This is a genomic window from Paenibacillus alkalitolerans, from assembly GCF_016482785.1.
In the GTDB taxonomy this organism is placed as follows: Bacteria; Bacillota; Bacilli; order Paenibacillales; family YIM-B00363; genus Paenibacillus_AE; species Paenibacillus_AE alkalitolerans.
The window spans coordinates 230,421-287,304 of record NZ_JAEMXM010000003.1; the positions used below are offsets into that span (position 1 = coordinate 230,421).

The 56,884-nt window shown below is 51.0% G+C and carries 59 protein-coding genes, 3 pseudogenes, 1 riboswitch and 1 other annotated feature (2 of these 64 only partly in view); of the genes and pseudogenes, 45 read left to right on the plus strand and 17 right to left on the minus strand.

Features of this window, described 5'->3' with window-relative positions:
* From JET16_RS07755 to JET16_RS07765, 3 genes are all read left to right on the plus strand, one after another.
* On the plus strand, positions 1-1,012 hold the 3' portion of the coding sequence (locus JET16_RS07755) for a UDP-N-acetylmuramoyl-L-alanyl-D-glutamate--2,6-diaminopimelate ligase (protein WP_199615232.1). 488 nt of this gene lie to the left of the window's left edge; the window shows 1,012 of its 1,500 coding nt (coding positions 489-1,500); its start codon lies beyond the left edge, outside the window; the stop codon is at positions 1,010-1,012.
* A 142-nt stretch (positions 1,013-1,154) separates the two neighbouring features.
* Positions 1,155-1,943: a class I SAM-dependent methyltransferase gene (locus tag JET16_RS07760; protein ID WP_199615233.1), complete on the plus strand. Its 789-nt coding sequence runs from the start codon at positions 1,155-1,157 to the stop codon at positions 1,941-1,943.
* Between the two features lie 15 nt (positions 1,944-1,958).
* Positions 1,959-2,939 carry a quinone oxidoreductase family protein gene (locus JET16_RS07765; protein ID WP_199615234.1) on the plus strand — a complete coding sequence of 327 codons (981 nt, stop codon included), beginning with the start codon at positions 1,959-1,961 and terminating at the stop codon, positions 2,937-2,939.
* A gap of 123 nt (positions 2,940-3,062) precedes the next feature.
* Here JET16_RS07765 and JET16_RS07770 read toward each other — a convergent pair whose 3' ends face one another.
* Entirely contained in the window at positions 3,063-4,181 is a 1,119-nt protein-coding gene (locus tag JET16_RS07770; RefSeq protein WP_199615235.1) for an ATP-binding protein, read from the minus strand.
* A gap of 176 nt (positions 4,182-4,357) precedes the next feature.
* Between JET16_RS07770 and JET16_RS07775 the strand changes: the two genes are divergently transcribed.
* The 8 genes from JET16_RS07775 to JET16_RS07810 all read left to right on the plus strand — a co-directional run bounded on the left by JET16_RS07775 (position 4,358) and on the right by JET16_RS07810 (position 10,020).
* Positions 4,358-4,654: an antibiotic biosynthesis monooxygenase family protein gene (locus JET16_RS07775; RefSeq protein ID WP_199615236.1), complete on the plus strand. Its 297-nt coding sequence runs from the start codon at positions 4,358-4,360 to the stop codon at positions 4,652-4,654.
* Positions 4,655-4,742: 88 nt separating this feature from the next.
* Positions 4,743-5,264 (plus strand): DinB family protein, encoded by a 522-nt coding sequence (locus JET16_RS07780; protein WP_199615237.1) that lies wholly within the window; start codon positions 4,743-4,745, stop codon positions 5,262-5,264.
* Between the two features lie 170 nt (positions 5,265-5,434).
* Positions 5,435-6,181, plus strand: coding sequence for a Bax inhibitor-1/YccA family protein (locus tag JET16_RS07785; protein ID WP_199615238.1), 747 nt, complete (start codon positions 5,435-5,437; stop codon positions 6,179-6,181).
* Positions 6,182-6,320: 139 nt separating this feature from the next.
* Positions 6,321-6,653: a hypothetical protein gene (locus JET16_RS07790; protein WP_199615239.1), complete on the plus strand. Its 333-nt coding sequence runs from the start codon at positions 6,321-6,323 to the stop codon at positions 6,651-6,653.
* A 202-nt stretch (positions 6,654-6,855) separates the two neighbouring features.
* Complete coding sequence (locus JET16_RS07795; RefSeq protein ID WP_199615393.1) at positions 6,856-7,140, plus strand: metal-sensitive transcriptional regulator; 285 nt, start codon at positions 6,856-6,858, stop codon at positions 7,138-7,140.
* A gap of 13 nt (positions 7,141-7,153) precedes the next feature.
* Positions 7,154-8,005 carry a hypothetical protein gene (locus JET16_RS07800; protein WP_233531229.1) on the plus strand — a complete coding sequence of 284 codons (852 nt, stop codon included), beginning with the start codon at positions 7,154-7,156 and terminating at the stop codon, positions 8,003-8,005.
* Positions 8,006-8,136: 131 nt separating this feature from the next.
* Positions 8,137-8,643 (plus strand): GNAT family N-acetyltransferase, encoded by a 507-nt coding sequence (locus JET16_RS07805; RefSeq protein WP_407673108.1) that lies wholly within the window; start codon positions 8,137-8,139, stop codon positions 8,641-8,643.
* A 115-nt stretch (positions 8,644-8,758) separates the two neighbouring features.
* A riboswitch (cyclic di-GMP riboswitch) is annotated at positions 8,759-8,852 on the plus strand.
* Positions 8,853-8,949: 97 nt separating this feature from the next.
* Positions 8,950-10,020 (plus strand): WG repeat-containing protein, encoded by a 1,071-nt coding sequence (locus JET16_RS07810; RefSeq protein ID WP_199615241.1) that lies wholly within the window; start codon positions 8,950-8,952, stop codon positions 10,018-10,020.
* A 13-nt stretch (positions 10,021-10,033) separates the two neighbouring features.
* Here JET16_RS07810 and JET16_RS07815 read toward each other — a convergent pair whose 3' ends face one another.
* The 3 genes from JET16_RS07815 to JET16_RS07825 form a co-directional block, all read right to left on the minus strand.
* A complete protein-coding gene (locus JET16_RS07815) occupies positions 10,034-10,357 on the minus strand; it encodes a DMT family transporter (RefSeq protein ID WP_199615242.1) in 324 nt (107 codons plus the stop codon).
* Positions 10,358-10,359: 2 nt separating this feature from the next.
* Positions 10,360-10,725, minus strand: coding sequence for a DMT family transporter (locus JET16_RS07820; RefSeq protein ID WP_199615243.1), 366 nt, complete (start codon positions 10,723-10,725; stop codon positions 10,360-10,362).
* A gap of 123 nt (positions 10,726-10,848) precedes the next feature.
* Positions 10,849-11,409: a bifunctional transcriptional activator/DNA repair enzyme AdaA gene (locus JET16_RS07825; protein WP_199615244.1), complete on the minus strand. Its 561-nt coding sequence runs from the start codon at positions 11,407-11,409 to the stop codon at positions 10,849-10,851.
* A 150-nt stretch (positions 11,410-11,559) separates the two neighbouring features.
* Between JET16_RS07825 and JET16_RS07830 the strand changes: the two genes are divergently transcribed.
* Complete coding sequence (locus tag JET16_RS07830) at positions 11,560-12,303, plus strand: hypothetical protein (RefSeq protein ID WP_199615245.1); 744 nt, start codon at positions 11,560-11,562, stop codon at positions 12,301-12,303.
* Here the strand turns inward: JET16_RS07830 and JET16_RS07835 are convergent.
* Positions 12,293-13,432 carry a hypothetical protein gene (locus tag JET16_RS07835; protein ID WP_199615246.1) on the minus strand — a complete coding sequence of 380 codons (1,140 nt, stop codon included), beginning with the start codon at positions 13,430-13,432 and terminating at the stop codon, positions 12,293-12,295. The genes JET16_RS07830 and JET16_RS07835 overlap by 11 nt on opposite strands.
* Before the next feature lie 327 nt (positions 13,433-13,759).
* Between JET16_RS07835 and JET16_RS07840 the strand changes: the two genes are divergently transcribed.
* Both JET16_RS07840 and JET16_RS07845 read left to right on the plus strand, forming a co-directional pair.
* Entirely contained in the window at positions 13,760-14,962 is a 1,203-nt protein-coding gene (locus JET16_RS07840; RefSeq protein ID WP_233531230.1) for an MFS transporter, read from the plus strand.
* Positions 14,963-15,471: 509 nt separating this feature from the next.
* The gene (locus JET16_RS07845) at positions 15,472-16,209 is read left to right on the plus strand and encodes a metallophosphoesterase family protein (protein WP_199615247.1); all 738 of its coding nucleotides are present in this window, start codon (positions 15,472-15,474) and stop codon (positions 16,207-16,209) included.
* Between the two features lie 247 nt (positions 16,210-16,456).
* Here the strand turns inward: JET16_RS07845 and JET16_RS07850 are convergent, their stop codons facing one another.
* Complete coding sequence (locus JET16_RS07850; RefSeq protein WP_199615248.1) at positions 16,457-17,320, minus strand: LysR family transcriptional regulator; 864 nt, start codon at positions 17,318-17,320, stop codon at positions 16,457-16,459.
* 235 nt (positions 17,321-17,555) lie between these two features.
* On the opposite strand from JET16_RS07850, the gene JET16_RS07855 reads away from it, so the two are divergent.
* The 8 genes and pseudogenes from JET16_RS07855 (at position 17,556) to JET16_RS07885 (ending at position 22,753) form a co-directional block, all read left to right on the plus strand.
* Positions 17,556-17,918 carry a cupin domain-containing protein gene (locus JET16_RS07855; protein WP_199615249.1) on the plus strand — a complete coding sequence of 121 codons (363 nt, stop codon included), beginning with the start codon at positions 17,556-17,558 and terminating at the stop codon, positions 17,916-17,918.
* A gap of 482 nt (positions 17,919-18,400) precedes the next feature.
* Positions 18,401-19,174, plus strand: coding sequence for a PEP-utilizing enzyme (locus JET16_RS30775; protein WP_199615250.1), 774 nt, complete (start codon positions 18,401-18,403; stop codon positions 19,172-19,174).
* Complete coding sequence (locus JET16_RS07865) at positions 19,171-19,926, plus strand: PEP/pyruvate-binding domain-containing protein (protein WP_199615251.1); 756 nt, start codon at positions 19,171-19,173, stop codon at positions 19,924-19,926. Before JET16_RS30775 ends, JET16_RS07865 begins: the two co-directional genes overlap by 4 nt.
* Positions 19,927-19,972: 46 nt before the next feature.
* A pseudogene (locus JET16_RS07870) lies at positions 19,973-20,212 on the plus strand (Eco29kI family restriction endonuclease); the annotation flags it as partial.
* Between the two features lie 215 nt (positions 20,213-20,427).
* On the plus strand, positions 20,428-20,694 hold the full coding sequence (locus tag JET16_RS07875; protein ID WP_199615252.1) for a hypothetical protein: 267 nt from the start codon (positions 20,428-20,430) through the stop codon (positions 20,692-20,694).
* Between the two features lie 91 nt (positions 20,695-20,785).
* Positions 20,786-21,658: pseudogene (locus tag JET16_RS07880) on the plus strand (RCC1 domain-containing protein); the annotation flags it as partial.
* 123 nt (positions 21,659-21,781) lie between these two features.
* Positions 21,782-21,904 (plus strand): annotated as a pseudogene (locus JET16_RS30015) (RCC1-like domain-containing protein); the annotation flags it as partial.
* Positions 21,905-22,396: 492 nt separating this feature from the next.
* Positions 22,397-22,753, plus strand: a complete 357-nt coding sequence (locus JET16_RS07885; protein WP_199615254.1) for a MerR family transcriptional regulator — start codon at positions 22,397-22,399, stop codon at positions 22,751-22,753.
* Between the two features lie 30 nt (positions 22,754-22,783).
* Here the strand turns inward: JET16_RS07885 and JET16_RS07890 are convergent, their stop codons facing one another.
* Complete coding sequence (locus JET16_RS07890) at positions 22,784-23,344, minus strand: pyridoxamine 5'-phosphate oxidase family protein (protein WP_199615255.1); 561 nt, start codon at positions 23,342-23,344, stop codon at positions 22,784-22,786.
* Between the two features lie 363 nt (positions 23,345-23,707).
* Here JET16_RS07890 and JET16_RS07895 point away from each other — a divergent pair, with 363 nt between their 5' ends.
* From JET16_RS07895 to JET16_RS07905, 3 genes are read left to right on the plus strand one after another with little or no spacing between them, the layout of a single operon-like run.
* On the plus strand, positions 23,708-24,703 hold the full coding sequence (locus JET16_RS07895) for an ABC transporter ATP-binding protein (RefSeq protein WP_199615256.1): 996 nt from the start codon (positions 23,708-23,710) through the stop codon (positions 24,701-24,703).
* Positions 24,700-25,512 (plus strand): ABC transporter permease, encoded by an 813-nt coding sequence (locus JET16_RS07900; RefSeq protein WP_199615257.1) that lies wholly within the window; start codon positions 24,700-24,702, stop codon positions 25,510-25,512. Before JET16_RS07895 ends, JET16_RS07900 begins: the two co-directional genes overlap by 4 nt.
* Positions 25,496-26,305 (plus strand): ABC transporter permease, encoded by an 810-nt coding sequence (locus tag JET16_RS07905; RefSeq protein ID WP_199615258.1) that lies wholly within the window; start codon positions 25,496-25,498, stop codon positions 26,303-26,305. Before JET16_RS07900 ends, JET16_RS07905 begins: the two co-directional genes overlap by 17 nt.
* Here the strand turns inward: JET16_RS07905 and JET16_RS07910 are convergent.
* Positions 26,302-26,670, minus strand: coding sequence for a Na-translocating system protein MpsC family protein (locus JET16_RS07910; RefSeq protein WP_199615259.1), 369 nt, complete (start codon positions 26,668-26,670; stop codon positions 26,302-26,304). The genes JET16_RS07905 and JET16_RS07910 overlap by 4 nt on opposite strands.
* Before the next feature lie 116 nt (positions 26,671-26,786).
* On the opposite strand from JET16_RS07910, the gene JET16_RS07915 reads away from it, so the two are divergent.
* Together JET16_RS07915 and JET16_RS07920 are read left to right on the plus strand one after the other, a co-directional pair.
* On the plus strand, positions 26,787-27,350 hold the full coding sequence (locus JET16_RS07915) for a nitroreductase family protein (RefSeq protein ID WP_199615260.1): 564 nt from the start codon (positions 26,787-26,789) through the stop codon (positions 27,348-27,350).
* An 806-nt stretch (positions 27,351-28,156) separates the two neighbouring features.
* Complete coding sequence (locus JET16_RS07920; protein ID WP_199615261.1) at positions 28,157-29,074, plus strand: GNAT family N-acetyltransferase; 918 nt, start codon at positions 28,157-28,159, stop codon at positions 29,072-29,074.
* A gap of 9 nt (positions 29,075-29,083) precedes the next feature.
* On the opposite strand, the gene JET16_RS07925 is transcribed toward JET16_RS07920, so the two are convergent.
* Positions 29,084-29,992, minus strand: a complete 909-nt coding sequence (locus JET16_RS07925; protein WP_199615262.1) for a helix-turn-helix domain-containing protein — start codon at positions 29,990-29,992, stop codon at positions 29,084-29,086.
* 171 nt (positions 29,993-30,163) lie between these two features.
* Here JET16_RS07925 and JET16_RS07930 point away from each other — a divergent pair, with 171 nt between their 5' ends.
* The 7 genes from JET16_RS07930 (at position 30,164) to JET16_RS07960 (ending at position 38,693) form a co-directional block, all read left to right on the plus strand.
* Positions 30,164-31,960, plus strand: a complete 1,797-nt coding sequence (locus tag JET16_RS07930; RefSeq protein WP_325176635.1) for an ABC transporter ATP-binding protein — start codon at positions 30,164-30,166, stop codon at positions 31,958-31,960.
* On the plus strand, positions 31,957-34,083 hold the full coding sequence (locus tag JET16_RS07935; protein WP_199615264.1) for an ABC transporter ATP-binding protein: 2,127 nt from the start codon (positions 31,957-31,959) through the stop codon (positions 34,081-34,083). The genes JET16_RS07930 and JET16_RS07935 overlap by 4 nt, the downstream gene beginning before the upstream one ends.
* Positions 34,076-34,465, plus strand: coding sequence for a YkvA family protein (locus JET16_RS31060; RefSeq protein ID WP_199615265.1), 390 nt, complete (start codon positions 34,076-34,078; stop codon positions 34,463-34,465). Before JET16_RS07935 ends, JET16_RS31060 begins: the two co-directional genes overlap by 8 nt.
* Before the next feature lie 364 nt (positions 34,466-34,829).
* Positions 34,830-35,567, plus strand: coding sequence for a WecB/TagA/CpsF family glycosyltransferase (locus tag JET16_RS07945; RefSeq protein ID WP_325176636.1), 738 nt, complete (start codon positions 34,830-34,832; stop codon positions 35,565-35,567).
* Positions 35,568-35,572: 5 nt separating this feature from the next.
* Entirely contained in the window at positions 35,573-36,334 is a 762-nt protein-coding gene (locus tag JET16_RS07950; RefSeq protein ID WP_199615266.1) for a hypothetical protein, read from the plus strand.
* Complete coding sequence (locus tag JET16_RS07955) at positions 36,331-36,966, plus strand: Type 1 glutamine amidotransferase-like domain-containing protein (RefSeq protein ID WP_199615267.1); 636 nt, start codon at positions 36,331-36,333, stop codon at positions 36,964-36,966. Before JET16_RS07950 ends, JET16_RS07955 begins: the two co-directional genes overlap by 4 nt.
* Positions 36,967-37,046: 80 nt before the next feature.
* The gene (locus JET16_RS07960; protein ID WP_199615268.1) at positions 37,047-38,693 is read left to right on the plus strand and encodes an RNA polymerase sigma factor; all 1,647 of its coding nucleotides are present in this window, start codon (positions 37,047-37,049) and stop codon (positions 38,691-38,693) included.
* 192 nt (positions 38,694-38,885) lie between these two features.
* On the opposite strand, the gene JET16_RS07965 is transcribed toward JET16_RS07960, so the two are convergent.
* Together JET16_RS07965 and JET16_RS07970 are read right to left on the minus strand one after the other, a co-directional pair.
* Complete coding sequence (locus tag JET16_RS07965) at positions 38,886-41,138, minus strand: MMPL family transporter (protein ID WP_325176637.1); 2,253 nt, start codon at positions 41,136-41,138, stop codon at positions 38,886-38,888.
* Positions 41,139-41,255: 117 nt separating this feature from the next.
* Positions 41,256-41,870, minus strand: coding sequence for a TetR/AcrR family transcriptional regulator (locus JET16_RS07970; RefSeq protein ID WP_199615270.1), 615 nt, complete (start codon positions 41,868-41,870; stop codon positions 41,256-41,258).
* Positions 41,871-42,212: 342 nt separating this feature from the next.
* Here JET16_RS07970 and JET16_RS07975 point away from each other — a divergent pair, with 342 nt between their 5' ends.
* From JET16_RS07975 to tyrS, 3 genes are all read left to right on the plus strand, one after another.
* On the plus strand, positions 42,213-42,632 hold the full coding sequence (locus tag JET16_RS07975) for a MerR family transcriptional regulator (RefSeq protein ID WP_199615271.1): 420 nt from the start codon (positions 42,213-42,215) through the stop codon (positions 42,630-42,632).
* The gene (locus JET16_RS07980) at positions 42,629-43,165 is read left to right on the plus strand and encodes a hypothetical protein (RefSeq protein WP_199615272.1); all 537 of its coding nucleotides are present in this window, start codon (positions 42,629-42,631) and stop codon (positions 43,163-43,165) included. Before JET16_RS07975 ends, JET16_RS07980 begins: the two co-directional genes overlap by 4 nt.
* A 208-nt stretch (positions 43,166-43,373) precedes the next feature.
* Positions 43,374-43,605: a binding site (T-box leader), on the plus strand.
* Between the two features lie 73 nt (positions 43,606-43,678).
* Positions 43,679-44,947 carry a tyrosine--tRNA ligase gene (tyrS, locus tag JET16_RS07985; protein WP_199615398.1) on the plus strand — a complete coding sequence of 423 codons (1,269 nt, stop codon included), beginning with the start codon at positions 43,679-43,681 and terminating at the stop codon, positions 44,945-44,947.
* A gap of 612 nt (positions 44,948-45,559) precedes the next feature.
* Here tyrS and JET16_RS07990 read toward each other — a convergent pair.
* Positions 45,560-46,879, minus strand: coding sequence for a hypothetical protein (locus tag JET16_RS07990; RefSeq protein ID WP_199615273.1), 1,320 nt, complete (start codon positions 46,877-46,879; stop codon positions 45,560-45,562).
* Between the two features lie 312 nt (positions 46,880-47,191).
* Here JET16_RS07990 and JET16_RS07995 point away from each other — a divergent pair, with 312 nt between their 5' ends.
* Positions 47,192-47,392, plus strand: a complete 201-nt coding sequence (locus JET16_RS07995; protein ID WP_199615274.1) for a hypothetical protein — start codon at positions 47,192-47,194, stop codon at positions 47,390-47,392.
* On the opposite strand, the gene JET16_RS08000 is transcribed toward JET16_RS07995, so the two are convergent.
* Both JET16_RS08000 and JET16_RS08005 read right to left on the minus strand, forming a co-directional pair.
* Complete coding sequence (locus tag JET16_RS08000; RefSeq protein ID WP_199615275.1) at positions 47,385-47,900, minus strand: SRPBCC domain-containing protein; 516 nt, start codon at positions 47,898-47,900, stop codon at positions 47,385-47,387. The two genes, JET16_RS07995 and JET16_RS08000, sit on opposite strands and share 8 nt — an antisense overlap.
* A 31-nt stretch (positions 47,901-47,931) precedes the next feature.
* Positions 47,932-48,276, minus strand: a complete 345-nt coding sequence (locus JET16_RS08005) for an ArsR/SmtB family transcription factor (RefSeq protein WP_199615276.1) — start codon at positions 48,274-48,276, stop codon at positions 47,932-47,934.
* A 781-nt stretch (positions 48,277-49,057) separates the two neighbouring features.
* On the opposite strand from JET16_RS08005, the gene JET16_RS08010 reads away from it, so the two are divergent.
* On the plus strand, positions 49,058-49,267 hold the full coding sequence (locus tag JET16_RS08010) for a hypothetical protein (RefSeq protein WP_199615277.1): 210 nt from the start codon (positions 49,058-49,060) through the stop codon (positions 49,265-49,267).
* A gap of 345 nt (positions 49,268-49,612) precedes the next feature.
* On the opposite strand, the gene JET16_RS08015 is transcribed toward JET16_RS08010, so the two are convergent.
* Both JET16_RS08015 and JET16_RS08020 read right to left on the minus strand, forming a co-directional pair.
* Positions 49,613-50,044, minus strand: coding sequence for a GNAT family N-acetyltransferase (locus JET16_RS08015; RefSeq protein ID WP_199615278.1), 432 nt, complete (start codon positions 50,042-50,044; stop codon positions 49,613-49,615).
* Positions 50,045-50,049: 5 nt separating this feature from the next.
* Positions 50,050-50,679, minus strand: coding sequence for a pyridoxamine 5'-phosphate oxidase family protein (locus tag JET16_RS08020; protein WP_199615279.1), 630 nt, complete (start codon positions 50,677-50,679; stop codon positions 50,050-50,052).
* Between the two features lie 116 nt (positions 50,680-50,795).
* Here JET16_RS08020 and pdxR point away from each other — a divergent pair, with 116 nt between their 5' ends.
* Positions 50,796-52,280, plus strand: a complete 1,485-nt coding sequence (gene pdxR, locus JET16_RS08025; protein ID WP_199615280.1) for a MocR-like pyridoxine biosynthesis transcription factor PdxR — start codon at positions 50,796-50,798, stop codon at positions 52,278-52,280.
* Complete coding sequence (locus tag JET16_RS08030) at positions 52,277-53,104, plus strand: VanW family protein (protein WP_325176646.1); 828 nt, start codon at positions 52,277-52,279, stop codon at positions 53,102-53,104. The genes pdxR and JET16_RS08030 overlap by 4 nt, the downstream gene beginning before the upstream one ends.
* Positions 53,105-53,303: 199 nt before the next feature.
* Here JET16_RS08030 and JET16_RS08035 read toward each other — a convergent pair whose 3' ends face one another.
* Entirely contained in the window at positions 53,304-54,149 is an 846-nt protein-coding gene (locus JET16_RS08035; RefSeq protein ID WP_199615281.1) for an alpha/beta hydrolase family protein, read from the minus strand.
* A gap of 113 nt (positions 54,150-54,262) precedes the next feature.
* Between JET16_RS08035 and JET16_RS08040 the strand changes: the two genes are divergently transcribed.
* The 4 genes from JET16_RS08040 to JET16_RS08055 form a co-directional block, all read left to right on the plus strand.
* Positions 54,263-54,769: a hypothetical protein gene (locus JET16_RS08040; RefSeq protein ID WP_199615282.1), complete on the plus strand. Its 507-nt coding sequence runs from the start codon at positions 54,263-54,265 to the stop codon at positions 54,767-54,769.
* Between the two features lie 37 nt (positions 54,770-54,806).
* Positions 54,807-55,205 carry a hypothetical protein gene (locus tag JET16_RS08045; RefSeq protein ID WP_199615283.1) on the plus strand — a complete coding sequence of 133 codons (399 nt, stop codon included), beginning with the start codon at positions 54,807-54,809 and terminating at the stop codon, positions 55,203-55,205.
* A gap of 194 nt (positions 55,206-55,399) precedes the next feature.
* Positions 55,400-56,254 carry a GNAT family N-acetyltransferase gene (locus tag JET16_RS08050; RefSeq protein WP_199615284.1) on the plus strand — a complete coding sequence of 285 codons (855 nt, stop codon included), beginning with the start codon at positions 55,400-55,402 and terminating at the stop codon, positions 56,252-56,254.
* A 466-nt stretch (positions 56,255-56,720) separates the two neighbouring features.
* Positions 56,721-56,884, plus strand: the start of a protein-coding gene (locus JET16_RS08055; RefSeq protein WP_199615285.1) for an NAD(P)/FAD-dependent oxidoreductase. Its footprint extends 1,033 nt past the window's final position; 164 of the gene's 1,197 nt are visible here — the first part of the coding sequence; its start codon is at positions 56,721-56,723; its stop codon lies off the right edge, out of view.

Here is a 56,884-nt window from a genome sequence, read left to right on the forward strand (position 1 = left end):
TCTTAAGAAAATGCGAGAAGCCTCCACGGATTACTGCGTGATGGAAGTGACTTCGCAAGGTCTGCACATGGGACGCGTTCTAGGCTGCGAGTTTCGCACCGCAATCTTTACGAACGTAACGCAAGATCACTTGGACTATCATCGGACAATGGAAAATTATATTGCGGCTAAAGGGTTATTGTTCTCGAGGATGGGAAACGCGTTTTCCCCACATCCGTCGAAACGTAAATTTGCGGTGTTAAACGCCGACGATGAGGCTTCCGGCGTCTTCCGCAAAGTAACGGCTGCGCAGGTTCTTACTTACGGAATTGTCAATAAAGCGGACGTAACGGCGAAGGATATAAAGTTGAACGCTCATGGAACCGAATATACTTTGATTTCCTTCGCGGGAACCGCATCGATCAAGCTGAGGATGGTAGGCACTTTCAATGTGTACAACTCGCTTGCTGCGATCACCGCTGCATTGGCCGAACAAGTTCCCGTTCACGCGATTCAACAAGGACTGGCGAAGCTGAAAAGCGTGCCCGGCCGAATGGAAATCGTTGACGAAGGCCAGGACTTTGTTGTGCTTGTTGATTACGCCCATACGCCGGACGGGTTGGATAAAGCTCTGTCTGCCGTCCGGGAATTTGCCAAGGGAAGGGTAATTACTGTTTTTGGCTGCGGCGGAAACAGAGACCGGGCAAAGCGCCCCATTATGGGCAATCTCTCCGCGAAATACAGCGACTTTGTTATTGTTACATCCGATAATCCCAGATCGGAAAACCCGGCTCAAATTATGGAGGATATTGAAGGCGGGTTCAAGGAGCAGGGGATTACGAAAACCGCGTATGAACTGATTGAAGACCGTCGGCAAGCGATAACAAGAGCCATTGAAATCGCTCAATCCGGCGATGTTGTGCTTATTGCGGGAAAGGGTCATGAGACATATCAGATTTTGAAGGACGGAACTATTCACTTTGACGATCGGGAAGAAGCGCAAGTAGCGATCCGTCAAAGGTTGTCCCGGTAGAAATTATCGGGCAGGCGAGCATTGAGCCTGCTCTTTTTTCAATAATCGATGCTGCCTTAAGGACAACATCGTATAAAGCATCAGCCGATGATTCAAAGTATACTAACATTAGCTACATTGGTTCGCTTTTTGGAGGGATATCGTGGAACCTTTTCAAAATAATCAAACCGCATGGAATACCGGAGCTTACGAGGCGTGGATACAACGTTTCGGCACTCCGCATGAAGCTGTGAAGAAGATCAAGGAAGCCCCCGCAAAAAGACTCGGTCAAGCATATGAGTACATGGGGGACGTCCAAGGCAAAAAAATTATAAATCTGCTCGGTTCAAACGGCAATAAAGCGGTCGCGTTAGCGTTGCTGGGCGCCGATGTCACGGTCGCCGATTTTTCTTATGAGAATGAAAGGTATGCGAATGAACTGGCTGATGAAGCCGGGGTCGAGATTCGGTATATTGTTTCTGACGTCTTACAGCTGCCTCGGGAGAATGTGACCGGCGATTACGATATTGTTTATATGGAGTTTGGCATCCTGCACTATTTTTTGGACCTGGGACCGTTATTTAAAGTAGTAAACGATCTTCTTCGCAAGGGAGGATCATTGATTCTTCAAGATTTTCACCCCGTGTCCACAAAATTGATTTCGTCAAGAGGCACTACCGCAAAGATCAGAAAACATAAAGTTACCGGCGATTATTTCGATTCGTCGCTTGTGGAAAAGGATATTTCGTTCTCCAAATTTACGTCCGATGAAAGCAACGACGATACCGCGCAAAAAGTCATGTTGAGAAATTGGACGCTTGGCGAAATCGTCACTGCCGTTGCGAGTCAAGGTTTATACATAAAAAAATTGGACGAGCACCCGAATCTGTCCTCGGAAGTATTCGATAAAGGCATACCCAAAGCGTTCACAATAGTAGCGGAAAAGTTGTAGGGGGGAGGAATCCGGGTGAAAGCAATTATTGTTACCGCATTCGGCGGTCCGGAGACAATGAAATACACCGACGTTGAAGTACCTCGGATTACATCAAACCAGGTGTTGATTCGCGTGGTTTCGACCAGCGTCAATTTTGCGGATATTAAAGCGAGATACGGCAAAAAAGATTCCGGAACGCTGCCGTTCGTTCCCGGTTTGGATGCGGCGGGCATCGTGGAAAGTGTGGGAAGCGACGTGCGGCATTTGAAGGCCGGACAACGCGTAATCGCTTTTCCGAAAGCCGGTTCGTATTCCGAATTTGTTGCCGCCGATGAAAAATTGACTTTCGCGCTTCCGGACGGCATTGATTTCGATACTGCGGCTGCGTGCCCCGTCGTTTCTTTCTTATCCTATAAACTTCTTGCAGATATAGCCCGGCTGGAGCAAGGCGAAACGGTGCTCGTTCATGCGGCGGCAGGCGGCGTCGGAACTACACTGATCCAATTGGCAAAAATATTAGGTGCCGGTACGGTCATCGGAACGGTGGGAAGCGAGAGCAAAGTCGCCATGGCTGTCGAAGCGGGAGCGGATCATGTGATCTGTTATGAAAAGGATGACTTCGCAGCAAAAGTAAACGATATAACAAACGGAGAAGGCGCAAATGTGATCCTCGATTCCATCTCCGGATGGCTATCCGAGAAAAGTGTGCATTGCCTTGCTCCTTACGGACGTTTGGTGCATTTCGGGAATTCGAGCGGACAGGCGGGAACATTCAGGACGCAAGATTTGCATGCCAGCTGCCGCTCCGTACTTGGCTTCAGCTTAGGAACGACCAGGAGCAAACGCCCGGGCATGCTGCGCGATACGGCTGAGAAGGTGCTGCCATATTTGGCCGACGGAAGCTTAAAAATCAAAATCGGCGGCCGCTTTCCATTGAAGGACGCTGCAGATGCCCACGAATGGGTCGAAAGCAGACGAAGCACTGGGAAAGTTTTGCTGGATGTTTGGAAGTAACAGAAGATGCAAATCGTGCGGTTGAGCAGCCGACGGACGGCAGGATGCCGGATTTGGCCGTCATTGGGATGTCGAGTGACGGTCAATAACGCCGATCTTAACGCACGGACTTAATTATTGGAATTAAGTCTCTTCCGGTGAATGAAGGCGGACGCGAAGGTCCGGATAATTGACGGCTAATTCGGAAATACGTTGCTGCAGCGTGTTGATGTCGAACGATTTCGTAAATATGTCGCGATCCGGCTCGAACGTAATGCTCGTTCCGGTTTCATCGGTGACGCCCACTGTGAGCAAATCCGTCTGCGGAACGCCGTACTTGTAATCTTGACGGTAGACGCGGCCGTCGCGTCTAACTTCGACGCTCAACCGGAAGCTTAACGCGTTGACGACCGGCACGCTGATCCCCTTCTCCGAGCCGGGCGCCGAATATGACGCGCTGAGCCGGTATTGCTGCATGTCAGTCAATACGGTTTCAACTTTAGTCTTCCGCGATTGAGGCAGGGTGCTTACGGGAATGCCCCGGCCGTTATCGGACACCGTGATGCTGCCGTCTTGATGGAGAAACAAATTGACCTCGCTGCAGTAACCCGCGCGATGCTCCAATATCGAGTTTTCGAGTATGGACCAAAGCAGCAGATGCGGGTCGTAGCCGTCGGGAGCGGGCGATCCCAAATAGACGCCGGCATTATTTCTCGCATCGGCCATATCGATATAGTTGCTCGCATCGAGCAGGTCCGAAGAGGCGGCAAGCAGCAGCAGCAGCGGAAGAGACCGGTGGCCGGGAACGGAGTACTTGCCCCCGCGTTCCTCCTGCCTGAGCAAATCCGCCCCCAGCAGCGCTTTGATGTGATGATACAGCTGCCCTGTCGTACCCATGTTAAGCCGCTCGACCAACTCCGCACCCGTGAGAGGTTCTTTCAATACGGTCCGCAGTATGTCCAAACGCTGTTTATGCCCAAGCGCCGCCAATATTTTTGCCGCTTTATCCCCATCCAAATCCAATAAACGGCTTACGTTCCGTTCCTGATGTCCCCACCGGTATTTGAAATTATGGTTGCGGTAATAGCCGGAGTAGAAAATTTCTCCTTCTTCTTCATCGTCAGCTTGCTCCATGCCTCCGGTTTCGATACGATGTTGTAAAGCTGCAGGTCTGTCAAACTGCCGGCGAACAAGCTCTTGAAGCTGCTCCATCTGCTGCTTCAAAGCGTCGAGCTCGGCGCCGAAATCGCGAGTAGAAGTCATAAGATACAACCACCTCTATTTAATAATTACGTAAATACGTCGTTACGTATTTAAGTAAATACTACCATTCGATATATCCTTTGTAAAGAGCCGGAACATACGGGCGGACCCGGTTTGGGGCTCGCCATTACGAAGCCGTTGGCGAAATAAAAATCGAGGAATGGGGATAGGCTGCTATGGTTCTGGAAGCTGTAATGCTGCAAGTGAAACAGGGCATGGAGCAACAATTTGAAGATGCTTTCCGCGAAGCGTCTACAATCGTCTCATCGATGGAAGGCTATATAAGCCATGAATTGCACCGCTGCATGGAAGTGAAGGGAAAGTACCTGCTGCTGGTGCATTGGGAAACCCTTGAGCACCATACCGTCGGTTTCAGACAATCGCCGGAGTATCAAGAGTGGAAAAAGCTGCTGCATCACTTTTACGACCCGTTTCCTACTGTAGAGCATTTCGAGAAGGTAGACCTTTCCTGAACATTGTTACCTTCAAAAACTGGGTGGAGTTGAACTGACGACATGTCTCCATTCTTAGGCCCCATTAAGGATTGAAAGGAGTAGTTATATGAATTTTAATATGAAAGAAGCTATTGAGATTTTGGAACGCACACCACAAGCTTTGGAGTTTCTTCTAACTGGTATATCTGATGTATGGTTGCATGGCAATGAAGGCGAAGGAACCTGGAATGTCTCTGAAGTAATTGAGCACCTCATTGAATTAGAGGAAGATACCTGGATACCAAGGTTAGAATTTATTGTGCAAGAAGGTGAAAGTAAACCATTTCCTTCATTTGACCGTTATTCTCATTTAAATGAAAGTTCATCGATTGAACAAAAGTTGCTTGAATTTAAATCAATTAGAACACAAAATATAACCAAACTTAAGGCTCATATTGAATCTGAATTGAACCTTGAACTGACGGGTTTACACCCGAGATTAGGTGTAGTAAAGCTAAGAGAATTACTTTCTACCTGGGTCGTTCATGATTTGACGCACATTGCTCAAATCGTACGGATAATGGCCAAGAGATACAGGGCGGACGTTGGGCCTTGGATAGAATATTTAGGTGTATTGAAAAGTAAGTAAGTCGCCAAGGACGATCTTCCTGCCGGTATTATTGACAACCCTATGTGTTCCGCCGATAATATGGGTATACTCGTCGGGGAAGCACCCTTACAAAGTTTGCGCGCTTTGCGTTGTCTTTGTCGGGTGCTTTTTATGGTGAATAACAATATAACGGAAGGATGTAGAAATGTATGAACTTCGGAAGAAGCGGCAACCCTGCATTAAATGAAAACACGTTCGAGCGGTACCACGGCACGAGTCATGCGCAAGGCATGACGCTTGAGGGAACGGTAAACAAGACCATTATCGCCTTTATCATATTGGTCGCAGCCGCGCTGTACACTTGGAACATGCATTTCGACGGTCAGAACACGATGCCATATATGTTCGGCGGCTTGGCCGGGGCGGCGGTGCTCGGTTTGATCACAGCCTTCGTTCCGCGAATCGCTCCGTTCACCGTGCCTATATATGCTTTGCTTGAAGGCATGTTTGTCGGCGCATTGTCGGCGACGTACGAAGCGAACTTTTCGGGCATCACGCTCCAGGCGGTGCTGTTGACTTTCGGCGTATTTCTTGCGCTGCTGTTGGCATATAAGACAAGGGTCATCAAGGTGACGGAAAACTTCAAGCTGGGCGTATTTGCCGCAACGGCGGGCGTTGCCATCGTTTATCTCGTCAATATCGTCTTGAATTTATTTTTCGGCATGAGCGTGCCTTATTTGCATGATACGGGTTGGATCGGCATCGGAATATCGCTCGTCATCGTCGCGATCGCGGCGTTGAACCTGGTTCTCGATTTCGACTTCATAGAGAACGGCTCCCGCTACGGCGCTCCGAAATACATGGAATGGTACGGTGCATTCGGTCTCATGGTCACATTAGTATGGCTGTATATCGAAATTTTGCGTCTGCTTGCCAAGCTCCGCAGCCGCGACTGATTGAACACTTATTTGGAAGGGTTGTTTCATTAACTTCATTTACCATTCGCCCAATTGCGCGATTGCGAAGTCAGCCATAGCCGACGGGGCATACGATGATTCCGTAGAACCTTATCAAACTTGAAAAGAGGTGTACGGAATGGAATTAATTGCCCCGGTCAGCACACAAAAATGCGCGCCGTATATTGGAAAACCGGTGTGCGCCGTGCTGCATGACGGTTCGCATGTTTTCGGATACCTGCAGCGTGTCGACGGCGGGAAGCTGATCTTATCCGGCAGCGCTTTAGGCGAAGGGACTGTTTCGGTAAGCAAGGCAAAGGCCAAGAAGCAGTTGAAGCAAAAAATGGACAAAGCGCAAACGAATTTCTACAGTCCATATTTCTACCCGCCCTATTTTTCCCCCGGATTATTCGCATTGGACTTGGCGCTTATTGCGCTGCTGTTCACCGTTCCTTTCTTCTTTTTCTGGTAAGGCAACGAATGCCGGATAAACTGTTTCGCAGCCGCTTAGGACGGATGATGCGGGCCGTCACAAGCGGCTTTAACGCGTTTATGGTTATAGGGTGTGGGACTATGCTATACTAATTTGAAAAAAGGAGGCGGAACCATTGATCGACGAAAAAGAACTGCACGGCGTTAGCGGCGATGAGCACCATTGCCACACGGACGGAGAGATGTCGGAACGGAAAAGCCACCATTCGGATAAAGTGAAAAGCAACTTGATCAGCCGGTTGAACCGGATTGAAGGCCAAGTACGCGGTGTGAAAGGCTTAATCGAGAGGGATGCATATTGCGACGACGTGCTGAACCAAATCGCCTCGATTCAATCCGCATTGAACGGGGTCGGGAAGCTGCTGCTGGAGCATCACTTGAAAAGCTGCGTACTGGAACGAATCCAAGAAGGCGATAACGAAGTCATCTCAGAGCTGCTTACAACCGTCAATAAATTGATCAAGTGACGCGGCAGTGATAATGATGACGATGATAAGACGTTTCGCCACAATGTCCATCTGCTTAACGCTTTCCATATTGACAGCATGCAGTACGGCGGGAGGCGGCTCCAACGGCGGCGGTCACGATCATGGCGGCGGAGACGCGCACGGGGGAGCCCACGATCACGGAAACGGCGGAGAACAGCCGCTGCAGGCTATCTTTTCTTTTCCGGCGGGAAACCCCACGGGAGGACAGGATACGGAGCTTGCAGTTCGAATTCAAGACACGAACGGCAAAGCGGTCGGGGAATTCGACATCAATCACGAGAAATTGATGCACCTGATTATTGTGAGCCGCGATTTGTCGTACTTCGGCCATATCCATCCGGATTATCAAGGAGCCGGTACATTTACGGTTTCGACCCGGTTCCCGTCCGGCGGCGAATATAAAATTTTCGCCGACTTCGTGCCTGCCGGAAGCTCGCAGACGACGATCAGCAAGTGGATTCGGGCTGACGGCAAGGAGAAGGCGGGTGCTTCGATAAAGCCGGATGAGAAGCTTGTAAAAGCCGCGGACGGCAAAGAGGTCGAGCTCACAGCCGACGGGTTGAAGGCGAACGGAGAAGCGACGTTGACCTTCACGATCCGCGACGAAGCGACGAAAGAGGAAATTCGCGACCTGGAGCCGTATTTGGGTGCCGTTGGCCATGTCGTCATCCTGTCCGACGATGCGGAGCACTACCTACATGTGCATCCCGCGGACGAGAAAGCGACCGGTCCGGATGCGGTCTTTATGACCTCGTTCCCACACGCCGGCACGTATAAGATTTGGGGTCAGTTTCAGCATGAAGATGAGGTTTTCACCGTTCCTTTCGTTGTTCAGGTTCCTTGATATGAAAGCCGTTGTTTCCCTCGGGGAAACGACGGCTTTTTTAAGCATGGAATCGCACAACGGTGCGAATCGTCATTCCACGGCTGATAGCCAAACAGATATGTTCTGATGTATAGTTTTGAGTAAAAAAGGTGATTGCATTGATAACGATACGCGAAGCCGAGGAGCGGGACGTACCGAGGCTGCTGGATATTTATAATCACGCCGTTCTCCATTCGACGGCAACGTTCGATTTGGAAGAGCAGACGTTGGAACAAAGATTGGAATGGTTTCGCAAGTTCGGCCCCCGGCACCCGATCATAGTGGCGGAAACGATGGGCGAAGTGGCCGGGTATAGCTGCTTGACCGAATTTCGGGCAAAGCCGGCGTATAGCCAAACGGCGGAGTTGTCCGTTTACTTGCATCCCTCCTGGCAAGGGAAGGGCATCGGAAAGACGCTGCTCGGGGAAATTGTGCAAAGAGGCAGACAGCTGGGATACCATGTGCTGATCGCCGGCATTACGGGAGGCAACGAACAAAGCGTCAAACTTCACGAACGGTTCGGCTTCCAGCTTGCGGGCACGTTTAAAGAAGTCGGATACAAGTTCGGAGCTTGGCAGCACGTTGAGTTTTATCAGCTGATTTTAGAAGCGGAGTAGGACCTTAGTTTTAATAAACAAAGAAAATTCGGATAATTTATCGAAAATTGTCGATTTACGTCTTGTCAGCTTAGTCCGACTAGCCTATACTGAACTCGTAGTCATATTCGTAAAAAACCGAAAAAGGCAAAGCATCCGAAAGAATGCGACGCAAAGCCGTGGGTCTAAGGCTCGGCGCAAGCCGCTGCTACGATTGCCAGGTTGCCGAAGAAGTGAACGTGTGAATTGTTCGCGTTACATACTTAGGGACCCGTGCGGCCGTTTGCGGCTTATTGCGGGTTTTTTGCGTCTTTTGGGGGAGGACTAATGATGTATACGGTTTTTCGAATATATTTTGCAGTGGCGGCGGTCTTTGGATTGCTTGCGGCCAACGCGGTGCTGGCCAATGAAAACAGAGCGGAATCGGAGCGTGAGGTTCGGGGGTACGGAAAGCGTATTGCGGCGGACGGAATGGATACTTCGGGTTATCGGTATAAAATCGTCTATGGCGGAAAGGTAGGATATATCGATGCGCAGGGGACTGTCGTTATCGAACCCCGATTCGGCGACGGCGGCTCGTTCTCGGAAGGATTGGCCGCTGTTGAAATCGGAGGGAAATGGGGTTTTATCGACGACAAAGGCCGTATTGCGGTGGCGCCTCAGTTTGGGCATGCATCCGAGTTTCATGAGGGCCGGGCGGCGATTGTGCATTCCGAAACGGGAAAAGCGGGTTTCATCAATCGAGAAGGGAAGATTGTAATTCCCGCAGTCTTCGATGAAATAGGCCGGTTCTCCGAAGGCTTGGCGAAGGCCGTGATCGGAGGCAGGGCCGGGTATATTGACGAACGGGGCATGTTTGTCGTTCCACCGCGCTACACTAAAGCAACCGACTTTCGGAACGGAATCGCAGCGGTAAGCGACGGGGGCTACGTAACCTATATCGATAAGCTGGGGGAACCTATATTTAATAACCGGTTCGGGCTTCAATCGGAAGGGTTTCGAGAAGGGCTTGCGCCGGCGGAAACCGGCGGCCGTTGGGGATACATCGATGTAACTGGGGAATTCGCGGTAGAGCCGCAGTTTGATATGGCGGAACCTTTTTCGGACGGGTTGGCGCTTGTAATGAAGGAAGGAAAAGTCGGATTCATTCGTCCGGACGGACAATTCGCAGTAAAGCCGGTGCTGGCGCTTGCGCACCCGTTCTCGGAAGGGTTGGCAGCTGTGTACGGCAAGGGCGGCATTTATTATATCGACACTCTGGGCGAGACGGTATTCGAATTGCCCTCTGACGTTGAAAACGCTTCGGATTTTAAGAACGGTTTAGCCAAATTCGTCTCCCGCGGCGCGATAGGCTATATCGATCGAACTGGGCAAACCGTATATCACCCGACAAAATAATGACGGTCGGTTGTCAATGACCTTCCGACACGAACCGCAGACCGACAATACCTATAAGGACGAATGATATAAAAAGGATTCTGATCCAATGTTTCGACTCGCGAAAGAAGATCATGCCGACCGCTACGCTTCCGACGGAACCGATGCCCGTCCAGACGGCGTATGCCGTTCCGATGGGCAGCGTTTGGAGAGATAAGGCGAGCAGATAGAAGCTGGCGCCTCCGAATAGGACGCTGGCGACGGTTGGCTTACGCTTGCGGAACCCTTCGGACAATTTCAAAGATATGACGCCGCCCACTTCCGCAAAGCCCGCCAAAACTAAGAATACCCAGGCCATTGTTATTCCTCCCCGGCGGTTTGCGGCGTCTTCCCGGCCGATTGTTCGGTTGACGTTAATTTCAGTCCGATAATTCCCGTGAGGAGTAAGATGATGAAGCAGATTTTAGCGGCTCCGGCGTCTTCGCCGAGAAACATCATTCCGGCGATGGCGGTGCCCGCGGCTCCGATTCCCGTGTATACGGCGTATGCGGTGCCCACCGGGAGCAGCTTCATGGATTTCGTAAAGAAGTACATGCTCGCAATAATGATTGCGACCGTCAATACGCTCACCGTCCGGTTTGTGAACCCTTCTGTATATTTCAATCCGATCGCCCAGCCGATTTCCAAGATGCCGCCGACGATGACATAAATCCATGCGGTGTTCATTGCAGGTTCCCTCCGGTAGAAGTGCTATGTAGCATTATATAGAATTTACGCCAAAAAAGAAAAAGACTGCCATTGAACTCTGTGTGAAGTTCGATAGCGGTCTTGTTTTGTAGAAATATTTAATCAATCGAATTGCACTTTAAATCCTATATTCTCGCGAAATTCCGCGGGAGGCACGCCCAATTTCTTTCCGAACACGGCGGAGAGCCGCGGCCCGGTACGAAAGCCCGTTTGCTGCGCGATCTGGCGGATCGGAAGCGTCGTGTGCGCTAGAAGATATTTTGCAGCTTGCAGTCTTACCTCCGTTACGTATTGAACGGGTGAAACGTTCATCACTTTGCTGAAGACGCGCTGAAGATGGAACGGGGAGACGAACGTCCGGGAAGCCAGCGATTGAAGCGTGATTTTCTCCGTGTAATTGCGGTCTATGAATTTCTTTACCGTCATTGCGAGCTGCTCGTCGGGGTGCCAGTGCAGCTCGTCGGGACGGCATCTTTTGCACGGCCGAAATCCCGCTTGCAGAGCTTCTTCGGCCTCTTGGAACACCCGGACGTTCGCTTTGGAGGGCGTTCGCGATTTGCACGAAGGTCTGCAGAAGATGCCTGTTGTAATCACGCCGTAATAAAACTTGCCGTCGAACTCCGCATCGCACTTCGCAATGGCTTTCCATATCGATTCATCCATATATCCGCCCTCCTTTTCTCCTATTATACCCGGTGATTATGCCGCATGTAACAGGCAGCGAATTACAAAGCAAGATATTGCAAGTGTGAAACCTTTCCGGTATCGTTACGTTAATAGTTTTGTTAGAGAGATAGAGGAGGGAGTTTAATAATGTTGCAAAGTTTCAGGTGGTTTGTGTTGTTGACCGTATTTACAGTTGTGTTGGCCGGGTGCGGCGCGACAAGCGGTAACGGCGGGGATGCCGGAGATGAGGTTGAAAGCGGCGAAGGAAGCGTGGAACAGCCGGCGGCGCAGACACCGGCCGAGGAGACACCGGGCGAGGAACCTGTGTCCGACGAGCAGACCGTGGAAGAACCTGTTGCGGAGGATGAGTCTGCAGCGGAGGAACCGACCGTTGAAACAGAATTTGTGACGGCGGGAGAACCGAAAGAGATAGAGACGACAATTGAAGGAATGCCCGAAAAGGTGACGGTTACTCCTTATACGATAGCTTCTTACGGCATTTCATACGACATGCGGACCGATATGGGGGCGCCCGAGGTTGACTCCGATACCCGCACGGTGACATATGCGACGCAGATGGGGGACGACGCCGCCAAAATCACGGTACAGGTGTTGGAGAACACGTCGGTGAACGACGCCGTCGCGCAGATGAAAGAGATAATGGCATCCGAAGGTTACGGCGGTGGAGGAGCGGTTGATGACAATGCGGATGCGGCATCGCTTCCTTTCAAGGCGGCGAATTACCAAGCCGACGGATATTACGCGGGGTTCAAAGTATTCGGCGTCGGGGAGCATTCGCTTGTTGTGAAACACAGCTACCCGTTCGATGCCGGAGACGGGATGGCCGCGGTCATGAACGAGATGTTGTCTTCGTTGGCCGTTAAGCAGTAAAGATGTAGCCGGTTCGCACTGTAGTGCGGCCGGCTTTTTTTTGCTGGGGGCAGGTGGGTCGTTGTGCTTGTTTCATAGTGAAACAAGGTGATGCACGGGTGAACCACGTTGTGTCGGAGTGAAGCAGGAGGCTGGTGAACGATTGCGCTTGTTTCATAGTGAAACAAGGTGATGCACGGGTGAACCTCGTTGTGTCGGAGTGAAGCAGGAGGCTGGTGAACGATTGCGCTTGTTTCATAGTGAACCAAGGTGATGCACGGGTGAACCACGTTGTGCCGAAGTGAACCAGGAGGCTGGTAAACGATTGCGCTTGTTTCATAGTGAAACAAGGTGATGCACGGGTGAACCTCGTTGTGTCGGAGTGAAGCAGGAGGCTGGTGAACGATTGCGCTTGTTTCATAGTGAAACAAGGTGATGCACGGGTGAACCACGTTGTGCCGAAGTGAAACAGGAGGTTGGTGAACGATTGCGCTTGTTTCATAGTGAAACAAGGTGATGCACGGGTGAACCACGTTGTGCCGAAGTGAAACAGGAGGCTGGTAAACGATTGCGCTTGTTTCATAGTGAAACAAGGTGATGCACGGGTGAACCACGTTGTGTCGGAGTGAAACAGGAGGCTGGTGAACGATTGCGCTTGTTTCATAGTGAAACAAGGTGATGCACGGGTGAACCACGTTGTGCCGAAGTGAAACAGGAGGCTGGTAAACGATTGCGCTTGTTTCATAGTGAAACAAGGTGATGCACGGGTGAACCACGTTGTGTCGGAGTGAAACAGGAGGCTGGTGAACGATTGCGCTTGTTTCATAGTGAAACAAGGTGATGCACGGGTGAACCACGTTGTGCCGAAGTGAAACAGGAGGCTGGTGAACGATTGCGCTTGTTTCATAGTGAAACAAGGTGATGCACGGGTGAACCACGTTGTGCCGAAGTGAAACAGGAGGCTGGTAAACGATTGCGCTTGTTTCATAGTGAAACAAGGTGATGCACGGGTGAACCACGTTGTGTCGGAGTGAAACAGGAGGCTGGTGAACGATTGCGCTTGTTTCATAGTGAAACAAGGTGATGCACGGGTGAACCACGTTGTGCCGAAGTGAAACAGGAGGTTGGTGAACGATTGCGCTTGTTTCATAGTGAAACAAGGTGATGCACGGGTGAACCACGTCGAAGTGAAACAGGAGGTTGGAGAGCGGGGGTATGTGTGGCGAAAGTGGGGGTCGAGGATTACTGAGATATACCGGGACTACGGGAAGTAAGATAAGTATGGGAAGTGCGAGAAAGTAGAGAAATATGAGAAAGTACTGGAAGTGCGAGGGCATATTAGTGATGCGGTCAAATCGGTACTTTCAAGGGTTCGATTATTGCGGCGCGGCCAAATTTCCCATACAATCGATTTGCGAGCCTGCGACGCGTGTGCCGTTCGCGGCTTTTTGTTTGCCTTCGAAGAGGAGTTGGAGAGATGGATAAACCATTGATAGAAACGACCGCGAGGCACCATGTCATTTTCGCCATTGTGACGCTATTGTATTGGACTTCGCTTTATACATACGTCCCGATTCTCTCTCCCTACTTGCTTGATCACCTAGAGATTGGGGCGGCACTAACGGGGATTGTGCTCGGGAGTTACGGACTGGTACAAGTACTGCTGCGGCTGCCGACCGGAATCGCTTCGGACCGGCTGAGGAAGCGCAAGCCTTTCATCGCTCTGGGCATGTTAACCGGAGCGTTGTCCTGCCTGCTGTTCGCCGCAGGCGAGCAGCCGGGCTGGGCGCTTGCGGGAAGAGCGGTGAGCGGTGTATGCGCTTCGGCGTGGGTGGCGTTTACCGTGCTGTATGCGGCTTATTACCCGAAGTACGGCGTAGGCAAAGCGATGAGTACGATCAGCTTTTTCATCGTTACGGGGCAGCTGATCGGCATGGGCTTGAGCGGTTGGTTGGCCGATGCCTACGGTTATAAGGCCACGTTCTATGCAGGCGCCATCGCCGGGGCGGCGGGGCTGCTGCTCGCATACGCCGTGAAGGAGCCTGCCGGAGGCGTGGCAAGGAACCCGATTCAATTCGCCGATGTCGCCGTCGCCATCCGAACACCGATGCTGTGGCGAGTTTCCATCCTGTCGATATTAGCGCATAGCGTTCTGTTTATTACGATGTTCGGCTTCACTCCGTCGTATGCAACATCCGCATTGGGAGCGTCGAGTTGGCAGCTAGGGTTGCTCAGCTTTGCGTTCATGGTTCCGCACGCGATGAGCCAGCTTCTGAGCGGCCGAATCATTGCGCCGAAGATCGGAACGTGGACCACGATCGGCATCGGCTTCGTCGCCAGCGCGGCTTGCACGGTGGCTATACCATTTGCGGATTCGATGCCGGAGCTGTATGTGACGCAGGCAGTCAACGGGCTGGCGCAAGGGCTGCATTTTCCCTTGCTGCTCGGGCTCTCCATTACCGGGGTTGCTGCCGGGAAACAGGCGACAGCGATGGGTTTTTATCAATCGGCCTACGCCGCCGGAATGTTCATTGGTCCGTTCTTCGCGGGCTGGGTGAACGAGTTTGGCGGCCTTGAAGCGGGCTTCTGGTTAGGGGGAGCGATCGCTGCGGTGTCTTTGGCGGTGACGATTTACTATGCGCGTTCGCATGAAAGGGAATTGAAAGCGAGAGCGGAATGATTTTTTGTGTTTTTTATAAAAGATGCAGCCGTTCTATAGGTGTTTTTTTGAATTTTTTATTGTTGGTGGAATCGCCATTGACCGCTCAGCTAACGGGCAGTTATCTTCAACTACTTACGTTAAAATATGGTGATAAGTGGTCAAGTCATCGAACAATTAACTCATTTTGTTATACGTAGATTGAGGTGGGATAAATGGCTCAGTTCCAGGTTACTCAAACATTTTCATGTAGCCTTTAACAGCTCCCTTCAGGTGACTGGCAGTATAATGGATATTAAGAAAATTAATGATCTTTATAATATTTCGTTTGAATGCTCAGATAAAGATGAGATAGAACTATGGGAAATGTTGAATTTGAATGGCGATGTATTAAAAATTTGCTAGTCATGATTAAGCTATCGGATACGATAGTGCAAGACCCCCTTCACGGGCAATTAAATTTGAAGGATAAAGGGAACTGTTGTATTGACCTCGAATCCAATACAGCAAACGTAGTGTTGGAGGTACAGATGATAAAATTAGCCGTAATAACCGATATTCATGGAAACAGCCCCGCATTAGCGGCAGCGCTTCATGATATTTCTTCTAGGGGCGTAGATCACATTTATTGCCTGGGGGATGTGGTCGGCATTGGACCCGATTCCAACGAAGTTCTTGAATTGCTATTTTCACGAACCGATGTTTCTTTCGTTGTAGGTAATCATGATATAGCGGTAATGGCCGCTTTTCGTGGAGAGGATGCTCCAAATGGGCATCACAACGAACGGCACCACCACGAATGGTTGGCTGACAGAATCAACCCTGTGTACATCGAAGAGATGAGCAAATGGCCAAAACAGCTAATCATCAATCAATTCGATAAACAACTGCTATTCACTCATTATCATCTCAATCAAGATGGCTGGTTTTTGTCCATTGAAAGGAACCCGACGACGGAGAATTTAGATCAACTCTACAAAGGTACGGAGTATAATTTGGTGTGCTTTGGTCATCGTCATATCGTCCACCACTTTGTTTCTAGCAAAAGATCTTATTTTAATCCTGGTGCATTAGGATGTTATGATAAACCGCTTGCAAGATACGGCATTATTACGTTAACGGAGAATGCGACCAGCGAAGAGGAAATCGAGGTGCCCTACGACAATAAGGAGTTTTTGCAATCTTATCATCGGCTGCAGGTACCTGAACGGGAATTTATTCTGAAGATATTCCATGGGGGGGCAATTAACTTAGAAGCGATTTGTTGACGGGTACGTTAGCAAAAAAATCACAGGAGCAGTTCGCCCGGGGCGAGCTGCTCCTGATCGTTGAAGTAACCGCCAGTTTAGTTCAAAAGCAGGTGTGGAGTATCCTTAATATGTGGTAATTTCATTATTATAAAATAATTGGGGAGGGGCCACATTTGCAGCTGTCTAACCTGATGGATGCCTTCAATGCATATGAACAGAATGCTGAACCCGTAAGCAAAGGTCCTCACGATCTAGGTAATGCAAATCACATACTAGTTATGCCTACTAGCTCCAGAAATCGTGAGAGAGCACTGGTCGTGTACGAGTCACGACGCCTTATAAACACCGTGGGCACTTTTCTGTACGGTTCCGGTAATGGATGACAGCTAAGTCCTCCCTGCATCCGTGATTCAACCATAGATATTGGTAAAACGGTGACTCCTAGCCCGTTTTCAACGCATCTAAGAACACCCTCTAGAGTGCCATATTCCATAACTTTCATAGGATCATAGCCATTGTTCTCTAGCCATTGCTGCCAACGACCCAAGTAGATACAATGCGCGAATGACGAAAGGAGTGGTTCATTTAAAATCGACTCTAATTGGAATGGTTCTGGAGAGAAACGTGTAATCAAAACTAGAGATTCTTCAAATACAGGGTATTCTACAATTTCCGGATGAAGAATTGGGCCATCCACAAATGCGCCGTCTGCCTTGTATTTAAGAATTGCATCAACCTGATCTACGGTAGGTGCCATATGTAAGCTTAATTCAACTTGTGGGAATTTCGTGTGATATTGTGCAAAAATCAATGGCAAACGCGTAGAAGCAGTTGACTCCATCGCTCCGATACACAAGGTGCCCCGCGGGGCAGAAGAAAGTTTAACTGCCTCAATCGCTTCCTCGAAATCGTGAAGCAACTTGTTTATACGCGGCAACAGTTCACGTCCTGCAGGCGTTAAGGCTACCCTCTTATGATATCGATATAACAGAGGAACGCCCAACTCTTGCTCCAGGCGTTGTATTCGTGCAGTAACGTTGGACTGTACATAATTCAATTTCTCAGCAGCTTTTGTAATGCTTTGCTCAATTGCTACTGCCTTAAACACCTCCAAAGATCGAATATCCAAAACATTCCTCTCCTTATTTGCATCACAAAATGTGATTATGATTAGACTGTTTTTTGATTTTACATGATGCATGGAGGTATGTAAACTTTTAGTCAATAAGGGGGGAATTGATTTGCACCAAAACCACTGAGCCAATACCGTCGTTAGCTGGTGATGAAGAGGAGGTAAATTGGAAAAAGGAAGTTTTAGTCGGGGCTAAGTGCACAAACGTTACTATTATAATGGAGGGGACCACATGATTTCGAAGGTCAATTTACGAGATAAGTTTTCGCAAATACTGGATTATTGGAATCCCAGAATAGGTGGAGAATTGAACGATTCATACGTGAAATTGGTAAAAATCAAGGGAGAATTCATTTGGCACCACCATGAGCATGAAGACGAAATGTTTTTTGTATGGAAAGGGCGACTGCTAATCCGTTTGAGGGACGGGGATGTAGCTATTAACGAAGGGGAGTTTGTAATTATCCCTAAAGGAGTTGAACATCAGCCAATCGCTGAGGAAGAGGTGCATTTATTTTTAATTGAACCAAAAACCACCCTAAACACGGGAAATGTGGTGAATGAACGTACCGTTTCGAATCCTCTACGAATTTAATGAAACGCTTATCAGTGTAAAGTCAATATGCACCATAACTATAGCCATAACAATTGGCCAGCCGATCGGTTATAGAAATCCTTTGATGAAAGCGACAGAAACGTTCCACTTGGAGTAGATCAAGCGCCAGAATGTGATGGGTAAATTACTCTTAAGATCTTACGGAGTACGATAGCATCATGACGAACGGGCTTCCATTTTACGTCAACCTGTTCCGCTAACCAGGCATTAATGTTATCGGGCAGGTTCGGATATTGACTTAACACGGGCCTTATGGTAACTTTTGGTTAATTAAATAAACGTGAGGTGAGTGCGATGGTAACATTCCAAATTGAGATCAACAAACGAATAACGGTGTTTCATCTCGCTCATCTACAGTCGGAGGCTTTTCTTTAAGATCAGCTGAGGAACGTGTTGTTAATTAACAAACATGTTTTCAGTGAACAGCCAAGACCATGGTCAGATGATGCCATGGTCTTTTTGTGTTCCAAAAAAATGAAAAGGGGAAGATTATCTTCAACAAAATCAGAATCGCCTACGGAGAACAACTTGAAAAGTTCAAACCAATCTTACGGAAAGCGTATCAAAGCATATACAACTATCAGCTGGATCGCTCACCTGATAATGAGTTGCAAATGCGCAAAGCCATAGACGCGACAAGGGAGATATTGGAGTTTTTCGCAAACCATATGCCTTATGCAAAAGGCAAATATATATTTGCCCTGCGAAGACTGGAAGAAATAGCTCCGTTTGACCTCATTATGTGTTTTGATCAAGCGATCTTTGAGATGCATGTATGGGAGACGCTTTCGGATCTAGGGGTCAAGGGCGGGGAATGGTCGAAAAGCAACCCATGGAGCAAGGAGCTTCGCGCGTTATTGGATGAACGTCAAGCGGTTCGCCATGAAAACAACCTGAATGCGGAAGAGGAGTTTCTGGTAAGCGGCACTACCGCATGCAGAGGAAGCGCTCAAGGACGGGCCTGCATCGCTTTGGATAAAGAACATTTTCATAAAATAAAAGAAGGGGATATTCTGGTCACAACAATGACAACCCCCGACTTTATTAAGGTAGCCCACCTGATTTCTGGTATCATTACAGACCGTGGCGGAGTGGTCTGCCATGCAGCGATTTTAGCCAGGGAGTTCAACATTCCGTGTGTTGTAGGATGTCAAACTGCAACAACGACCATAAAGGATGGGGATCAGATTCGTTTGGACGCGACTGCTGGCGTTGTATTGGGTGTGATCGAATGAATCGCGAGCGATACTTGGTCCCATTAGAGGATGCCACAGATCCGTTTAAATTTGGAGGCAAAGCGGCACAATTAAACCTTGCGCTTCAACACAAGCTGCCCGTACCAAAAGGATTTGCAATTTCCGATTCCCTGCTGAATCAATTTGTATCGGGTGAAATCTCATTGGAAAGTGAGCTGTCTCAGGTTTTGAATGAACTGGGGCCGATTGCTGTCAGATCGTCCGCTGTCGGCGAAGATAGTCAGCACAAAAGCTATGCAGGGCAATATGTTTCCTTCTTAAACGCAGATTCGATCCCATCGGTTGAAAAAGCGATCATTGCTGTTCGTAAATCGGCATTTTCTAAGAGAGTGAAGCTTTACAATGAAAGGTTCGGGATCACAGATATACCCAAGATGGCGGTTATTCTTCAACAAATGGTTGCTGCCGAGGTGTCGGGGATCCTTTTTACGCAAGACCCTGTCTCTAAAGCAGACGAGATCATTATCGAAGCCAGTCTGGGTCTTGGTGAATCGATTGCATCTGGCCAAGTGACACCTGATTTTTTTCGATTAAGCATGGCGGGCCAGATTCTTGAACGAAGGGCAGGAGATAGAACCGATCCATCCATATGTCTGAATGAAGTAGAACTTCAAAAGCTTCATGAGTTAGCAGTCCGTTGCGAACAAGTATTTGGTAAAGAGCTCGATATCGAGTGGGCGTTCGATCAACAAAAGCTCTACCTGCTCCAGTGCAGGCCCATAACCTGTTAAGTGTTTTTTGAAAATAGACATTGAATTCTAGTCCGAACACGCCGAGTCTGTCAGAGCGGCGCGAAATCTCCACATCGCCGACTTCTACTGCCGCTTTCTTGTGGTGGATGATATTTGGATTCCTCTCGCTGAGTCCATGCTGATTGAGCGGTTCAAGCTTGTATGGAATCGGGTGTTGGACGGCTTCGGCAACCACGACCCCGGCAAAGGCAGGTACAACGGTATGATGCCGCAGTGGGATTGCTTCCCCGACGCGCTTGGCGGAACGGTTACAGCCGTGCGCTAATACTGCAGAGCAGTTGGCCGAGCGGGTTGAGAAGTATTTAAACAGTTTCCTTAGTGACACCGCCATAGATTAAGTTGTCAGAGGAGATTGAAAATTATGAAGATTAGTCAATTGTTGGGGCTTCGTTTTGGGAAAACAAGGGAAAATGCTGTTGAAAAATTCGTGAAAGTTATGCAATACTATCTATAAAATTATGAATTAAGGGGGATCCGATTATGGAAACCGTTGCGCCCAAAAGATGCGACACACTGGTCGGCGCGCTGGCCGCCATCGCGGCGGCTATGGGTGCGGACGCCCTGCTGAACCCCCAAAGGCTTGGGGCGGTGTTGAGGGATTATTTGCCCAATAAAGATTTAGAACGGAATACATTAAAAAACGCGTTTGGTTTGAGCATACCCGAAATATTGAAGGGCGCGCGCGGAAAACCGCAGCGACGAGCAGCAGGTAGTGGTTGCACGGTGCGTGACAATGTTGGTGGATAAATGGGGGACGGCGCAGAATCTTGCAGGTGATGTGGTGTGGACGTATGCCGAGGCGTTGAGGTTTGAGGAAAGGCCAGAAACCGCGCCCGGGTTGCAGCCCCTTCAACCAACCGCGCCGCAGGCGGCGTTAAAGGTGAAACGGTGGCCTAAAGATACCATAGCGGCGGGTTATCGTCATACCGTCGGGCTTAAATCGGACGGCACGGTGACGGCTGTGGGTGATAATAAATATGGCCAATGTGATGTAAGCAACTGGCGCGATATGGTGGCGGTTGCGGCGGGTAATGCTCATACGGGTAATGCTCATACAATCGGGCTTAAATCGGACGGCACGGTGGCGGCTGTGGGTTGGAATAAGCATGACCAATGCGATGTAAGCGGCTGGCGCGATATAGTGGCGGTTGCGGCGGGTTGGCGTCGTACCGTCGGGCTTAAATCGGATGGCACGGTGGTGGCTGTGGGTCGAAATAATGAAGGCCAATGCAATGTAAGCGGCTGGCGTGATATGGTGGCGGTTGCGGCTGGTGACTGGCATACCGTCGGGCTTAAATCGGACGGCACGGTGACGATTGTGGGTAATAATCGGTATGGCCAACGCAATGTAAGCGGCTGGCGCGATATAGTGGCGGCAGCGGCGGGTTACCTTCATACCGTCGGGCTTAAATCGGACGGCACGGTGGTTGCTGTGGGTCGAAATAATAATGGCCAATGCAATGTAAGCGGCTGGCGTGATATTGTGGCGGTTGCGGCGGGTGACCTTCATACCGTCGGGCTTAAATCGGACGGCACGGTGGTTGCTGTGGGTCGAAATAATAAAGGCCAATGCAATGTAAGCGGCTGGCGCGGTATTGTGGCGATAGCGGCGGGTAGTAATCATACCATCGGCCTTAAATCGGACGGTACTGTGGCGGCTGTGGGTTGGAATGAGCATGGCCAATGCAATATAAGTGGCTGGCGCGATATTGTGGCGGTTGCGGCGGGTTGCGCTCATACCGTCGGGCTTAAATCGGACGGCACTGTGCCGGGTGTGGGTACTAATCAGGATGGCCAAAGCAATGTAAGCGGCTGGCGCGATATTGTGGCGGTTGCGGCGGGTTGCGCTCATACCGTCGGGCTTAAATCGGACGGCACGGTGGTTGCTGTAGGTGATAATGAATATGGCCGATGCGATGTAAGCGGCTGGCGCGGCATCCAACTACCCGGCAATTAGTTTTCAATATTAATAATACATATAATAATGAAAGCCATGCGCCGATTTCCCTCGCATGGCTTATGTTTTGTATTAATATCCAAATGTTTTACAGTCTTTTTCATGCAAAATAGATTCACAACTCTCCACTCTTTCATAACAAAGTATAAACATCAGAATCATACCCGCTACGGGTATAACCACCTTTTCGAACTGGGTTCTTACGAGAGAAAAAATACCGGCGTTCCACCCCGCTGGGTCTGGCAGACTTGCCCAGCAATTTCCCCGACTTTGGTGTTTACCTCGTCGAACATTCCGGTGAAATTGCTTGACCGCGTCCGTCTTAACCGGTGAATATGCTCATCTCGGCATCTACCCGATTCCCGAAAATTTCAGATACGCTCAGACAAGTCTTGTCCGGCGAAAAGACAGGTATGCAAGTAAAGCGTTTACAGCGTTCTCAAAGTTGATTCGGGAGTCAATGTCATAATACTTGCATGGAGGTCCCTGAAAGTGAAAATAAGCAAGTTATCCCGATTGACCAACGTCAGCATTCGTTCCATCCGGCATTACGAAAATAAAGGGTTGCTGCAAGCCGACAGGCTCGAGAACGATTACCGGAGTTTCGCCGAGTCTGCAATCGATCGAGTCGTGGCGATCCAATTATACTTGAAGCTCGGGTTGACGACAGATGAAATTAGAGAGCTGTTCAAGGATGAGATCGCAAATCCTGACGATTACGAGTATTGCGAAGCTATGCTGGCCATGTACGAAGAGAAATTGACCCAAGTCGATCGTCAGATCGCGGCGCTTCAACAACTGAAGATATTATTGAAACGTCAAATATCTCTCACGTTGTCGAAAAAATAAACAAGGAATATATGTGTTATCAGACGGTCGTCAGCCGAGCTCTCCAAGTCCGAGAGGCGTGGGTAAGCCATCGAGGCTGGCGGAATTTTTCTCCCGTCTGTATTGCTTCAGCCCTTCCTCGCCTTTTTGTTCGGCCCATCGCCGCAGCGTATCCCGATCCCCGGAATAAGACATTAACGGGACTGCATATCCGCAAGAGGTTTGGACCTTATGGACGTCAATCGAAATGATTTGTCTCGCGCCCTGAAGAGGGGGAAAGAGAGGGTACAGTGCGTCCCATTCGGCGGAACCGGGCAATATGACGCTTCCCGTGCCGTACAATCTCAATATGCTCGGCGGTCCTTCGAAGGCGCAGAACATGATCGTGACTCTCCCGTTCTCATGTATGTGCGCGCTCGTTTCATTGCCGCTGCCGGTCAAGTCCAAATACGCCACACGATTCGCGGATAGCACACGCAACACGTCATGGCCTTTCGGCGAAATATTGACGTGCCCATCCTCGGACAGCGGCGCCGAACCTACGAAAAACATACGCTGATTGGTTATAAACCGCTCGTGCTCCGGAAGCAATGCGTCGAACTGTTTTCCCATCCTAATCTCCCCATTTCCGTATATCATTTGTGGAATAAGTATTCGATTGTCTCCGATAAATTCCTATCGCCTGCGCGTGAAACTGAAAAAAAACTTGTTGCCAAGACAGCCGGGCGCATGCTAATATCTTACATCAAACGGAAGGGCTTCTAGGGATCCGGACGGGAACACCAGGTTGAGCGAATCAGCGCGTAACAGCAACCGTGTCCGAACCGAGCGAGGCCGGCGATCCGCAATAGCGCGCCACACCGTAAGGGATAAAAGACCTTCGGCAAGTTCCGCCCCAGGGCGAACTTGACGGAGGTCTTTCTTGCTTTACCGGGGCGCAGAGACAAAGAGATGGAACGAGGGGAGAGAGTTACCGTGACGGCAATTAGCATCCAAGGATTGACGAAGACGTTTCGGGCTAAGCGTAAGGGAGAGGGATTCGCAGAAGCAGTGAGGTCCCTGTTCAAGCCGCAATACGTGGAAAAGACGGCGGTCGAAGGAATAGAGTTCACAGTCGAGCAGGGCGAAACGGTAGCGTTCCTCGGTCCGAACGGCGCCGGCAAATCGACCACCATCAAGATGCTGACCGGCATACTTCATCCGACCGGCGGCAATGCGAGCGTACTCGGCTACACACCCTGGCACGACCGCACGAAGCTGTCATACCGGATAGGCAGCGTGTTCGGCCAGAAGTCGCAATTGTGGTATCACCTGCCGCCGACCGACACGTTCGAGCTGATGAGCCGCGTGTACGAATTGCCGCGGGGCGATTTCAAACGAAGGCGGGACCTTCTCATCGAACGGTTTCGGCTCGAGCCGTATCTTCAGACGCCGGTGCGCAAGCTGTCGCTCGGCGAGCGGATGAGATGCGAGCTGGCGGCGGCGCTGCTGCACCGTCCAGAGATCGTCTTTCTGGATGAACCGACGATTGGGCTGGATGTCATTGTGAAGCAGCACATCCGGGAATTGATCCGAGAACTGAACCGGCAGGAGGGGACGACGTTCTTCCTCACCTCGCACGATCCGGGCGATATCGAGCAGCTGTGCAGGCGGGCGATCGTCATCAATCACGGGCGCGTCATTCTTGACGATCAAGTGGCGACGATGAAGCGGGAGCTGCTGACGCATAAGACGATCAAGCTGCTGCTGGCGGAGCAGCCGGAAGATCTACGCATATCCGGCGGAGTTACAGTTATTAATCGATCCGAAAACGAGCTGACTCTGTCGGTTGACACATTGAATACAACGATCGAAACGGTGCTCGGCGACATAGTGAGCGCCTGCCGGATCCAAGACGTTACGATCGAGGATCCGCCGATGGAGGACATCATCGCGCACATCTATGAGAAAAGAGGAGGCGGTGGCGCATGAACGGCGCGGCAGCAATAGCGTTCTGGCGCAAATACCCCGCCGTTGCGCGCATTACGCTGCGAAATCAGCTTGCCTATTTGCTCGATTTTTTCGTCAGGACCTTGTTCTTGATTATCATCCTCTACATCTTCATGCAGCTGTGGGGCGCAACTTACCAAGGGGAAGGAGAACCGGTCATCGCAGGTTACTCGTTTTCCCAGATGATCTGGTATTTGATTATTTCCGAAGCGCTCACGCTCGCTTTTCCAAGCTTGTCCCTTCGCATCGAGGAAGAGGTAAAGAGCGGCGACGTCGCTTACCGGCTGACGAGGCCGATCGGATATATCGGCTTCCATTACGCCTCTTATCTCGCGGAAGTGACGCTGCGGGTCGGCGTGAATCTAGTTGTAGGCGCTGCGCTCGGCATTCTCGTTTTCGGATGGCCTTCGTTCGGATGGGGTTGGGGCGCATTCGCCGCGGTGGCGGCGGGCGCGTTGACGGTGAACTTTTTGCTAAATATGATCGTCGCCTTATGCGCGTTCTGGGTCGAGGAGACGCTCGGCATCGAGTTTGTGTACAAGAAGCTGCTGTTCACCGTCGGCGGCATGCTGATGCCGCTCGAGATGTTCCCCGGATGGCTGCAGGACGTATGCCGTTGGCTTCCGTTCCAGGCGGTGCTTTATATCCCGGCGAAGACGGTGACGAACTTCAGGCCCGAGGAGCTGGGAGGCATGCTGGCGGTTCAATGGGGGTGGGTGGCGGCGCTGCTTGCTGTCGTGCTGATCATATACAGGAAAGGGGTGCGGAAGCTGAATGTTAACGGCGGTTAGCAGAGCCCGATCTTTGGCGTTGTTTTTATGGACGTGTTGGAAATGCAATTTGACCGGAGCCATGGAGTTTCGAGTCTCCTTCTTATTAACCGCCGGCATGATGTTATTAAACGATTTCGTCTGGATTTTCTTCTGGAGCGTGTTTTTCGACCGGTTCAAGGTGGTGAACGGGTGGGAGCTTCAAGACGTTATGATGCTTTGGGCGGTCAGCGCCGGCGGATTCGGCATTGCGGCTACCCTATTCGGCAATATGAATCGGATCGCCTCGATGGTGGCGAACGGACAATTGGACGTGTATCTCGTGCAGCCGAAACCCGTATTGCTTCATGTACTGGTGAGCCGCATGTCGGTGTCGGCTATCGGGGACGCTTCTTTTTCCGTATTGCTGTACGCTATGTTCGGAGACGGTTCGTGGATCGGATTTTGGAAATACGTCTTGGCGCATATCGTGTCGGCCGCGATTTTTCTATTCTTCTGTGTCGCCGCCAATTCGCTCGCCTTCTGGTTCGGCAACGCGGAAGGGCTCAGCCAGCAATTGTTCGTGTCGCTCATTTCGTTCTCGACGTACCCGACCGATATTTTCCGCGGCGCTGGGCGGCTAATCATCTTCACGGCCATTCCGGCCGGGTTCATCAGCTATATGCCGATCGGTCTCATGAGAGACGCGGTTGAGATCGATTTCTTGGTAGGCGCCCTGGCGATGTCGGCCGGGCTCGCCGCCGGTGCGACGTGGCTGTTCTACACAGGTCTTAGGCGCTACAGCTCGGGCAACTTAATGACGATGCGGAGTTAGGGGCGTATGGTCGTTTCTCTCAGCACAAACACTTCCAGCAGTTCGTCGTCGGCTAGGCGTATATCGGTTTGCATGACCGCAATTTCGCATTCGAGCGCAGAAGAGATGCTCTCCCACAGCGCCTTGTTGTGCATTGTCCGCTCCATCTCAAGCAGAGGCTTGTCGATGCGTATGCCGCGCACGGTGGTGCGGGGGAACTTGCGCTCGATGGCGGGCAGTCCTTTCGATAAGATTACTATTTTGTTACCTTGTGCGATCACCGTCGTTTCCGTAGGCTCCATACCTGTTAATCGCTGTTTAACACTGTTGTACGCATAACGAATCTTGTCTTCGATCGGCGGTTGAGTTTGATTTTCATTGTGCATGACCGGCAATCCTCCTTGGCTTGGTTATCACTGTCTCTAATAGTTTGGAATAATATGGTGATAATAATACCTTGGTACATGACACAAAATGTGCTGCAGCCAGGAGGATCGTCAAAATGAATCTCATAGACGTCATTCGAACGCGAAGAAGTATCGGGAGAGTAAAGGAAGACGATATTGATCGCGGCGTTATTCAGCAGCTGCTTGATGCGGCGGTATGCGCTCCCAACCATAAGAGAACGGTGCCGTGGAAATTTTTCGTAATGGCTGGCAAAGGCCGTTCGCGCTTGGGTCATGCGTATGCGGAAATATACCGGGCGGATCATCCGGATGCGGACGAAGCCGCGCTCGAGAAGCAGCGGGCGAAAGCGTACCGCGCGCCGGTCGTCATAGCGGCCGCATGCGTTCCTTCCAAAGCGGCTAGCGTGATCGAACTCGAGGAATACGCCGCGGTGTATGCGGCTATTCAAAATTTGCTGCTCGCCGCGCACTCGCTCGGGTTGGGCGCAATTTGGCGAACGGGAGAACCGGCGTATTCGACACTGATGAATCAGGCGTTTGGTCTTGACAGCCGGGCTAAAGTGCTCGGCCTGATCTACATCGGAATTCCCGACATGGAGCCGCCACGCATTTCGTGTACGCCTGCAGCGGAGAAAACGGTTTGGATCGAAGAAGAATGAAGCGCCAAGCCGCCCTCCTTGCAGGGCGGCTTCCGCTATTTCTCGGAATACTCCGAAACATATGCTAGTAAGTAACATCGGTTTTCCATTATTTGTGTCGATTTCGGCTAATTGCCGGCGATACGGTCAAATAGCGGAAAGCGCAGTACCTTATATCGGTGAAAATTGCCTTTCCTCAGAAATAGCGGAAAAGCGGTTACCTACTTGCTTCCAACGGTTATGATAGAATGTAATAGGTATAAGATAAGTCGGATAATGGGACTGCCACCGGCATTCGGGACCGTGCAAGCGAAAATTTTTCGGTTATAGCGTGTGAAACCTGCTTTCAGAGCGCCGTAACCGGAGTTGCTCCGGTTAGGAGGGCGAAGCGGGCTGAAAATGAGTGCCGTAACCGGAGTTGCTCCGGTTAGGAGGGCGTAGCGGGCTGAAAATAAGCGCCGTAACCGGAGTTGCTCCGGTTAGGAGGGCGTAGCGGGCTAAAAATGAGCGCCGTAACCGGAGTTGCTCCGGTTAGGAGGGCGAAGCGCGCTGACAATGAGTGCCGTAACCGGAGGTGCTCCGGTTAGGAGGGCGTAGCGCGCTGAAAATAAGCGCCGTAACCGGAGGTGCTCCGGTTAGGAGGGCGTAGCGCGCTGAAAATAAGCGCCGTAACCGGAGTTGCTCCGGTTAGGAGGGCGAAGCGGGCCCCACCGTGCAATTTTCGGTTTCAGCGTTTGTAAGCCTGTTGTTCACATTTATACGACGGCCACATGTTATAAGATAAGATCAAAAGAATGACCTTACGTGAGCGTTTGGGGAGTGGAGACATGTATCGAATTCCGCTGCGTCTGTTGGCAGGACTTTTATCCGCGGGCATTTTTCCGTTTATATTATTGGCAGCGGTATGGTTGATAGAGGGCAATAACGGTGCGCCAGTTCCCGCCGCGTGGGCGGGCATTCTTTTCCTGTATACCGCCCCAGCGTTTCTAATTGCCGGCACACTGTTCTCGGTTGTGATCGATTCGATCGTGAACTCCGTCGGATTGCAAAGAGCCGTCTTATCTTACGGACTGAAACTTGTGTTGTATCCGATTGCCGGGATTATTTCTTTGATGTTCTACGTTACGATGCTAACCGGGGGGTCGGTCGGCACCGGCGAAGAAGCGGGCGGTATGGCTTTGCTTGGCGCGCTTGCCTCGCTCACTTACTTCCATGTTTGGCTGGCACTGCAGGAGCTTGCAAATAAAGGCGGCGCATTCGAAGGACCGGCACCAGAGCCTTTCGAGACGGAGCGGCTGAGGCTGATCCCGTGCACGCCGGAGGCGTTTCAAGCGGCGCGGGAACAAGGCTACCCCATAGGAAGCCACATCGATTATTACATGACTGAGTTGAAGAGGGATCCCGGATTGATCGGATGGGGAATATGGCTCGTGCAGCTCTGCGATAGCGGAAAAGTCATCGGCGATGCCGGATTTAAGGGTAAGCCGGACAGATCCAAGAGCGTGGAGCTCGGCTACGGCTTCGTACCGGAAGCATGGGGACAAGGGTACGCGACGGAGACTGCGAACGCGCTCGTCCGGTGGGCGTTCGAACAGGGGGTTTCCCAGGTGACCGCGGAGACGGAGCGCAGCAACGCGGCATCCATTAACGTGCTGCGGAAAGCGGGCTTCACGCAGTATCATGAAACAGACCGTTTCTTCTATTGGCAGATCCATATCGGCGCGAAACGTTTGCAAAGCGAATAGTATGCGCGGTTAATCGTTAATCCCGCGAAATTGCTTCCGGTACGCGCTCGGCGTTAAGCCTTCGGACTTTGCGAAGCATTGCGTGAAATACGAAACATGCGTGAAACCGACGTCTTCGGCGATGCGGGACACAGGGTAATCGGTGTTCATTAGAAGCAATTTGGCCTGCTCCAGACGGTATTGATTCAAATATTCCAACGGCGTGCAGCCGAACACTTGATTCATGCAGCGGGCGATATAGGTCGGATGGAAATTGAGCGTTTCTCCCATCTCTTTATAATGAATCTGTTCGCGGTACGCTTCTCTTAAGAAACCGGCGGTTTTCTCGGCGACGGCGATGGAAGACGAGTTCGCCCCGTACTGCTGCTCGCCGTTCAAGTCCCGAAGCACCTCTTGGAATACCGTCTGCTGCTGCCAGCGGGAGGAGGGACGGTGATGGCGGTTCAAGTCGATCAGATGCTTGCACTCGCTGTAAGTTTTCGACGGCAGCGTCAGCTTGCAAAACTGCGGCAGCACCAAAGTGAAATGCTGTACCGGCAACCGCTTCAATTCATTGTACGGATTCACTTCATCGAACGGATACAGACGTTTGCCCCCCGGACCGGCTTCTTCCTCTGAAATGCTCCCCCACATGCCCGAGGTTTGAAAATGCACCCAAAAAAACCGCGTCTCCTTCTTCGCAGGCTCGATCGGAGTATAGCTGCGGTCGGGGCGCATGATGAATGCGTGCCCTTTCGTCACCCGAAACTGCTTCCCTTCATCGCCTTCGGCAACCGCGATTTTTCCCCTCACCACGACAATAAGCTTAAATACCCCCATGTTGGCGCGATGCGGATGCATTTTGCCCGGAGGGTAAATCTTCTCTCCTCCTACGATGTAATGCGGGAGCGGGGGCGCTTTGAATTGCAGAAAGTCCATATATTTTCTACCCCTTTCTTCGCGTGACGGGCGAGAAGCTTGACTGGCACGGAAGTTACAATTGTGACATTATAAGTTGAGAAGGTGGCTATGCCTCTACCATTATATCAAATACGATAAGTTCATATGTTGAAAAAGGATTTGCATTTACGGAGGGGGAGACACCGTACCGTGGAGCACAGTAGTATCTTTAAGGAGCACATCGTTCGTCACCGTTGGCCTTACCTGTTCGGATTTTTGCTCGTTACCGCTTCATCGCTGCTGCAGCTTCTCATTCCAATGCTGATGGGGGAATTTACGGATCGTTTGGAACAGAAGCTGCTGACGGCGGAAGGGATCGGCTACTTGGCGCTGGGCATCGCCGGCGCGGCGCTCGGCACCGCCTTCTTTCGCTCCGTGGGCCGCATTTACTTGTTCAGGCTTGCGAGGGAGCTTGAAATGAGGGTGCGCAACGATCTGTTCACCCACTGGGAGCGTCTTCCGGTGCAATACTATAACAAGCAGCGCATAGGCGATCTGATGGCGCACGGAGTAAGCGACGTCGGCGTCATGCGCGAAGTGACGATGGGCGCGTATTATCAAGTGATGGAAGCGGTCGTGCTGATCGGCGTGACGGTTATCGCCATGGCCGGATCGATTTCGCCGCTGTTGACGTTCTTGACGCTGCTGCCGCTTCCGCTGCTGACCTTGCTCGCCTACCGGTTTCACCGCACCGTGCAGAAGCAATCCTCGGATGTGCAGGTTGCGATCGGGGAGATGACGAGCAAGGTGCAGGAATTCGTCGCAGGCATACGCGTGGTGAAGGCGTTCGTGCAGGAAAAGCACGAGATCGGCAAATTTGAACGAGCGAACGGCCTGTCCGTGGAAACAAACAAGCGGTTCGTCCGCACGAACTCGATGTTTAACGGCGCGAGCCACGCGATTGTAGGCGTCAGCTTTCTCGTCTCGGTCATATATGGCGGCGTCATGGTGCTGCAGGACGTCATAACGCTCGGCGAATTCGTCGCATTCAATACGTATTTGGCGCTGTTGATCGGTCCGATTGAGAATATCGGCCGCGTGATGAACGTGCTGCAGAAGGGTTCGGCATCCGAGCGGCGGCTGCTCGAAATATTGAACACGGCTCCCGACGTGAAGGACGGATCGGATACGAACTATGGGATTGAACGGTTGGAAGGCGAGATTACGTTTAAGAATTTAACCTTTAAGTACCCGGGCGCGACGCGGCCGGCCCTCCGCAATATTTCGCTGCATGTGCCGAGGGGAAGCTCGCTGGCGATCGTCGGCAAAGTCGGCTGCGGGAAGAGCACGCTTGTTTCACTGCTGGTTCGGCAGTACAACCCGCCGATCGGCACGCTGTATTTGGACGGCAACGATATTTTGACGGTGCCGCTCTCGGTGCTGCGCAGCGGGGTCGGTTTCGTGCCTCAGGACGGATTTTTGTTCTCCTCGACGATTAAAGACAACATCCAGTTCGATCCGAAACCGCACACCTTCGAAGAGGTGGAGGAAGCCGCGCGCATCGCTCAGGTGTACGATAATATCGTAGAATTCCCGAAAGGCTTCGACACGGCGCTCGGGGAGAGAGGGTTATCGCTCTCGGGCGGACAGAGGCAGCGGGTCAGCATCGCGCGCGCAGTCATCAAGAAGCCGTCGGTGCTCGTGTTCGACGACAGCTTGTCGGCCGTCGACACGGAGACGGAGGACCGCATATTGGCCGGACTCGATGCGGTGATGCGGAACCGGACGACGATCATTATCGGCCACCGGATATCGTCCGTGCGGCGGGCGGACCAAATTATCGTCATGGACGAGGGGCGCATCGCCGAACGCGGAACGCATGAAGAGCTTCTTCGACTTGGCGGCATATATGCGGATATGTATCACAAGCAGCTTATGGACGAAGAATCGCAACGAACGGAATCGCACGATTCTCAGCATTCCCCGAAGGGGGTAGATTTGGCGTGAGCATTCATCAAGAGAAAGACGCGGCCCGGTTCGGCGACTGGGAGCTTCTGCGGCGGCTTATACGGTACGCCGCTCCGCATTGGGGCAAATTTCTGGTATGTGTGGCGCTGGCTTTTGTAGTCGTAGGTGCCGATCTTGGCAGAACGTATCTAATCAAGGTGGCGATCGACGACCATATTAACGGCTATCGGCAGCCGATGGTCGCCGCCGATTCGGCGGAGCGGCTGCGCAGCCTCGGGCTCGATCCGCTCCCCGGAGCGCCGGGGGAGCGGGCGTACGCGCGCGTCGCACCCGACTCGGCGGTGGCAGGCGGGCTGGAGCGGGTGCAGCTCGTCGAATTGGATGGCGCCACGTATATGGTCGCCGGGTGGCTGCCCGCGGAGCAGAGCGGGCTCAAGCTTACGCAGCTGCCGGAGTCGGACGGAGGCGGCTTGGCGGTGGCGTTCACGGTCGACGGCAAGCAAACCGTATTGCCGGCGCGGTCCGTCACGGAGGCGGAGGAGTCCGCGTTTCAGTCCGGCGATTACGCAGGAATATGGAAGTTGGGCGGCCTGTTTCTTGCAGCCGTCGCCGGGGCGGCAGTGTTAAGCATATGGCAGATGAATTTGCTGCAGTATACGGGGCAGAGCATCTTATATAAGATCCGCGACGATCTGTTCCGCCATCTGAACCGGATGTCGATGTCGTTCTTCGACCGCAATTCGGTCGGAAGGATCGTCGTGCGGGTGACGCAAGATACCGAGTCGCTCAACAACTTGTTTACGCAGGTCATTGTAAACCTGTTGAAAGACGTGCTTGTGCTGGTCGGCATCGTCGCCGTCATGCTGCACATGAGCGTGAAGCTGACGTTGTTGACTTTTATCGTGCTGCCTTTTCTCGCGGGGTTGACTTTCTGGTATAAGATGGTTATCCGCGAAGCGCAGCGGGTGGCGCGCGCGCTCCTGTCGCGATTGAACTCGTTTCTTGCGGAAAATTTGTCGGGTATGCGCATCACTCAATTGTTCGTCAGAGAGCGGCAGCAGTGGGAGCAGTTCAACGAGCTGAACGAGTCGCATTACAGGGCAGGGATGCGCGGGACGATCATCAATTCCGTGTTCCAGCCGGCGATCGGAATGATCGGCAACTTCGCGGTAGCGCTGCTGCTCTGGTACGGCGGCTTGCGGGTCATAGACGGCGCGCTGACGTTCGGTATCGTCTATGCTTTCACCATCTATGTGCGGCAGTTTTTCAACCCGCTTATGAGCTTGGCGGAGAAATACAGCCAGGTGCAGGCTGCGATGGTTGGCGCGGAGCGCATCTTTGAGCTGCTCGACGAAAAGCCGGGCATGGCAGAGAAGGCCGAGCCGGTTCGGCTTAAGGAGCCGGTGCGCGGGGAAATCGTCTTTGAAAACGTGTGGTTCGCATACAACGAAGGGGAGTGGGTGTTGAAAGATGTTTCTTTCAAGATCCGTCCGGGTGAAACGACGGCGTTCGTAGGCGCGACGGGCGCGGGAAAAAGCTCGATCATCCAACTGATCAACCGGTTTTACGATATTCAGAAAGGCCGGATATTGCTGGATGGCATCGACATAAGGGACATTGCTCTTGCGGATTTGCGCAAGGCGGTCGGCATCGTGCAGCAGGACGTGTTTTTGTTTACCGGGTCGATCGCCGACAATGTGCGTTTGAATGAAGAGGGAATCACGCGGGAAGATGTAGTCGAGGCGGCGCGGCGGGTCCATATGGACGAATTTGTCAGGTCGCTGCCCGACGGGTACGAAACGCTGCTCGGGGAGCGGGGTGTGACGCTATCGCTCGGCCAGCGCCAGCTGCTGTCGTTCGCCCGCGCCATCGTGTTCCGTCCGCAGGTGCTCATCTTGGACGAAGCGACTTCGAACATCGACACGGAGACGGAGCTCGTCGTGCAGAAGGCGCTTTCCGACATTTCGCGCGGACGCACCACGCTTGTCGTCGCTCACCGGTTGTCGACGATCCAGCACGCCGATCAAATCATCGTCATGCACAAAGGCAAAGTCCGCGAGACCGGCAGCCATCGGCAGCTGCTCGCGCAAGAGGGATACTATTACAGGCTGCATCAGCTGCAGTATAAAGATAAAGGGATAGGGAAGACGCTCAATGCTTGAAAGACTGCGAACATGGGCTAGATTGTTGAAGAGGCAGCTGTTTGCGCTCTATTTGGCCGCCCGCCGGCCCGATGTGCCGTGGTACGCGAAGGCTGCGGCAGCGGCGGTTGTCGCGTATGCGTTCAGCCCCGTCGATCTCATTCCCGACTTCATTCCGATACTCGGTTATCTGGACGACATCGTGCTTGTTCCGTTGGGGATCGCCGCCGTAATACGGTTGATCCCCTCTCACGTGTTGGAGGCGTGCCGGCGCGAAGCGGATGCTATTATGGCGGAAGGCAGCAAGAAGCCTGTGAATTGGGTTGCCGGGGCGGTCATTGTCGCGGTATGGATCGGCGCTGCCGTGTACGTGGCGCTGCTGGCGTATAGGTGGTTTTCTTAGCCGCCGGGGGCGTATCGCCGGTAGGAATGCCGGCATCGAAGTTGCAGCGGGTCTTCGCGAAAGCGGACATCTGAGGCTCCAAACAGCAAAATGGACCGTTAGTTTGGAAATATATAGGTGAATCACGAAAACTAACGGTCAATTTGTTTCTTAACCTCGTGCGAAAGTGCGGAAAACGACCCGAAATGCAGGTTGAGACGGTTCGTAACGGTCTTAGCAACCGTTAATTGTGTTCGCGATCAAAGTGGGGCGCAAAATAAACGGCCTTTACGACCGTTCGCGGCGCCGACCAGCGAGAAGAGGCAGCCCTCAACCAGTTGAGTAAAATTGTTGCGGCATTGTAACGTCGAGAGGTGGACATGCTTTGATTGAAAATGATTGTGCTGAAGTAATGGGAATCCGGTTTCCGAAACTGACATTGGACCGCACCGTGCAATTCATCGGCGAAGTAATAGAACGGAAGTCACCGGAACTGTTCCATGTTATAACGATGAATCCGGAAATCACGATGGCTTGCCAAAAGGATCGCGAATTACGTTCCATAGTCGATGAAGCCGGGATAATTACGGCGGACGGCATCGGGATTGTAATGGTATCCCGCATCAGAGGGGGAAATCTTCCCGAGCGCGTTACCGGTTACGACACCTTGCTGCGTTTGCTTGAGTCCGGAAACCGGAAGAAGTGGTCATTTTATTTTTTAGGCGCGGATGCTGCTACGAATGAAAAAGTATGCGGCGTTATCCGTACCAGGTACCCGCATGCTTCAATTTTGGGTCGGCATCACGGTTACTTTAGTCAAAGCGAAGAAGCCGGGATTGTTGCGGAGATCGGCTCGTTGAAGCCCGACGTCTTGGTCGTCGCACTTGGAGCCCCATACGCGGAACGCTGGATCCATAAGCATAAATCAACGCTTAACGCTAAAGTTGCCATTGGCGTCGGAGGCAGCCTTGATGTTCTCGCCGGAAAAGTAAGAGAGACGCCAGAAATCTGGAAGAGACTGAATGTCGAATGGCTCTTCAGATTGCTCCAACAGCCGTCAAGGTGGAGAAGACAATTGATTTTGCCGCGTTTTGCCGTGAAGGCGTTGTTGTATAGGAAGTGAATGCAATGGGAGCAGAAGAGTTTCTGGAGAAATTGAAGCTATTAATACATATGCATTCCGAAGGTTATCTTGGCGGTGAAGTCATGCCGGAGGATGTCTTTATAGGTGTTGTTGCTGAGGAAGATCTAATGAACGTGTTGACACTGGGGATGTCTCTAAATTATCAAAGAAATTCATACGCACTGTGGCAGTCGGTTGCACAAGCTTATACCGATGACAGTTCTCGCTGGGTATTTCGTCCGAGTGACGTGTATGAAAGTAACATAGACGATCTGCGAAGCGCTTTGCTTCATCACCGTGTTGCTTTGCAGCCTAACCGTCATCCCGGGATTTGGAAAAGCGTTTCTCGAGGGATTGCTGACTCTTCTCCAAGAGGAGATGTGTTAGGTTTAATTGAATCCGTTCAATGTGATATTGCAGCTCTCAAAGAGATCATGCAGTTCAAGAGAAAGTCCGAATTTCCGTATCTTTCCGGTCCGAAAATCTTCAATTACTGGTTGTATGTGTTGGAGTCTTATACAGGGGTTGAGTGGGAATCTCGCGAACTTATTACTATAGCTCCGGATACGCATATATTGCAGGCTACCGTTAAACTAGGGCTCTGTTCTCCGGAAGTATTAAACGGGTCGTCAGAAGACAGACAAACTGTTGCCGAGGAATGGGAGAAGGCGCTATCCGGCAGCGGTTTAGCGCCGATTGACGTTCATACGCCTTTATGGCTATGGAGTCGTGCAGGGTTTCCGGCACTTTTAGGAGTGAAAGTATGAGCAAAATTTTATTAACCTCCGACGGATTCACGACATCTAAGATCAAAGAAGAATTTCTCAATTTAATAGACCTACATCCATGCAATATGAATGCCGCTATTATTACCACAGCTCACCGGCTTAAAGAACAAGCCCCGGTATCCGTTAGAGCGCAACAAGCTTTGGAATCGATGGGATTTCGCGAAGCTGGATTTCTAGATATTGAGTTTGATGATGCGGACATTTTACATAAGTATGACGTTATATGTTTGAACGGCGGGAATCCCTTTTACCTGTTGCATCATCTAAGGTTAAGCGGCGCGGACAAAATCATTGCAGAGCTGAGTGAAAAAGGTGTAACGCTTGTGGGCATAAGTGCGGGGACGATGGTATTGGGGCCGGATATTGAAATTGTGGTTCATTTCACTCCCGAGTTTAACAATATCGGTCTAAATGATATGAGCGCGCTCGGGTTGAATAAAGCGATCATTTTCCCGCATTACGGAACAGTCAATAAATTCCCTCATGAAAAATCACATGAAACGAGAATACAAGAGTTTGAAGCCTTGCATCAATGTGAAGTTCTGAGGCTTACCGATTACGAAGCTGTTTACATCAACGGCGATACTTTCAAAAAAATAACGAACGATTGAAAAATGTCCCAACCTTTCATCCATCCCACACACTATATGGTTGACAGGAATTTTAGAGAGGTGCTTGCGGGAGGCGGAAGATGAGTACCATCAGGCAGTTCGATATGGCGGAAGTGATCCGGACTTACTCCAAACCTGTATTCGGGTTTGCGTTGAACCGGGTGAAGGGTCGGGTTGAAGCGGAGGATCTCGCGCAAGAGATCTTGCTGCGGCTGATTACATCCGTCTCTTCGGGGGCAAATGTTCAGAATCTTGAGGCATATGTTTGGACGATAGCCAGATATACTTGGGCCAATTGGTTGAAGAAGCGTGCGCACGCTCCCATGACGATTGAAGTGAACGGCATGTCCGAGCTGCTGTCCGGTCATGAACGGACGCCTCTCGAACAGCTGCTCGAAACGGAAGCTTATCGAACCCTCAGACACGAAATCTCGTTTCTGTCGAATATCCATCGCCGCATCGTTGTCATGCATTATTATGACGAACTAAAGCACAGTGACATCGCAAAAATCCTCGGTATTCCTGTCAATACGGTGAAATGGCATTTGCACAATGCCAAGAAGGAATTGAAGAAGGGGATGGAACGCAAAATGCAAGAAGCGGGAACTTTGAGCGTTAATCCGATTCGTTTGACCGGTACGGGACATTCCGGGACGCCCGGACAGCTCGGCGAGACACATGATTTCCTTGGACGGGCGTTGGCTCAAAACATAGTGTTTGCTGCCTATCACAAGCCGATGACTATTCACGAAATCGCGAGGAAGTTGGATATACCGCCTGCATTGCTGGAAGATGAAGTGATGTACTTGGCCGATTACGCTTTTCTCACCGAAGTTTCGTCCGGAAAATACCAAAGCAATACGATCATCTGGGATATCACCGTCGAACAGTGGGAGGCGCAACACCAGCTGTATAAAGAATGCGCGGCTAAGGTCGCCGATGTTCATTTTGAGGCGCTGATGGACATTCGCCAACAGGTTCAGGAAACGGGCGTGTATTACCCGGATGACGATTATAACTTCCTGCTCTGGACGTTACTGCCCAAAAATATCGAGGAGCAGGCTTGGCGATGCTGTCCTGAGGGAGGAAGCTATGATCCAACAGTTGCACCGGTGCGGAAAGACGGAGGTCATTATATCGCCTATGCGACATTGGAAAGAAGCAACAAGCCCAAGCTGAGCTTCGATCCGCGTCACTATTCGTTTTGCGGTACGATGAATCGAGCCTGCGAAGGCAGTCCGTTGTATCTTTGGCAATTGGATACGTACTGGAGCGACCGTCCGGGGTGGCGGCATCTTAATTTCAAGGACGTTGGGGTCTGCTATTCATTCTGGAAAGGGAAACTGCCCGACGACGAACTCCATCGCGAGCAGTATGCGTTCCTGCTTGAGAAAGAGTACATCCGAAAAACGGAGGAAGGTTTTCGATTCAACGCAGTCTGGATTGATTCTCCTGAAATGCTGCACCGGCTGAACGCTGTGATGCCGGATTTGTCAAACATTTATAAGCCTGCAATCGCCAATCTTTACGAAAAAACGCTTGCGATAACGATGCAAAATCAACCGAAGCATCTGGCACCCCAAATCGCTCATATGGTAAGAGGCAATACCGGCGGAGGAAGGTTAATCACTTATATATTGAAGCACCTTGTCGATCAAGGAAAGCTTCGCGAGCCGCTGCCGCACCAGAAAAAGACGATCACGACCTGGATGGGTCCCGTGAAGTAATATTTTACTATTTGAAGATTTCACATTAACAATTACAAAAACAGCCATAACCCTCTTTTAATAGGGGTATGGCTGTTTTTGTAACACGAGCACTTACCCTATTTGGATTCCACTGAATCCTCCTGGACGAGTCGCTCGAACGACCGGAAGGTATTCTTTATTCGTAGGGTCTCATTAAAAATTGGACGTAAATTATTGAGCCGGAAGAGCGTTCGGCAAGCCATCGGTGCCGTCCTTCGCTTTCAGCTCGGCGATCAGCTTGTCGCCCTCCACATCCAGGTTCGGCAACATACGGTCTAACCATTTCGGCAGCCACCAAGCTTTATCTCCGAAGACCGCCATAACGGCAGGGACCAGTGTCATACGGACGATGATGGCATCGATAAGTATGCCAACTGCGAGCGCGAAGCCGATCTGTTTGATCATGATATCAGGGGCAAAAATGAACCCGGCGAAAACGGATACCATAATGACGGCTGCTGCCAAAACTACGCGACTGGCCTGATCGTATCCATGGATTACGCTCTCTGTTCCCTTATGCCCATGAACGAAAGACTCGCGCATGGAACTGACAAGGAAGACCTGATAATCCATCGCCAGCCCGTAAAGAATACCGGTGACCATAATCGGCATAAAGCTGAGCAGCGGCCCTCCGGTATCGAAGCCGAAGAGAGAATGGAGCCATCCCCATTGATACACGGCCGTGGTGATTCCGAACGTGGCGAGCACGCTGAGCAGGAAGCCGACCGTGGCTTTGATCGGGACAATCACCGATCGAAACACTAGCAGAAGAATGATCAGCGAGAGAATGACGATAATGCCGACGTAGAGCGGGAACGCCTCCGCGAGCTTAGACGACATATCGATGTTTATCGCCGTGAACCCGGTAACGCCGATCGTGACATCGTAAGTCTGCGCGATGCTCGAATCGGTAGCCCGGAGATCCTGCACCAGGTTTTTGGTCGCTGCGTCAGTTGGTCCCGATTTCGGGATAAGACTGATAATCGCCATGTCTCCGGTTTTGTTAACGCCCATTAATGTGACCAGCGATACGTTCTCATGTTTTTGGAGATCCTGAACAAGACCGTAAAGCATTTCCGGAGCGACTTTGCCAGAAGAACCTTTGGGCTCGGCGACCAGGAGCAGCGGACCATTGAAACCCTCCCCGAAACTGTCTGAAATCGCGTCGTAACTCTGCCTAGCCGTTGTGTCCAAGTTCGCCGTGGCGCCGGAAGGAATGCCCAGCTCCATTTTCGCGACCGGAATGGCAGCCGCGCCGAGTATCGCGATGACGCCGATGATGACGAGGGAGCGGTACTTCAAGACACCCGTAACCCAGCGGTGTGCAACCCCATGAGAAGCTTCATCCGCATGGACACTGCTCTTCATCCGCGCTTTGGGCGAACAGATGCGTTCACCTACTAGACCGAGCAGAGCCGGCAGCAGGGTCAGAGCAATCAATACATTGATGAGGACGCTCGCAGCGGCAACTAACGCCATCGCGGACAAAAACTCAATCCCGATCACGAGCATACCGCACAAGGCGATAATGACCGTTAAGCCTGCAAAAAATACCGCGCTTCCGGCAGTGCCGACCGATCTGCTCGCAGCTTCTCGTGCGCTCAGTCCCTGATCGAGAATCATGCGGCGCTGACGGTTTACGATGAATAAGGAGTAGTCGATGCCGACAGCCAGACCGACCATGAGCGCCAAGGCCGGCGTGATGTCGCTCATATGGATGAAGCTTGAGATCGCAAAAGCCCCTCCTACGCTTATGGCTACGCCAAGGATTGCGGTCAAAAGCGGCAGGCCCGCTGCAACAACCGAGCCGAGCGTCATCAAAAGTACAGTGGCGGCGACGACGAGTCCGATAATTTCAGTCGAACCGAGCGAAGGCTTGGTCGTCAGCGAGTCACCAGGCAATGCCGTTATGCCGGAACCATCCTGCTCAACGGCCGTGACAGCCTTGATCACGAAGTCAGGGACGGATTCCGGCAACGACATCTGCTGAACGGTGAATTGGAATTGGAACAGAGCAACGCTGCCGTCGGAGGAGAGCATCACGCCGGGCACCGGAACGCCGTTCACCATCAGCGGGCCATAGGGAGGCATTTCGCCCCCGGCTGCTTGCTTCGTTACATCCCCTTGGGGGTTTCCGGTGGCCGATGCGCCTGCTTCCGCTGCCAATTTGGCGGGGTTAATCACATAGTCAAGGCTATAAACTTCGTTAACGGCCTTGGTAATTGAAGTTAACCGTTCCGGCGAGTCCAAGCGTTCGCCATCGGGAGCCATGAACAGAACGCTGGCTTGTCCGCCTGAAGCCTCCGGGAGTTCTTCCGCCAACTGGTCCAACACCTTCTGCGATTCGGTGCCCTCGATTCTCATCTCGGAACTGACATGTATGCCGTTCACGCCAAGCATGGCAAGAACAGTTCCGAGGATCACGATCCAGCCGATGATGAAATACCATGGTTTGTCGTAGGCTGATTTGCCCACTTTGTACAGGAATGCTGACATAAGCTAATACTTCTCCTTTGCATGGGAATAATATGAAGGAAAAAATTAGAAGCCTTTTCGCAAATAGCCGAACATCATGTCCAAGTATTGATCGAATGTCATAGCCCCCGGGGATTCTTCCGCCGATTGACCCGGAAGCAGTACGTTGATGCTACCGTCAAGCAAAGGCAGGACGGCCCCGTAAACGGCGCCGGCGAGAAGATGGGTGTACCCTTCGGGGTAACGTCCACGGGATAAGTCGCTTAATAACTCCTGAGCCGCAATTTGCGAACTGCGGAGAACGTTGAGGATGTATGGCTCAAGTGTCGGGTAACGCTTCGAAAGCGACACGAGCTCACGCAATATCCAAAGTATCTCTGCTGAAAGCTGCATTTTCATCAATTGATAAAGGATATCGACAGGAGGTAAATTTTCAGGTATACCTGCAATCAAATCCTCTGCTTCATGGACGTTCTTATAGCTTACAGCAGCCGCAGCCACCGCTTCTTCCTTGCAGGAGTAGTGGTTTGCAAACGTTCTTCTCGAGTAACCGGCCCGTTGCACAATATCATCGACGACGAAACCATCCAAACCGCGTTCAAGCGCCAGCTCGAACGCTGCGTCGGCCAGCGCATGTGCGGTCGCCTCTCTTTTCATATCACGTAAGCTTTGTTTATTCATCATTCGCCGCCTGTGCGTGCACCTCTCTTCCAATAAGGATGATAATCCAAAAGTATTTAACACTTTTATATCATTGCACAATGGGCAAAAATTCACAATGAGCAATAATTTACAAAAACTGTGACTTGAACGATGGATGATTGCATCTGACGAGCATCACATAAACAACAGGCAGAATTACATAAAAAATACAAACAGGGGCTGTCCAAGCGTATGAAACATTGGACAGCCCCTAAAGTTTTACCCAGTAGTTGGAGGCTCCTTGACAAGTTACGGTAGTTACACTAAGATGTATATGTTACACTAAACTGTAACATAACGTAAGAACAGTAGGTGAGAGAATTGAACATTTACACCGCCAAGCAATTGACAGAGATTCTACAAAAAGATGACCCGCAATTGAACCTAAGAACGGTCAGGTATTACACGCAAATTGGAATGATCCCGCCGTTGGAGCTGGCGGGGAATAAGAGGGTGTACACAGACCGCCATCTCCATTATCTCCGCGCCGTTCTTGCGTTGTCCAAAAGCGGCGAAACGTTAGCCTCGGCACAAGAAAAGCTGAAGAACATGGCGCTGGAGGAAGTGATCAAAATCGGCGAAAACCTCCGGCTCTACCAGTCCGACAAGATCCTGCAGAACGAAACTCATGTCGTGAGCGAAGATGTGATTATTTCGGTGAGTCCGCGCATTTCGCCCGAACTGAAAGCAAAGATGATTGAAACCGTGGCCAACATGCTGAAGGGGGAAGGGAAGCAATGATCAAAGTCCGATGCGCGAAATCAGCGATCGAGAATGAAGAGGGCATGAACCATCTTTGGGTTCAACTGACTCCAATAGCTCAAGCGACGGGAACAGCCCGAGTACAACTGACCCTTCCAACCGGCCTCCACCGTCTTCCCAATCTTAACGGTTTCGAGGAAGATGACACAGGAGAGGTACTCATCCATAACCCCCGAATTGCAAGTGAGCTTTTCATCGAAATATTCACTCGAGAGCTTGTATCCTGCGGGGAAAAAACGATCACTGTCGCACTCTGTTACAAATATGGTAATGGATGTGTTACCCGCGTGGAACATTTTGTCCCCATGAAGGTTGTTATGGAAGAGGAGATCGAAAACGCCGCCGTGGACGAAGAGGTTGTAAGGAAAATCAAGGAACTGCAGCAGCTGCAAAATGTAGACGACAATCTTCAAGACATCACCGACTATACTCCCGCAAAGCTCATCAGGATGGACCCCAATCAGCTTTCGGAATGGGAAAGGAAGTACCGGATCGAAGGGTTAATCCAGTAGGATGGAGCGGCAGACATGCAGTTAGTTCCGTATGTTGTGGAGAATACAAGCCGGGGCGAGAGGGCGTACGACATATATTCACGTAGACGAGCATGCCAGTGAAAAAATCGGAATGGCGTGGCAGTTATAGCGGGAAAACTCGGTGCGATCGGCTAGTTGACATGGACCGATAAATGGTGTATTGTTTGCTACAACATTTTTTCACATGAAGATTGCGACGAAGGGAACCCAGTAGCAGACCCTTGTAGCGCTTCAGAGAGCCGGCGGTTGGTGCAAGCCGGTGCGCGTGCGGCTGTGAATTACGTCCCGGAGCATCTCGAGCGAAACCGCCTGCAGCAGGCGGAAGCGACAGACGGTTGTCCGCCGTTACCGGACATGGAGTGGAGAGTGAACGCCGTTCATTCTCAATTAGGGTGGTACCGCGATGACTCGTCCCTGCTTTGGCAGAGACGGGTTTTTTATATTTAATCGATGAAGGGAGAAAAACGAAACATGAATGTGACCTCAGAAAAAATGAGCGCAGCGGAGCTGCTGGAGGATCTGGAATATCGCGGGTTGGTGTACCAAGTTACGGATCGGGAAGGTCTGCTGGAGCTAATGGATGGGAACCGCATCTCCTTATACTGCGGCTTTGACCCCACCGCTGATAGCTTGCACATCGGAAGTCTGCTGCCTATATTATGTCTGCGGCGCTTTCAGCAGGCGGGTCATATCCCGATCGTGCTCGTCGGCGGAGCTACCGGACTGATCGGCGACCCGAGCGGCCGATCCACCGAACGATCGCTCAACAGCGCCGATACGGTAGCCGAGTGGACGGAAAGCCTTAGACGCCAGCTTTCGCGATTTGTGAATTTCGAAGCAGCGAATAACCCGGCGCAAATCGTGAACAACTACGATTGGATCTCGAAGCTTGACGTGATAAGCTTCTTGCGCGATGTCGGCAAAAATTTTACCGTCAATTACATGCTGGCCAAAGATTCCGTCGATTCCCGCCTTTCAGGCGGCATCTCCTTCACTGAGTTCAGCTACATGATTTTGCAGGCATACGATTTCTACAAGCTGCATCAGGAACAAGGCTGCACGCTGCAAATCGGCGGCAGCGACCAGTGGGGTAACATAACGGCCGGACTGGAGCTGATCGGAAAAAGTGGCGGAAGCAAGGCGTTCGGCATGACATTGCCGCTTGTCGTGAAGAGCGACGGCAAGAAGTTCGGCAAATCAGAATCCGGGGCAATTTGGCTCGACCGGAACAAGACGTCCGCTTACCAATTTTATCAGTTCTGGATCAACACCGATGATGCCGATGTCGTCAAGTTTCTCAAATACTTCACGTTCCTGACGCGGGAGGAGATCGCGGCGCTTGAGCGGGAAGTGGCCGAGCGGCCGGAGAAGCGCGCCGCGCAGCGTGCGCTCGCACGTGCCGTGACCGAGATTGTGCACGGCGCCGAAGCGGTGGAGAGCGCGGAGAAAATTACTGCGGCACTGTTCTCCGGCGATGTGCGCGAACTAAGCGAAGATGAGCTTGTAGAGGCATTAGAAGGCGTTCCGTCCACAGATTTGGAAGGGTCCGCCGAGATCAGCCTGACCGATCTTGTGATATCTTGCGGGGCCGCTTCGTCCCGCCGCCAAGCGAAGCAGGACATTGAGAGCGGAGCGGTATACGTCAACGGCGAAAGGCTGACCGCCATCGACACAGCCGTAACTCCGGAACATCGACTCCATGGGAAATACATCGTGCTCCGCCGCGGCAAGAAAAATTACTATCTGATTAAGTTCACTTGAGCTTGACCGAACGCCTTTCATCCGCAAATTGGCGGGGTGGAAGGCTTCTTTCGCCGTGAGTTCGTAATTTGGCCCCGAAACTATGAATTGGGGATTTTGGGGTACTTATTTTCGACCGATTGCGCAATTTGCGGATGAATAAGGCATTATGAGGGACTTAATTCGCGGCAAAACTACCGATTTGCCCGTCAATGTGAAAAATAAGTACTTCAACATGCCTTATCACTACGTATGCGACGGGAGTATAGAGCACATAAGTACCTCAAAGTACCTAAAGTTATAACCAACCTCCACCGAAGAACATTCAAGGAAGCCGGACAGCGAAGAATTGCATTGCAAAAATGGAAGCGTCCCTGGTGTGACATATACAAAATAAGGTGTGCCGGATCGGGTAAACTAACAAAAAACGACTGCCGCTACGCATTAAGTTGATTGCGGAAGACACAAAAGAATATGTAAGAATTGTAACAAATAATAAGCTCAACTAACTCAAGCGAACAGTGGCTGCGGCAGCCGGGCTTATATTGAGAATAAGGCGCAGCTTCCGCTGCGCCCGTCCGAAGCAAAAAAGCAGTGTTCAAACCCGGCACGTGATGCTGAATCCTCAAACCACTACCGTGCGGGCGCGGTTCCCTCGCTTGAACCGTGATAACTGTTGTAATGGCCCCAATGCCGCGTTTCAATGCCCTCCTCACGGACATCGACATAATCCCAGGTATTGTTAAACGGCGCCAGAGCGATGGAATAAGTGCCGCCGTAATGGGTATCGTCCGCCGATAAGATGTCTAATTGGACAGAAACGGATTGTTTTGCGCCCAAATATTCATCGTTACTATTAGTGTAATTCCCTGAATCCGTGTCCCGGCTGCTTTGGTTGGCAATAGCTTGAAAGACTTGCAAATTAGTACCCTGTGAATTTTGATAAGCTCGTACCGTCGTATTCGTCGATGGATCTGATCCGGACCAGTAGTTGTAACCGTCCCTGGTACCCCCGTAAGACAAAGTCACGTTTGCCGTCTTTTGCTTGCCTGTTTCGCTGGTCAGTGTCAGTTTTACTTCTTCCGGGGTAATTTGATCCGGGGTAAAGGTGTATACGCCGAACGTTTCCGATGAGCCTATTATATGAGATTCACCGTTCTGGTTTTTCCAGTTGTCCTCATAATCCGAGGTGTAATCGTAATATGAGTCGTAGTCCACAGTTTTGTTGTTTTCAACGGCTTCAACGGTAAATGTCATGCTATTGTTGGAGTCGGCGTAATCTCCCGGTTCCACCCCGGCAATGTTCACTTTAAGCGAATATGTTCCGGCTTTGGCAAGCGTGAGCATAAAGACCGCCTGTGTTTGTCCCCCTGCATTCACCGCTAACCCTTCAGCGGTATCAAGCACTGTGGAACCGTCAAGGATCTGTACGTTGGTTTTAGCGCCGATATCCCCGTTTAGTTCCTTGATATTGGCGGTTACGGAGAATGGTACATTTACATTGACTTTATCCGTTGCTTGTACTTCATCGACAACAAGGTCCGGTTTAAGCAGGACGGTTGTTTTTCCGCTCAATACTTCCTCAACCGCTGTTTGAACATTTTCTACATGAATCCTTGTTTCTAACGCCTGGTATCTTTCAACATCGTTGAGCTTTATATCGGTTAATTCCGGGAAAGCGGCAACGTTGAAGAGATTCTTGGTGTAGAGGAGTCTTCCTTCCAAATCGTAGGACTTAAGCTGGATTTTCTTGAGTTTATCCGGGGGCATCGTACCGCTTTCTTTAGGAGTAATTTTCACATACAAATCGGTTACGCTGTCTTTTCCTTTTAAGGCTTGCAAAGCAAGGTCATAAGAGTTTGTCGTGCCTTTATTCGCAGGCGCAGCAGATACGCTCCCTACGAAGAACAGCAGCAGGACAAGCGCCATAAGGACTGACAAAATGCGCTTCATTGCAACATTCCTCTCTTTCATCATTTGGATTTATCGAACGGCATGGTTATATTAATTGTCTTAAATATCTTAAAATGTCTTAAAGATAAACGCATCCCTCTCGAGAACCATAAAACACGGGTATTACGAGAATAAAGCGTTTTGCAAAAATTGTGTCTAGCTATTTAGTAGTACTTGCAGTATTTTCTGGGGAATGAGGATTTCATCATGCAAATGCAACAACAAAGGCGGATGTAAGTACTACCAATCTTCCTTTGAGGGGGTATCCGTCCTTAAGAAAGGAAACGCTCAACTATACGAGAAGAATGGCAAATGGCGAACGGCAGCCTGTTCAGGGGGGAGATCATGCACGACAATGCTTTCAAAAAGCCCCAGACCGTCCAAGCATTCGAAAAATGGGAGGGTCCGGACGGCCGCATCTACTATCATTTCAAAGGTATGGGCGGCAACGCCAAAATAAAACGGCCGCCAGCTCTTAAAGCCAGACGGCCGTCCCCATATTTCCTTACTTGACCTCGTTCAGATGCTCTTCCAGACGGTCCCAAGTTTCGGTGATGCCCTGCAGCATGCCCATGTCCATGACAGTCTTGAGGGCTTCCTCCGACGCATATTCCGCACGGTTGACAAGCTTTGTCTTGCCGCCGAGATCGATGAATTCCATCGTGATGTCGGTCGACGGCATAGCGTCGTTCTCATTGCCTTCGGCGTCCGAGAAGTAATCGGTGTAGGCGATCTTCTCCGGCTCGACGATTTCCTTATAAACCCCTTTGCCCCAAGATTCCATACCGTAAAATTGGCCTTGGTTCTGATCGACGCACTTCATGCAGTAGTGCCAAACGCCGCCCGGCCGGAAATCGAAGTTGCAGACCGGAAGCTCCCAGCCCCTCGGCCCCCCCCAGCGCTTGAGATGCTCGGGCTCCTTAAACATCTTGAACACGAGATCGCGCGGCGCATCGAAAACCCGCTCCAGCACCAGCACCTTATCGTTCTCTACTCTCGAAACTATTGCATTGTTGGACATTTGTAATTCCTCCTCATCAATTTGAATTAACCTATGATTTTTCCTTGTTCTGCAGTTCCCGCAAGTAATCGTCAAGATTGTCGAATCTTTCTTGCATGACGCGCCGGAAGGAGTTCAGCCAAGCATCCAGCGCGTGGAAGGGCTCGGGCCGGAGCTTATAGATCCGGCGGTTGGCTTCGGCCTTCACTTCTAAAATCCCGTTGTCGCTAAGCACCTTCAGATGCTTCGAGGCTTGGGGCTGGCGAAGCCCCAGCCGGTCGGCGATTTCCCCCACGGTCAGGGGACCGTCGCGCAACAGTTCGATGATAACCTTACGATTCGGTTCGGCCAAAGCTCTCAGCGTCTTCATGTCCATGCCCGGATTCTTCCCTGACATGTCGCTCACCTCGTTAAGTGACGGTCTCTCGGTATAAGCTCATCCCCTTCTTCACTATGGTCATCTTCTTGTCGAATTAAATATACATGACAGGGAATATTCGTGTCAAGGAATATTTATAAAAATATAATGAACCGGTTCAAAGTCCCTGCGATTAATGGCCGCAGTGCCGCCTTTCGCGTAAAAACCCGGATATGGGTGCTAGACGGGCAGATTTGCACAATGATATTAACCATAGGAATGGGGCATTATGGTAAAATAAGACTTCGGAGAACACGTTTGTTAGGGAGGTCATTATGTACCTGTCCGAATTAGACTTTGAAACTCTTGGACCAATGAAAAGGGACGAATAAGGGTGCTTAATGAAATAGAAAGATTAATACAATACACCAAGGGAAAAGAAGTTATTGATTATAAGATTAACTAAGCATGATTAGTTCAGCTGTCATCAAAGCAAGAAAAATATTCTCATGATACCGCAGTAAACGAAAAAATAGTTCAGGCGAGAGGTTTTAGCGTAAATTCCGATTCTACGAATTTAAAAACTTTTGCAAAAGGAACGGTATTTGTCAAGGGAAACGAAGGAAAGGCCGAACATATACAAATTGTTGCTTCGATTGAGGTCGACCCTAATGATTGGGGTGGTGTCGCTTTCTATATTCCTGACAAATGGTATATTTCTAACATCATAAGCAGCTACCCTGAAAGCGAAACTCAATCAAAACCTGCGGACTTTGTATCGACATGGACTAATGCAGATACGAACGTAAAATGGAATACGATGATAGAAGTTGGAAGGGATCGAAGTTATAGACCAACTGGAGGCGGCACAGGAACGGTCGTAATTGATTTAGTCCCTGATAAAGATACCAAACATCAACCAGAGACATTAAAAGTAGGTGTTGAAGTCGGCTCCAGTGAAAAAGACGGCGTCAAGATTATGGGTACTGATTCTATTGAGGTCCCTGTATCATTAACGGATGACGAATAACCGCTATTTTTTATAACTCTAGCATTCATAAGTTTTACGGCACGACCCTAGAGTTCCCTATTTGCTATATCCCGCCATGACATCGGATTCGAACTTGTTTGGGATTGGCTATGATCTTTGTTGTGAACTCCTTGCGCGCACTATCCCTTTGGTTAAGAAAATGGCAATGGTACGAGGCAGCAACGGGGGGAGTTTCCGTAAGAGGAGGAAACGAAACGTGAAGTCGGGGAGAGCGTCAAAACGGAGGATCAAAGCATCTGAACCTAGGGGATAGTGTACGTACGGCAAATCAGCGTAATCGTTCCTCAAGCTTTGCGTCGTGAGTATGAGTATTTGAAAAGGACGTTAAGGTTTCAATGTTCTCTGAAAATGGTGGCTTGAAATCTTCATTTTTCTCTTCAGATAAAATCTGTGGGCGTCATGCCGATGGACGCCGGAATCCAGATGAAATTGGTCGAAGCCGCACTTTTCCGCTTCGGCTTCCAGCCAATCTAACAAGAGTGCCGCATACCCGTTTGCGCGGCTGTTCTCGTCCGTTATCAAATCGTCGACGTACAAGTATTTGCCCCACGCCAACGATTCCGAAAGTCTGTAACCGGCAACCGATTTTACACGATTATTTTCAACAACGGCGAGCAGTTTATAACCATAAAGATCTTGCATGCGTTTGATTTGAGCCGCATATTCATCGGCGCTTAAATGCGGCCGCAATTGTTTCATTACCGCAAAAGTCTCCATAATATCCGAATCGGTTGCCATGAATTTTATTTCCGCCATTTCCATCACCCTTCTTCCGCCGCTCTATGGTGCGGGCAGAACCTTTTCATCAGCTCTATCGTTTCTTCATCAAACCCTTCGCCTCGTTCGCCCAAACCGTCCATCACTTTGTTCGCTCTCGATTCGGGCATATGTTGACCGAACTTGAATTTGGCCGTCATCTCTTTCACGTTGATCTTGATGACGGCGACACCGGCTATGGCAGAGCGGTACTTCGGGTTGTCGGTCCGGATAGGATCGTATCCGCCCTCGGGCTGGAGCTTCTCCATGAACGCCGTAAGCGCGTCCGCCTTTTCTTCGAGATCCTCCACAATGACCGCTTCACCGTATGCTATGACGGATTTGAAAAACGCCGTCGCGGGACAGGCCATCACCGGATCCGTCCAGTAGGACGGGATGAGAGCGTACTCCTTCGCCACGGTAAAAGTGACGGACGGGTTGGCGCGCACGTCCGACATCTTCTGTCCGAGCTTGCTGCCGTGCATATAGAAGCTGCCATTCACGTACACGAAGTTAATCGGTGTGATGTGCGGATAGCCATCCGCGCCGTTCGTTCCCAGAAATCCGAAAGTCATTTCGTGCAAAAATTGTTCGATCTCTTGAGCGTCTTCCACGGAAAATTCGTTTCTGCGCATGTAAGTCATCCCTTTCGCCGCGATGTTTGACATTGATTGTAAAATTTTCATTGACAATAAAAAAGTGCCAATTTAGAGTAGTTTTTATATACCAATTCGGCGGAGTTGCTTTTCACATGGATATTCAAACTTGTTACAATACCTATTCGTCCGTTTACAGGCAAAAATATTTGGCGTTATACCACGCGCTGCGGGAATCGATAGTGGAAGGCGCGCTTTCGGAGGGCGAGCGCCTGCCGTCCAGCCGGTCGCTTGCGGATGCGTACGGGTTGTCGCGCGGAACGGTCAACCTCGCGTATGACATGCTCGCCGAGGAAGGATACGTCGCGAGAGGGGTGGGGAGCGGCACGTTCGTCGCTTTTCATGGCGGCGGCAGCGGGGGCATGGGCGGCATCGCCGGCGTTAGCGGCGACGGGTTGCAAGACCGGCAGCCGCCGGCGCGGCAAGCCGCCGTGCCGTTGTCCGCGTGGGGCCGGCGGATTGAGCGCCTCGGGCAGCGCGTAGGCCTGCCGCCGGGGGAGGCGGTTCACTTCTCCACCGCCGACATCGACCGCGCCGCGTTCCCCGCGGCGGAGTGGAACCGGGCCATGTACGCCGCGGCCCGGACGACCGGCGCCGCCGAGCACGGCGACGCCTTCAACGCGCAAGGGTACTTGCCCTTGCGCGAAGCGATCGCGCGCCACCTCGGGCGCACGCGCGGCATCGCGACGACGGCGGGCCACATCGTCGTCGTGAACGGCTCGATGCAGGCGCTGGCGCTGCTCGTGCAATTGCTCGTCGACCCCGGGGAACCGGTCGTCATAGAGCACCCGGGCTACGCCGGAACGTCCCGCGCCGTCGAAGCGGCGGGCGGAGTTCCGGTACGGGTCCCGGTGGATTCCCAAGGCATCGTGCCGTCGCCTTGGGATGCGCGCGTGCTCGTCGTTACGCCGAACCGCCAATTCCCTACCGGCGCAGTGCTCCCGCTTGAGCGCCGCCAGCAGCTGCTTCGCTGGGCGTCCGAGCGCGAAGCCGTCATCGTCGAAGACGATTACGACAGCGAGTTTCGCCACGGCGGGCGTCCCGTCGAACCGCTAAAGTCGCTTGATAGAGAGGGGAGGGTGGCGTTTGTGGGGACATTTTCGCGGACGATGTATGCGGGACTTCGCCTCGGCTACGTCGTGCTGCCGGATTCGCTGCTTGATGTATTCGCTGCGTTAAAGCAACTGTATGAACCGCACCCTTCCGGGGCGACTGAGCAGAGGGCGTTGGCCGCATTCATGTCCGGCGGGTATTACGAGCGCCACTTGCGGAAGATGAAGCGGGTGTACAGCGGCAAATACGGAGTGGTTAACCGGCTGTTCCGGGAACTCCTGGCGGATTCGTTCGACGTTCACCCGCAGGATGCGGGACTTCACGTATACTGCACGTGGCGAAAGTCGCACAGCGAGTACGCGGAGCTGATGCGCAGGTGCGGATCAAGGGGAGTCACATGGACGGACGTTTCTTACGAGAGAGACGGGCGGACGGTGAGCGCCGCTTGCTTTGGGTTCTCCGGGTTAACCGAGGAACAGATGCGGAGGGGAATCCGGATTATTCAAGAAGAAGGAGCGGGGATATAACAAGAGAACCGATCAAACGATCCGCCATCCGGTTGACGCTCGGCAAACAATACTTCACGTTAAAGCGTTATGCGGCATGGTTGATTGGCGGGATCCGGTATACGCGATTTAAGGATGGCCAATCGCTCAAGTATCAGGCGTTTGCGCACCGCACGCCGCTTTACCGGCGTCTCAAAGACGTCGACATGTGGCTGCAGCATAACAAAGTGCAGAACTTGCGGATCGCGGCCGGGCCGTTGAACGGATTGCTCCTTCGACCGGGCGAGACGTTCTCGTATTGGCAAAATATCGGCAAACCGACCAAAAGGAAAGGTTACAAGGAAGGTATGGTCTTGTTTTACGGAAGTTTCAAGCCGGGCGTCGGCGGGGGATTGTGCCAAATGTCCAACTTGATATATTGGATGACGCTGCATACTCCGCTTACGGTAACCGAGCGCCACCGGCACAGCTATGACGTATTTCCGGATGCGGACCGGACGCAGCCTTTCGGAAGCGGGGCAACGTGCTCTTATAATTATTTAGATTTGCAAATTCGCAATGACACCGACCGGACATATCAATTGCTTGTGCGGGTAACGGACGAATATCTCGAGGGGGAATGGAGATCGGACATGCCGCAGATTGAAACGTATCAAGTGTTCGAAGCAGACCACCGCATGAGCCAAGAGCCGTGGGGAGGATATACGCGCCATAACCGGATTTGCCGCCATGTGTACAATGCGGCTGGCGAATGGCTCCGCGACGAGTACGTGACGGAAAATCACGCGCTCATGATGTATTCGCCGCTGTTGACTGAGCCCGCTGCAGGCGAATCCCGAAATTAGACGATTTTATCCCTCTAAAGTGAGAATGTTGACCTGCCGGAGTGGTTTCGGGAGCGATTTTATAATGAAGAAGCGACGACAAGTTGCGACAATTCACTGGGAGGGTCTAATAGAATGAAAAAGTCACTTATGCCATTTTTAGCCGGTTAGAAAATGCTAGCAGACCATGTAAAACTTCCTGATCTTCCGGCGTGTTCGGCTACGGCCGCCCATCGATCCAGTCGTACATGCGGTCGATAGCGGCTTCATGAACGAGATACGGCAGATGATGTCCGTAACCCTCGTACAGATGGAGATCTGTCGGTACACCCAGGTCCTGCAAGCGCCGGTACATGCTCAAGCCATGGCCGACGTTGACTTGGACGTCTTTAGTGCCGTGGACGATCAGCACGGGACAGCTGAGCCGGTCAGCAAGCCATAGAGGGGAGCGGGCCTGATACGCTTCCGGTCGCTTGGCCGGGGAGCCTCCGATAATGCGCTTGAGCAATCGGCGCAGGTCGACCCGCTCCTCGTAGGTGCGGGCGAGATCCGCCACGCCGCCCCATAGAATGAGCCGGTTCACAACGCTCGTCTCCGCAGCGGTAAGCGCTGCGTTGATGGCCCCGCGAGAGAAGCCCATGACCGATACGCGGCGAGAATCGACGAACGGCAGCGCCCGCAGCAGCCGGAACGCAGCGGTGACATCCTCGCGATCGTCGCCCCCGAACTCGTCCCGTCCTTCGCCACCTTCGTTGCCTCGATAGGAAGGAGCGAAGACGACGAAGCCACGGCTCGCGAATGACTCGATCCAATGCGTCCGCACTTTGCCGACATTTCCGATGCCACCCCGGCAGTAAATCAACGCAGGCAATCGCCGCGGCGCATCGCTCTTCACGTTCTGACGCACGCTTTCGGCAACGACCGTTACGGGCAGCGGCGCCGCGCCGCAGTGAGCTTCGATGTTGGCCTGCAGCGATGCCGCAGTCCAACGGGTCGCCTGCGGCGGCACACCGAGATATCCTTTTACCTTATAACCGTCGGACAAGTAGGTGACATGGAGGATCATGGGAATCCGCTCCGTTTGTAGAATAGTACGCGAAGCCACGACTCAGCCTTGGCCTGTGCGTTGATTTTAACATAATGGGACGCTAAACTAACCTCGATTGCGGAATGATGCCGTTGGCTTACTTCACCATTGCATTATTTTTACCTTCGATCTACGATGGATGCGAGGTGTTTGTGTTGATATTAAGAGTATTCACTGCGTTGCTGATTGCTGGGGGATTGGCTTTAAATGCCGCTTATAAGATGTATGTGCCCGTGGATGAAAGAAGATCCGATACCGAATACTACGACTTCGGGATGGTATTCCTGTGGAACCTGCCCCAATTGTTGTTCTTTTTCCTAATGGTTTGTGTTCCCGTGTCGGTGTGTGTAGACCATGTGGTATATGTGAAATTCAGAAATCGTTCTTTTCTCTTCCAACAGGGGATGAAAGCCATTTTTTATGCGGTTGCGGGCATTGTTGTCGGCTATCCCCTTACGTTTATAATGGGTATCCCAGAGCGGAGACTCGGTTTTCTATTGGCTTGTGCTGCGGGATTCATCCTTTTTGGTGCGATTCATTTGCTCCTAAAAACCGTATTGAAGATCATATTGAGACCCTTTGTGCCTAACCGCCAATAATTGGCGGTTTAAAAACTCTGTGCAAACGAGGTGAATAATGAAAATCCATCTCGTAGTCCTATGCTTGGTCATATTAATTGTGGGATGTAAAGACGGGAATGACACAAGCAAATTGTTTTCAGAAGTTCGTGATGGTCTTGCGAATAATTTGGAACAGTTGAATTCGGAACAAGGTATCATAATGAGTGGTTTTTCAAGTGACCAGTCGCAAAAACAGCTAAAAATTGGAATTGAAATTGATCGAGACAAAATTTCCAATGAGGAACTTAAACAGATCGTCGAATCGTATCTAAAAAGCTCAATTTCCATGACATCAGAAACTGACTGGAGGGAGCTACTTCTTCCATTTACATTAATTATAGAAGAGATTGGCGATGGGAAGAGTCTTATTTTAGCTGAAAAATTGCCTAACACGGCAGAAATCATTTGGCATTGACGGATACGATAGCGTAGTAATTATACGGTAGCAAGTGCAATGACTAAAGGCTTCCTATCCATTGAAGCGTCGTGAGGAATACTTGGGTGAAAATCTGATGTGATTTTTAGAGTAATAAATGAATTGAATTATCTTTTGTATATTTCTAGCTGTTCCCTCTGCTATGATTGAAAAAAACAGGGGAGGCATTGGAGATGTCATTACAAGTTCATTCATATAGCACTGAATTAGAGGAAACAGTTAAAGATTTAAGTCACAAAGCTTGGATACTTTTTAAGCACAATAAAGATTTCGATCATCAAAGAATGAGTTGTGTATTTGATGAAGACGGTAAATTAATTTGTGTGGGATACTTACGACATGGAATAGCTGATGATCACGATGTATTCGAAATCGTTATGGACACTAATGAATTTGCTTCAAACCGTATGAATGAAGTGAGAATGGCTCTTTACCCTACATTCATAGATATCTGTCAAACGATGCGTAATCCAAACAAGAAAACAAGGTTGGTTGCGTGGCAGGATTTTTATGGTGACAGGGAGTTTTGCGAGGAGAAGGGCTTTATCCCTTATCAAACTTATTATAAAGCACAACGTTCACTTGAAAAACTCATACCTGAAGTCAGAATGCCTGTTGGTGTTAATATCAATTACCACCCTATGAAAACCAAAGAGGAAAGAATTAAATATACCGAAATAGAAAATCAATTTTTTCAAGGTGTTGTATATAGAAGTGTCAATATGTTGGAATGGATGATGGGTGGTCCAGAGCTACATACCATTTCTGCATTTGAAGGCGATGAACTTATTGGCAGCGTTATGTGTTGGCAAACTGGAGCCGTGGAAAGGCTTTTCGTAATTCCTCGTTGGCGTAATAAAGCACTGGCTGAGTATCTCATTACTAAGGGTTTTGAATATCACTTAAAGCACGGTCGAACAAATGTTGAGACGCTGGTTAATGAACAGGATAAGGAAGCTATGATGTTGTTAGAGTCAATGGGGTATAGCTTCCCTGTAAGATTGGAACTTATGGCATTGGATGTTTAGCAAAGAGAACTAATGTGTAAAGAAGTGGACTATGCGTTTGCCATTTGGCAGCCGTTATCCGCTAACGGGTAACGAGTGCGGAATAAACATCTTTGAGGCGGCCGGTCGCCACGATCCGGCCGCCTCACTCTGCTAAACGGGCAGAATAACGCAATCACGGACTCTCAATATTCTTGAAGGAAATGAAGCTTCTGCGAAGATGATGAAGAAACTCGGGTACGTTCAAGAAGGTGTTCGTCGCCAGGTCGTATTATTAACGGACAATATTTAGATTTTATTTTATTTGGGCTAACTAAAGATGAATTTATTGAAAAACAAAAAGAAGATGGTTTGTTCAATTAAAATGGAATGGGCACGAAAGAACGGCTGATTAAACGGGCTCATGTAATTTTTTCGTTCGTTTCCGATGTCACAAATCAGAGCCTTACATTGTTATATGTGCAAAACGTAAAGGAGCTGAGGAAAGATGAACGACTTGACATGTATAATCATCGGAGGCGGCCATGTAGGGCTTGGGGCGCTCAAAGCAATAAAGGAAGAGAACCGGGGCATGGCGAACGGACGGCGGATTCGGTTTGTTCTGATCGACAAGCAGCCCGGTCATGTGCGCAAAATGCTGTTGTTCCGGCC

Bases quoted from the DNA above. Each gene is read 5' to 3' on its own strand.
- JET16_RS07915 (WP_199615260.1), top strand. From the start codon at position 26,787: ATGAATCTCATAGACGTCATTCGAACGCGAAGAAGTATCGGGAGAGTA.
- JET16_RS07790 (WP_199615239.1), top strand. From the start codon at position 6,321: ATGGAATTAATTGCCCCGGTCAGCACACAAAAATGCGCGCCGTATATT.
- JET16_RS08005 (WP_199615276.1), bottom strand. From the start codon at position 48,276: ATGTCAGGGAAGAATCCGGGCATGGACATGAAGACGCTGAGAGCTTTG.
- JET16_RS07950 (WP_199615266.1), top strand. From the start codon at position 35,573: ATGGGAGCAGAAGAGTTTCTGGAGAAATTGAAGCTATTAATACATATG.
- JET16_RS07865 (WP_199615251.1), top strand. From the start codon at position 19,171: ATGAATCGCGAGCGATACTTGGTCCCATTAGAGGATGCCACAGATCCG.
- JET16_RS07845 (WP_199615247.1), top strand. From the start codon at position 15,472: ATGATAAAATTAGCCGTAATAACCGATATTCATGGAAACAGCCCCGCA.
- JET16_RS07785 (WP_199615238.1), top strand. From the start codon at position 5,435: ATGAACTTCGGAAGAAGCGGCAACCCTGCATTAAATGAAAACACGTTC.
- tyrS (WP_199615398.1), top strand. From the start codon at position 43,679: ATGAGCGCAGCGGAGCTGCTGGAGGATCTGGAATATCGCGGGTTGGTG.
- JET16_RS08000 (WP_199615275.1), bottom strand. From the start codon at position 47,900: ATGTCCAACAATGCAATAGTTTCGAGAGTAGAGAACGATAAGGTGCTG.
- JET16_RS07780 (WP_199615237.1), top strand. From the start codon at position 4,743: ATGAATTTTAATATGAAAGAAGCTATTGAGATTTTGGAACGCACACCA.
- JET16_RS07815 (WP_199615242.1), bottom strand. From the start codon at position 10,357: ATGGCCTGGGTATTCTTAGTTTTGGCGGGCTTTGCGGAAGTGGGCGGC.
- JET16_RS07955 (WP_199615267.1), top strand. From the start codon at position 36,331: ATGAGCAAAATTTTATTAACCTCCGACGGATTCACGACATCTAAGATC.
- JET16_RS07830 (WP_199615245.1), top strand. From the start codon at position 11,560: ATGTTGCAAAGTTTCAGGTGGTTTGTGTTGTTGACCGTATTTACAGTT.
- JET16_RS07875 (WP_199615252.1), top strand. From the start codon at position 20,428: ATGGAAACCGTTGCGCCCAAAAGATGCGACACACTGGTCGGCGCGCTG.
- JET16_RS07925 (WP_199615262.1), bottom strand. From the start codon at position 29,992: ATGGACTTTCTGCAATTCAAAGCGCCCCCGCTCCCGCATTACATCGTA.
- JET16_RS07890 (WP_199615255.1), bottom strand. From the start codon at position 23,344: ATGGGAAAACAGTTCGACGCATTGCTTCCGGAGCACGAGCGGTTTATA.
- JET16_RS08020 (WP_199615279.1), bottom strand. From the start codon at position 50,679: ATGCGCAGAAACGAATTTTCCGTGGAAGACGCTCAAGAGATCGAACAA.
- JET16_RS07825 (WP_199615244.1), bottom strand. From the start codon at position 11,409: ATGGATGAATCGATATGGAAAGCCATTGCGAAGTGCGATGCGGAGTTC.
- JET16_RS07920 (WP_199615261.1), top strand. From the start codon at position 28,157: ATGTATCGAATTCCGCTGCGTCTGTTGGCAGGACTTTTATCCGCGGGC.
- JET16_RS07910 (WP_199615259.1), bottom strand. From the start codon at position 26,670: ATGCACAATGAAAATCAAACTCAACCGCCGATCGAAGACAAGATTCGT.
- JET16_RS07995 (WP_199615274.1), top strand. From the start codon at position 47,192: ATGGCGAACGGCAGCCTGTTCAGGGGGGAGATCATGCACGACAATGCT.
- JET16_RS08010 (WP_199615277.1), top strand. From the start codon at position 49,058: ATGATAGAAGTTGGAAGGGATCGAAGTTATAGACCAACTGGAGGCGGC.
- JET16_RS07990 (WP_199615273.1), bottom strand. From the start codon at position 46,879: ATGAAGCGCATTTTGTCAGTCCTTATGGCGCTTGTCCTGCTGCTGTTC.
- JET16_RS07810 (WP_199615241.1), top strand. From the start codon at position 8,950: ATGATGTATACGGTTTTTCGAATATATTTTGCAGTGGCGGCGGTCTTT.
- pdxR (WP_199615280.1), top strand. From the start codon at position 50,796: ATGGATATTCAAACTTGTTACAATACCTATTCGTCCGTTTACAGGCAA.
- JET16_RS07980 (WP_199615272.1), top strand. From the start codon at position 42,629: ATGATCAAAGTCCGATGCGCGAAATCAGCGATCGAGAATGAAGAGGGC.
- JET16_RS07960 (WP_199615268.1), top strand. From the start codon at position 37,047: ATGAGTACCATCAGGCAGTTCGATATGGCGGAAGTGATCCGGACTTAC.
- JET16_RS07840 (WP_233531230.1), top strand. From the start codon at position 13,760: ATGGATAAACCATTGATAGAAACGACCGCGAGGCACCATGTCATTTTC.
- JET16_RS08050 (WP_199615284.1), top strand. From the start codon at position 55,400: ATGTCATTACAAGTTCATTCATATAGCACTGAATTAGAGGAAACAGTT.
- JET16_RS07835 (WP_199615246.1), bottom strand. From the start codon at position 13,432: ATGAAACAAGCGCAATCGTTCACCAACCTCCTGTTTCACTTCGGCACA.
- JET16_RS08045 (WP_199615283.1), top strand. From the start codon at position 54,807: ATGAAAATCCATCTCGTAGTCCTATGCTTGGTCATATTAATTGTGGGA.
- JET16_RS07775 (WP_199615236.1), top strand. From the start codon at position 4,358: ATGGTTCTGGAAGCTGTAATGCTGCAAGTGAAACAGGGCATGGAGCAA.
- JET16_RS07770 (WP_199615235.1), bottom strand. From the start codon at position 4,181: ATGACTTCTACTCGCGATTTCGGCGCCGAGCTCGACGCTTTGAAGCAG.
- JET16_RS07795 (WP_199615393.1), top strand. From the start codon at position 6,856: ATGTCGGAACGGAAAAGCCACCATTCGGATAAAGTGAAAAGCAACTTG.
- JET16_RS07970 (WP_199615270.1), bottom strand. From the start codon at position 41,870: ATGAATAAACAAAGCTTACGTGATATGAAAAGAGAGGCGACCGCACAT.
- JET16_RS31060 (WP_199615265.1), top strand. From the start codon at position 34,076: ATGCTTGAAAGACTGCGAACATGGGCTAGATTGTTGAAGAGGCAGCTG.
- JET16_RS07905 (WP_199615258.1), top strand. From the start codon at position 25,496: ATGTTAACGGCGGTTAGCAGAGCCCGATCTTTGGCGTTGTTTTTATGG.
- JET16_RS08015 (WP_199615278.1), bottom strand. From the start codon at position 50,044: ATGGCGGAAATAAAATTCATGGCAACCGATTCGGATATTATGGAGACT.
- JET16_RS07855 (WP_199615249.1), top strand. From the start codon at position 17,556: ATGATTTCGAAGGTCAATTTACGAGATAAGTTTTCGCAAATACTGGAT.
- JET16_RS07800 (WP_233531229.1), top strand. From the start codon at position 7,154: ATGATGACGATGATAAGACGTTTCGCCACAATGTCCATCTGCTTAACG.
- JET16_RS07900 (WP_199615257.1), top strand. From the start codon at position 24,700: ATGAACGGCGCGGCAGCAATAGCGTTCTGGCGCAAATACCCCGCCGTT.
- JET16_RS07820 (WP_199615243.1), bottom strand. From the start codon at position 10,725: ATGAACACCGCATGGATTTATGTCATCGTCGGCGGCATCTTGGAAATC.
- JET16_RS08035 (WP_199615281.1), bottom strand. From the start codon at position 54,149: ATGATCCTCCATGTCACCTACTTGTCCGACGGTTATAAGGTAAAAGGA.